General features: G+C 31.1%; 47 protein-coding genes (1 of these 47 only partly in view). 36 read left to right on the top strand and 11 right to left on the bottom strand.

Translation table 11 applies throughout. The features are described 5' to 3' along the window. Positions 1–396: 396 nt before the first annotated feature. The 3 genes from KLA_RS02800 (at position 397) to KLA_RS02790 (ending at position 2,597) form a co-directional block, all read left to right on the top strand. On the top strand, positions 397–888 hold the full coding sequence (locus tag KLA_RS02800) for a hypothetical protein (protein WP_034643617.1): 492 nt from the start codon (positions 397–399) through the stop codon (positions 886–888). 509 nt (positions 889–1,397) lie between these two features. Next, entirely contained in the window at positions 1,398–2,021 is a 624-nt protein-coding gene (locus KLA_RS02795) for a hypothetical protein (protein WP_034643614.1), read from the top strand. Between the two features lie 183 nt (positions 2,022–2,204). Continuing rightward, positions 2,205–2,597: a VOC family protein gene (locus KLA_RS02790; protein WP_013622469.1), complete on the top strand. Its 393-nt coding sequence runs from the start codon at positions 2,205–2,207 to the stop codon at positions 2,595–2,597. Here KLA_RS02790 and KLA_RS18045 read toward each other — a convergent pair. Further along, the gene (locus KLA_RS18045; RefSeq protein WP_161633452.1) at positions 2,594–2,758 is read right to left on the bottom strand and encodes a hypothetical protein; all 165 of its coding nucleotides are present in this window, start codon (positions 2,756–2,758) and stop codon (positions 2,594–2,596) included. The genes KLA_RS02790 and KLA_RS18045 overlap by 4 nt on opposite strands. On the opposite strand from KLA_RS18045, the gene KLA_RS02785 reads away from it, so the two are divergent. After that, on the top strand, positions 2,731–3,321 hold the full coding sequence (locus tag KLA_RS02785; RefSeq protein WP_013622470.1) for a hypothetical protein: 591 nt from the start codon (positions 2,731–2,733) through the stop codon (positions 3,319–3,321). The genes KLA_RS18045 and KLA_RS02785 overlap by 28 nt on opposite strands. A 19-nt stretch (positions 3,322–3,340) precedes the next feature. On the opposite strand, the gene KLA_RS02780 is transcribed toward KLA_RS02785, so the two are convergent. From KLA_RS02780 to gntA, 4 genes are read right to left on the bottom strand one after another with little or no spacing between them, the layout of a single operon-like run. Further along, complete coding sequence (locus KLA_RS02780) at positions 3,341–3,493, bottom strand: YqaE/Pmp3 family membrane protein (RefSeq protein ID WP_013622471.1); 153 nt, start codon at positions 3,491–3,493, stop codon at positions 3,341–3,343. A 52-nt stretch (positions 3,494–3,545) separates the two neighbouring features. Then, positions 3,546–4,079 (bottom strand): hypothetical protein, encoded by a 534-nt coding sequence (locus KLA_RS02775; protein ID WP_013622472.1) that lies wholly within the window; start codon positions 4,077–4,079, stop codon positions 3,546–3,548. A gap of 2 nt (positions 4,080–4,081) precedes the next feature. Further along, positions 4,082–4,657: a DUF1989 domain-containing protein gene (locus KLA_RS02770; RefSeq protein ID WP_013622473.1), complete on the bottom strand. Its 576-nt coding sequence runs from the start codon at positions 4,655–4,657 to the stop codon at positions 4,082–4,084. Beyond that, complete coding sequence (gene gntA, locus KLA_RS02765) at positions 4,654–5,328, bottom strand: guanitoxin biosynthesis heme-dependent pre-guanitoxin N-hydroxylase GntA (RefSeq protein ID WP_051456025.1); 675 nt, start codon at positions 5,326–5,328, stop codon at positions 4,654–4,656. Before gntA ends, KLA_RS02770 begins: the two co-directional genes overlap by 4 nt. A 310-nt stretch (positions 5,329–5,638) precedes the next feature. On the opposite strand from gntA, the gene KLA_RS02760 reads away from it, so the two are divergent. Then, positions 5,639–7,084: a T9SS type A sorting domain-containing protein gene (locus KLA_RS02760; protein WP_034643610.1), complete on the top strand. Its 1,446-nt coding sequence runs from the start codon at positions 5,639–5,641 to the stop codon at positions 7,082–7,084. Positions 7,085–7,267: 183 nt separating this feature from the next. Here the strand turns inward: KLA_RS02760 and KLA_RS02755 are convergent, their stop codons facing one another. Together KLA_RS02755 and KLA_RS02750 are read right to left on the bottom strand one after the other, a co-directional pair. Beyond that, complete coding sequence (locus tag KLA_RS02755; protein WP_034643608.1) at positions 7,268–7,972, bottom strand: LytR/AlgR family response regulator transcription factor; 705 nt, start codon at positions 7,970–7,972, stop codon at positions 7,268–7,270. Beyond that, entirely contained in the window at positions 7,965–9,092 is a 1,128-nt protein-coding gene (locus KLA_RS02750) for a sensor histidine kinase (protein ID WP_034643606.1), read from the bottom strand. The genes KLA_RS02755 and KLA_RS02750 overlap by 8 nt, the downstream gene beginning before the upstream one ends. Before the next feature lie 227 nt (positions 9,093–9,319). Between KLA_RS02750 and KLA_RS02745 the strand changes: the two genes are divergently transcribed. Together KLA_RS02745 and KLA_RS02740 are read left to right on the top strand one after the other, a co-directional pair. Then, a complete protein-coding gene (locus tag KLA_RS02745) occupies positions 9,320–10,207 on the top strand; it encodes an ABC transporter ATP-binding protein (protein WP_034643604.1) in 888 nt (295 codons plus the stop codon). A gap of 3 nt (positions 10,208–10,210) precedes the next feature. Further along, a complete protein-coding gene (locus KLA_RS02740; protein WP_034643602.1) occupies positions 10,211–13,768 on the top strand; it encodes an ABC transporter permease/M1 family aminopeptidase in 3,558 nt (1,185 codons plus the stop codon). 546 nt (positions 13,769–14,314) lie between these two features. Here KLA_RS02740 and KLA_RS17465 read toward each other — a convergent pair. Beyond that, the gene (locus tag KLA_RS17465; RefSeq protein ID WP_051456024.1) at positions 14,315–14,686 is read right to left on the bottom strand and encodes a helix-turn-helix domain-containing protein; all 372 of its coding nucleotides are present in this window, start codon (positions 14,684–14,686) and stop codon (positions 14,315–14,317) included. Between the two features lie 278 nt (positions 14,687–14,964). On the opposite strand from KLA_RS17465, the gene KLA_RS02730 reads away from it, so the two are divergent. From KLA_RS02730 to KLA_RS02615, 24 genes are all read left to right on the top strand, one after another. Then, positions 14,965–17,013, top strand: coding sequence for an integrase catalytic domain-containing protein (locus KLA_RS02730; RefSeq protein WP_034643600.1), 2,049 nt, complete (start codon positions 14,965–14,967; stop codon positions 17,011–17,013). Between the two features lie 34 nt (positions 17,014–17,047). After that, positions 17,048–17,686: an ATP-binding protein gene (locus KLA_RS02725; RefSeq protein WP_161633451.1), complete on the top strand. Its 639-nt coding sequence runs from the start codon at positions 17,048–17,050 to the stop codon at positions 17,684–17,686. Between the two features lie 627 nt (positions 17,687–18,313). After that, positions 18,314–18,571, top strand: coding sequence for a helix-turn-helix domain-containing protein (locus KLA_RS18605; RefSeq protein ID WP_370511824.1), 258 nt, complete (start codon positions 18,314–18,316; stop codon positions 18,569–18,571). Positions 18,572–18,799: 228 nt separating this feature from the next. Continuing rightward, positions 18,800–19,390: a tyrosine-type recombinase/integrase gene (locus KLA_RS02715; protein ID WP_051456023.1), complete on the top strand. Its 591-nt coding sequence runs from the start codon at positions 18,800–18,802 to the stop codon at positions 19,388–19,390. 329 nt (positions 19,391–19,719) lie between these two features. Continuing rightward, positions 19,720–20,223, top strand: a complete 504-nt coding sequence (locus KLA_RS02710; protein WP_034643594.1) for a hypothetical protein — start codon at positions 19,720–19,722, stop codon at positions 20,221–20,223. Positions 20,224–20,501: 278 nt separating this feature from the next. Beyond that, on the top strand, positions 20,502–21,458 hold the full coding sequence (locus tag KLA_RS02705; RefSeq protein ID WP_034643591.1) for a hypothetical protein: 957 nt from the start codon (positions 20,502–20,504) through the stop codon (positions 21,456–21,458). Positions 21,459–21,709: 251 nt separating this feature from the next. After that, on the top strand, positions 21,710–22,384 hold the full coding sequence (locus KLA_RS02700) for a response regulator transcription factor (protein ID WP_034643588.1): 675 nt from the start codon (positions 21,710–21,712) through the stop codon (positions 22,382–22,384). 14 nt (positions 22,385–22,398) lie between these two features. After that, positions 22,399–23,652, top strand: coding sequence for a sensor histidine kinase (locus KLA_RS02695; RefSeq protein WP_034643585.1), 1,254 nt, complete (start codon positions 22,399–22,401; stop codon positions 23,650–23,652). Positions 23,653–23,711: 59 nt separating this feature from the next. Next, positions 23,712–24,107 carry a hypothetical protein gene (locus KLA_RS02690; protein WP_232228764.1) on the top strand — a complete coding sequence of 132 codons (396 nt, stop codon included), beginning with the start codon at positions 23,712–23,714 and terminating at the stop codon, positions 24,105–24,107. Positions 24,108–24,230: 123 nt separating this feature from the next. After that, positions 24,231–28,565: a CusA/CzcA family heavy metal efflux RND transporter gene (locus tag KLA_RS02685; protein ID WP_034643579.1), complete on the top strand. Its 4,335-nt coding sequence runs from the start codon at positions 24,231–24,233 to the stop codon at positions 28,563–28,565. 4 nt (positions 28,566–28,569) lie between these two features. Beyond that, positions 28,570–29,775, top strand: coding sequence for an efflux RND transporter periplasmic adaptor subunit (locus tag KLA_RS02680; RefSeq protein WP_034643576.1), 1,206 nt, complete (start codon positions 28,570–28,572; stop codon positions 29,773–29,775). 3 nt (positions 29,776–29,778) lie between these two features. After that, on the top strand, positions 29,779–30,192 hold the full coding sequence (locus tag KLA_RS02675) for a Fur family transcriptional regulator (protein ID WP_028283530.1): 414 nt from the start codon (positions 29,779–29,781) through the stop codon (positions 30,190–30,192). A 56-nt stretch (positions 30,193–30,248) separates the two neighbouring features. Continuing rightward, on the top strand, positions 30,249–30,611 hold the full coding sequence (locus KLA_RS02670) for a DUF3703 domain-containing protein (RefSeq protein ID WP_034643927.1): 363 nt from the start codon (positions 30,249–30,251) through the stop codon (positions 30,609–30,611). After that, positions 30,608–32,557, top strand: coding sequence for a heavy metal translocating P-type ATPase (locus KLA_RS02665; RefSeq protein WP_034643569.1), 1,950 nt, complete (start codon positions 30,608–30,610; stop codon positions 32,555–32,557). The genes KLA_RS02670 and KLA_RS02665 overlap by 4 nt, the downstream gene beginning before the upstream one ends. A 61-nt stretch (positions 32,558–32,618) precedes the next feature. Next, on the top strand, positions 32,619–33,032 hold the full coding sequence (locus KLA_RS02660) for an HYC_CC_PP family protein (RefSeq protein ID WP_083653595.1): 414 nt from the start codon (positions 32,619–32,621) through the stop codon (positions 33,030–33,032). A gap of 111 nt (positions 33,033–33,143) precedes the next feature. Next, positions 33,144–36,872: an efflux RND transporter permease subunit gene (locus KLA_RS02655; protein ID WP_034643566.1), complete on the top strand. Its 3,729-nt coding sequence runs from the start codon at positions 33,144–33,146 to the stop codon at positions 36,870–36,872. After that, positions 36,869–38,086, top strand: coding sequence for a TolC family protein (locus tag KLA_RS02650; RefSeq protein WP_034643563.1), 1,218 nt, complete (start codon positions 36,869–36,871; stop codon positions 38,084–38,086). Before KLA_RS02655 ends, KLA_RS02650 begins: the two co-directional genes overlap by 4 nt. Positions 38,087–38,088: 2 nt before the next feature. Continuing rightward, entirely contained in the window at positions 38,089–40,587 is a 2,499-nt protein-coding gene (locus tag KLA_RS02645; RefSeq protein WP_034643561.1) for a heavy metal translocating P-type ATPase, read from the top strand. Positions 40,588–40,606: 19 nt separating this feature from the next. Further along, positions 40,607–41,089: a DUF305 domain-containing protein gene (locus KLA_RS02640; protein ID WP_034643558.1), complete on the top strand. Its 483-nt coding sequence runs from the start codon at positions 40,607–40,609 to the stop codon at positions 41,087–41,089. Further along, the gene (locus tag KLA_RS02635; protein WP_034643556.1) at positions 41,079–42,854 is read left to right on the top strand and encodes an efflux RND transporter periplasmic adaptor subunit; all 1,776 of its coding nucleotides are present in this window, start codon (positions 41,079–41,081) and stop codon (positions 42,852–42,854) included. Before KLA_RS02640 ends, KLA_RS02635 begins: the two co-directional genes overlap by 11 nt. Positions 42,855–42,890: 36 nt before the next feature. Beyond that, complete coding sequence (locus KLA_RS02630; RefSeq protein WP_034643553.1) at positions 42,891–43,289, top strand: heavy-metal-associated domain-containing protein; 399 nt, start codon at positions 42,891–42,893, stop codon at positions 43,287–43,289. A gap of 164 nt (positions 43,290–43,453) precedes the next feature. After that, positions 43,454–45,871 (top strand): TonB-dependent receptor domain-containing protein, encoded by a 2,418-nt coding sequence (locus KLA_RS02625; RefSeq protein WP_034643549.1) that lies wholly within the window; start codon positions 43,454–43,456, stop codon positions 45,869–45,871. Between the two features lie 136 nt (positions 45,872–46,007). Further along, the gene (locus tag KLA_RS02620) at positions 46,008–46,766 is read left to right on the top strand and encodes a membrane protein (protein ID WP_034643545.1); all 759 of its coding nucleotides are present in this window, start codon (positions 46,008–46,010) and stop codon (positions 46,764–46,766) included. 70 nt (positions 46,767–46,836) lie between these two features. Continuing rightward, positions 46,837–47,277, top strand: a complete 441-nt coding sequence (locus KLA_RS02615; protein WP_034643541.1) for a PepSY domain-containing protein — start codon at positions 46,837–46,839, stop codon at positions 47,275–47,277. Between the two features lie 50 nt (positions 47,278–47,327). On the opposite strand, the gene KLA_RS17930 is transcribed toward KLA_RS02615, so the two are convergent. Beyond that, on the bottom strand, positions 47,328–47,681 hold the full coding sequence (locus KLA_RS17930) for a phosphatase PAP2 family protein (protein ID WP_161633450.1): 354 nt from the start codon (positions 47,679–47,681) through the stop codon (positions 47,328–47,330). A gap of 520 nt (positions 47,682–48,201) precedes the next feature. On the opposite strand from KLA_RS17930, the gene KLA_RS02605 reads away from it, so the two are divergent. The 4 genes from KLA_RS02605 (at position 48,202) to KLA_RS02590 (ending at position 52,310) form a co-directional block, all read left to right on the top strand. Next, positions 48,202–49,083: a diacylglycerol/lipid kinase family protein gene (locus KLA_RS02605; RefSeq protein ID WP_034643537.1), complete on the top strand. Its 882-nt coding sequence runs from the start codon at positions 48,202–48,204 to the stop codon at positions 49,081–49,083. A gap of 241 nt (positions 49,084–49,324) precedes the next feature. Next, positions 49,325–51,127, top strand: coding sequence for an LTA synthase family protein (locus tag KLA_RS02600; RefSeq protein WP_232228765.1), 1,803 nt, complete (start codon positions 49,325–49,327; stop codon positions 51,125–51,127). Positions 51,128–51,156: 29 nt separating this feature from the next. Next, positions 51,157–51,696 carry a phosphatase PAP2 family protein gene (locus KLA_RS02595; RefSeq protein ID WP_034643529.1) on the top strand — a complete coding sequence of 180 codons (540 nt, stop codon included), beginning with the start codon at positions 51,157–51,159 and terminating at the stop codon, positions 51,694–51,696. Between the two features lie 11 nt (positions 51,697–51,707). Beyond that, positions 51,708–52,310, top strand: a complete 603-nt coding sequence (locus KLA_RS02590; RefSeq protein ID WP_034643527.1) for an HD domain-containing protein — start codon at positions 51,708–51,710, stop codon at positions 52,308–52,310. A gap of 306 nt (positions 52,311–52,616) precedes the next feature. Here KLA_RS02590 and KLA_RS02585 read toward each other — a convergent pair whose 3' ends face one another. Both KLA_RS02585 and KLA_RS02580 read right to left on the bottom strand, forming a co-directional pair. Then, positions 52,617–53,963: a vanadium-dependent haloperoxidase gene (locus tag KLA_RS02585; protein ID WP_034643523.1), complete on the bottom strand. Its 1,347-nt coding sequence runs from the start codon at positions 53,961–53,963 to the stop codon at positions 52,617–52,619. A 10-nt stretch (positions 53,964–53,973) separates the two neighbouring features. After that, positions 53,974–57,315 carry a VCBS repeat-containing protein gene (locus KLA_RS02580; RefSeq protein ID WP_034643520.1) on the bottom strand — a complete coding sequence of 1,114 codons (3,342 nt, stop codon included), beginning with the start codon at positions 57,313–57,315 and terminating at the stop codon, positions 53,974–53,976. A 267-nt stretch (positions 57,316–57,582) separates the two neighbouring features. Between KLA_RS02580 and KLA_RS02575 the strand changes: the two genes are divergently transcribed. Then, positions 57,583–57,671 carry the 5' portion of a hypothetical protein gene (locus KLA_RS02575; RefSeq protein WP_034643517.1) on the top strand. Its footprint extends 220 nt past the window's final position, so 89 of the gene's 309 nt are visible here — the first part of the coding sequence; its start codon is at positions 57,583–57,585; the stop codon falls past the right edge of the window.

The raw sequence follows: 57,671 nt of genomic DNA, 5'->3' as shown, positions 1-57,671 counted from the left end.
CAAGTGATTTAGTGAAATATCTACTTCCTTCTAATCTGATTAATTTGTTTTAAACAAAAGTTATTAACAAGAGAAATGGAATTAACTAACTGATTGTTAGATTGTTGTAAATTTAAAATATTTCGATTGTTAAGTTAATTAACTTGTTAATCTATTTCTTTGTTCACTTACAATAAATAATTCCTATATTTGTATTTATAAAAATGAAAAAAGACCTAAACTTTGCGGGTCAGGTCTTTTAGATTTTTTTTTATAGTTTAACAAAAAAAGCGAGGGGCTGTCTGGCGATGTTACGGAGTTCCTATTCTTAAACAGTGGGTTCGATACCCACCAGCTCCACTTTTTTGTTATAACAAATATAGTTAATTTAATATTATTAACCAAAAACAAGATGTTATGAACACTAAAGAATTTTTAACTAAAAGAATATCAGAACTTGAGAAAGAATTGACTGGACTTAAAGCAGCTTTGTCAGCTTATGAGAATATTGATTTAGCCCCAAATTTAGTTGAAAATCTAAAAACACCTCTTGAAACTCAAGTTTTAAATAACAAAACAAAAGTATATAATGGAACTTGGATAGAAAACATACTAACTGTAATAAAAAACAAAAATAGATTTTTACATAATATAGAAATTGCAAGTGAATTATATAGTACATATCCTGATAAAGACAAAGATTCAGTAAAAAGAAGGGTATCAGCTGTTTTATCTAACGCATTATCTAAAGGAGATATCGATAGTTTAACAAATTACAGATTTACCAAATCAATAAAAGATACTGTTTGGGGAAAAAAGGAATGGATTAACGAAGAAGGAAAAATAAAAAAAGAATATATGTATAAATCAAAAGCAAATAAGAATAACAATAAGACTTTTGACTTTTAAAAAGGACACTTTGCAGAGTGTCCTTTTCGCGGAATTGGAAAGTCCAATTCTTTAATTGTTTAACTTAAACTCATTTTACAATGGCAAAAGTTGTTAGAAGAGTGATTACCGTTCGACCAAGAATCAGAATCACTCGTACAGTGAGAATTACAACTAGAACAACTAGAAAGTAATTCGGATAAAAGGCGGAGATATAATCTTCGTCTTTTTTATTTTACAAATATAGTATTTTTTTGACCCATTTACTGGTAGTGGTGGATTTTTGTTTTCGTTTATCTTTAATTCCTTACTGTTGAAAAAATAAACATTTTTGAATATGTCAATAAACCTATGAACCAATTATAAAGTTCAGTTGCCAACACCGCTTTTAATTAATTGCTAGTTCTAGCCTACTTACAAATCCCGAAGCGTTAGGACTATCGTACTTTCTATTCGGTTTTTATTTGATAACTTTAGTACTTAAACCACGTAACAAACTATATACATCAACGTTAGCAGTAATTAAAGAAATGAAAAAGTTTTTAATCTTAATTTTAATCACAATAGTATTATTTAGCTGTAATAGAAGTTTAGATAAATCTATCATTGAGCCTCTATCACCAAAAGAATTAAACAGATTTTTTAAAACAAAAAAATCATTTGAGAAAGTTTATGAATTCATTAGTAAAACAAGAGATAAAAATTTAAAATCAGAAATTGACAAAGCTAAATATATTGATATTACTTATAATCAGTTCAGAGAATTTGTAAATTTTGCATCCGACACTATATATTTTAATAATATTTATAATATAAATAAAGAAAAATGGAATTCTGAATTTGGAGTATTAGATAAAAAAGTAGATTCAGTTATCTTTCATTGGAAAAACAAAAAGAATCCTCCAATTTCAGTTTTAAAATATTTGGAATACGAAGAAAAAAATAAAAATGATAAGCTTTACTCTTTCTTAGGAAACAATCCTTTTAAGGTAGACATATCTATTGATTTATTTAATGAAAATTATATAAATAGAGATAATTTTATCAAAGATAAGATTGACAAAATACTAGAAAAAAAATATCCGCTTTGCTTTAAATTTAAAGAATTGAACTCCTTTGATTTTGAAATATTGAAAATAAACTCAATACAGTAAATACTTATTTTCTAAGTCTACCAAATTTTTTACTTTGGCTTTAGAATAGGAAAAGATAAAAAAAACAACCCTAGAAGCGTAGGGACTAGCGGACTTTCTATCTGTGATTTATTTGCTAAATTAGGAGCTTAAACACGCAGCTAATCTTAAACAAAATTGCTGTGTGCAACCTAATAATACACTATGGACTTTAAACGAACAGGAATAATATTGTACACTATTGAGTATAAAAAATGTGTAGACTTTTATGAAAACATACTTGAATTGAACAAAATGTTTGAAACTGAAAATTTAACGTGTTTTGAATTTGGTAACTCTTATTTGATGGTAGAGCTAGACGATGAATATAACGGAACACAAACTGAATCTGAACGAATTAAGACTTGTTTACGAATGAACGTTTCAAACGTTAAAATTCTTGCAAACAAACTGATTGAAAAAAATATTGAAGTAGACTACCAAGAACACACTTGGGGAACAATTGCGAAATTTTTTGACCCAGACGGAAATTTATGTGCCTTTAAGGACAATGAAACGTTTGAAAAACAAATTGCAGACGGAATTAAAGTGAACTAAGCAGAAGCAGCAGAAGAAGAAGAAGAAGAAGAAGAAGAAGAAGAAGAAGAAGAGTTAACTAACACTTTTACAAGACTATTTTTATTTGCTAAATTAGGTGTGTAAACACGTTGTAAAACACTAACAAAAACATATGAAAAAGTACTATTATATAATATCAATTATTTTATTGCAATCATTGTTTGCTTGTAAAAATAACTGTACACCAGATATTACAGGAGTAAATTTAACCAATTCCATTTTTCTTACTACAATTGATTCCTTAAAAAGTGTTGATGCTAACAGTTATAGAATTGAACTTCGTTTAGATATAGATCAAATAAATAAAAGACAAGATAAAGATTGCATCCAAGGAGAAAAAGGGCTAAAAAGTAATATTAAAGAGTTAAGTATTGTTTCAAATGCTAATATTTTTAATACTACAGCTGGAGAAAAAATTAATCTTGACAATTTTAGAATTTATGACTATGTCGGATTTATTTCAGATGATTACGGTGAGGATATTGATGCTAATTTTAAAAGATATAGATTAAATGAATGGATTGATATGATCAATAATGACTATAGAGATACATACGACTCAACCTTTAAGTTTTATAATAATTTTTATATCGAATTCTCAGACAAAAACCAGTCAGCAAACAATGTCAAATTCAAATTAATAGTAACACTAATGAATGGTAATGTATTTGAAGCAGAAACAAAGCCTATAAATATTACTTAACTTTAAGTTGCTAACGCATTTAGTCATTAACTATAAATGCGTGTATAACTCCTGGTAACCAACCAATAATAGTTAGTATAAGACTAATTAAAAATGTTTTTCCTATTCCGTGTTTCATAAATACTGCTAATGGTGGTAGTACTATATTTAGTATAATTGTTAGTAATGACATATGTAGTTATTTTAATTAATAATTCTATTTTTCTAAGTTTTTTTTATTCTAGTTATTCTTCTTCTTTCTCATCTACCAACATCCTATGATCACTTTTCTTTAACCCAACAATGGCAATAATATTTGTAACGGTACCATATAACATTAGTATGGTAATAACCATCATTCCGCTAATAATAGAGGAGGAGAATAGTGTTCCCCAATAAATATATTTGTACCACCAAACGGCTACGTTATCTGCTTCTGTAATTGGAATATTAAAAAACTGAAAGAGAATTAATGTACTTATAAAAAGTATGGTGTCAAACTTAGCAATACTTAATACCTGTGTATAGTGTTTCTTTTTAAGTTTTGTTTCTGTACCTGTACTTATCCCCAGTAAAGTTAATAGTAAGGCTAAAATTGTGGCAGATGCCAATATTATGGTATTACAAAGCATATTAAGACCTTGTATAGATGAACTTAACAGTTTTTTAGCCTCATAGCCCGATATGTTACCTAAAATAAAGACACCAAATGCTATAAAAATTGTTGTTACAGCACCACCTATAAAGGCGCGTTTATGATTTTTAAAAAAGTTGCTCATTTTTATATGATCTTATATCCTATGGGTTTAAAACTTCCACCATTACTATCTTTTGCAGAGCAAGCTGTTAAAGCTACAATTAAATCCATTTGGGCTTCAAAACAAACATAATCACCAGATTGTGATGTGGGTGGCTCAACTTTTATTTTCCCAGATTTATTAAAAACAACATTCATAAATATATTAAATGCAGTAGGTATATCATCTTTTTGAATACCGTAGGGCTCTAAATTTTTGTAAAGGTTCTCAAAACAACTTGGGTGGTATTCTTCAATACCGTAAAAATGTTTAAACGTTTTTCTATCACACGGTGCAAGTAAAAAATCGTTTCTACCGTTTGTATCTTCTATAATTTTTACCATTTTATTACTTCTGTTACTCCAGAGGTAATTACCTTTTGTTAGTAAAATAGACTCTTCAAAATCTAATGTTTTACCTGAAGATACTTTCTCTTTTATATCGGTTTTATTCAAAAATAAAATGTCTGATACTTGCTTACCTTCAATATCAATAACCTTAAGTATTTGACCCTTTTTAAGTTCTAAAGCTGCTCCGGATTTTGGTGGTATAGTAATCATTTTTTATGAAATTGGTATGGACATTCCCATTTGTTATTTACTGCTCTTCCGCTATATTGTCTTGCTTCGCTACCAGCTCCAAAATCTTCTAGCATTGGATTTATAGAACCTTGATATTCCTTATCTCTACGCCTAATTAAGTCTCTTACGCGAGTATAACGATTGGTTTTACGAAGTTTATCAAACTGATTATGTAAGTTAAACACAATCATAGGAAATGGTGATGATCTTGCTTTTCTGGAAGCATTAGGATGCATACCAACTATGTAGAACGATTTGCCTAAGATGCTCATACTAAATTTTGGCGAGGATACATCAGAATCTGTACTTTTATCCCATTCATAATCATCCTTACAGTGTAGTTGATACAGTAATTTCCAGAGTGCGTTTTCAAAAGCTAATTCAGTTTTAAATTCGTCATCTTTAAATACGGCAATAAAGGTTTGAAACTTTTTAGATTCATCATTAATTTCATTTAAGTAACTATTTAAATCGTTTAATAGAGTAGGGACACATTGTTTAGAAATTTTACTATAATTATGAATAGATATAGTATCATTTGCAACAACACTTTGTGCCATAACACAAGGATGATCGTCAAGAATAAATTCTTTTACCATATCATCAACAGCAATTGTATTCTCTATTTTGTCCATTGTGTGTAATTCCATTTTTCAATGCATTAATGCGTTTGTATCATTTTTATGCTAAATTAAATGGAGTGTAGTTTAAGCTTTATCTCAATCCGTCATATTATTAACCTTATCAAGTATATAAGAATTTATGCATTATTTCTTCACTTGTATTTTATAAAAAGGCTAGTAGTTTTAGTATTTATATGATACTAATATGGTGCAATTAGCACCATATTACCCAATGCTAAAACTATTTTAGCAGTCTTACACACTTTATTATTTTGTAATATATTTCTTACTAGATTTGTTTCGAAACAACAATGTTAATTACAAAAAACAGACTACTATGAAATTAAAAATTATGAAACCAAAAAAGGTATTTTTAAGTTTTCTTCTGGCATTTATTTGCTTGCTAGGGTACAGCCAAAAACCAAACGGACAAACATCTAATCCGAATGATAATTTTAAATTATTAAACGATTTTTCAGATGAATTTAATACAGGTAACATTAATTGGAGCAAATGGAGTAAAACGGCTAATTTACCAAACACAAAAGCTTGGAAGTGGGATAACAATGCCAATGCTAAACCGGTAAATTATAAAGGTGAGCGCTCTGTTGAGCTTACTATGCGTCAAAACGCCAATAATGCAAGAGATGGCATTACATATTTTAAAAGTGGCTGTTTACAAACTATTAAACAGTTGCCTAAAAACTTTGTAGGTTATGTAGAATCCAGAATTTATGGTGCAGAAATTAACTCTCCAAAAGCAACAGGTCTTGACAAATACAGAGGTGTGTGTCCGTCTTTTTGGTTATACAGTAAGTTTTTTGATAATAAACCAATTGGTGAGGCTGTATACACAGAAATTGATGTTGTAGAACTACAACAATTTGATTTTGATCCTAATGGTCCGGTTGGGCATCAACAAGATTTAATTACAGATGCAGAATCTAATCTTCATTTAGTAAAAAAAGCAAGTTTTGGTAGAGATTGGTTTAGACCAAAACAACCAAAAGCAAGAGCTGCTCAATTAAATAAGTATGAGTTACCAGGTAAATTTGATCCTACAAAAGGTTGGCATACATATGGTTGTGAAATAACACCTACTAAATTATATTTTTATGTAGATGGCGTTAGAGTAGGTAGAGCTTTAGATAATACTTATTGGAGTGATAATCCTATGTATGTTATAGCATCATTAGGTTTAAGAGTACCATTTGTAGCGTTTCAGGGTAATGTATTTGAGCCTGTGAACCCAGAAGTAAATCCTAGAGCAAAAAAGAATATAGATGAAATGCCAGTATCTATGCACGTAGATTATATAAGAGTATGGGAAAAAAATGGTTCTGGAGGAACTAATAATCCTGTTGGTAACTGTTCAACAGCTCCAACTTGGAAAAAATCAGGAAATTTTACAAAAGGAGACAGAGTAAAGCTTAATAATGCAATTTATGAACTAAAAGCTAGTAATGGTAGTTGTAGACCAGGTGGAGCTTCTGGTTGTTCTTCAAACCAATGGACTAAAGTATCTGACTGTACATCTAATAGCAGTATTATTAATACTGACGCAGGAACTGTATATCCAAACCCTGCGAATACAGTAGTTAATGTGGTAGCTACTAAAGGAGATTTTATTAGAGTAATTACTTCTGTGGGTACAGTAGTACGTACTATAAAAGCTAAAAATAGTACTACTGTTATAGATATTTCTGCATTACCACCAGGTTTGTATACTGTTACAATTACTGGTAACAACAAAAATGAAACAAAACAATTGCTTATTCAATAGCTGAAAATTTAAATAAATTAAATAATAAAGGCAGAATTGAGGTTAAACTTAATTCTGTTTTTTTTGTTATTGGGTGTTTTTTACTAGCATACATAATTATGCAACAAACATATTTATCTAGTGAATAAACACTCTTTTTATAAAACGACGTAGGAGGGAAGTGTAATGTGTGTTGAATGGGAATTAATTATTATATAGCCTGTTTACAATACTCTTATATGTTTGCCCTATCGGAATTTTATGCTCGTTTATTAAAATACGATTACCTTCTATAAATTTAATTTTATTAATTGCAACAATAAACGATTTATGAACCCTTAAAAAACTATCTTCATTTAAAATAGTTTCGTAATATGATATTTTTTCGTGGCTAATAAACATTTCATTTTTTAAAAATAGTTTGGTGTAATTACCATAGGCTTCAATATATAACAAATCATTCAAATCTATTTGGAGATACTTTTTATCGCCTTTTACAAATAGGCTAGTAGGGTTGGTATTGCTGTTTGAAACTTCTTGTATTAGCGGTTTAGATGTCTGCAACTTTGAAACCTTATTGACGGCTTTTACCAGTCTGTCAAAACTAAATGGTTTTAAAAGGTAATCGACTACGTTTAATTCATAACCTTCTAATGCATATTCCTTATACGCGGTAGTTATAATTGTTTTTGGTGGTTGGCTCAAGGTTTTTAGGAAGTCGAGACCTTTTAATTTGGGCATATTAATATCCATAAACATAAAATCCACCTTGTGTTCATTAAGAAACTGCATAGCTTCCATAGCGCTATAACAATTATGAACCAATTCTATATGCGGAATTATATGACATAATTCCGTTATGACTTCATGAGCTAAAGGTTCGTCGTCAACAATTATAAACTTAAGCATGCGGTGGTATTTTTAATGTTACTTTATAGGTGTTATCTGTTTTATTAAATAGTAACGTATAGTTTTTACCAAACAATAATTGTAAGCGCCTTTTTAGATTCTCAAGACCTATTCCACCTTCATTAGTATGAGTCCCATCGAAATTATTTTCAATTTCAAATTGCACAAAATTATCGGTATACGTCAGATTCATATGAATGTACGCGTTATTTTTAGACCAGGATTCAACGCCATGTTTAAAAGCATTTTCTAACAAGATAATGAATAGTAAAGGTTTTATTTTTAAATGGGTATCCACATCATAATAACACTGAATATCCACGTCTTTTTTATAGCGGATTTTATGCAATTCGATATAATTAGTTAAATACGCGATTTCTTCACCTATAGTAACAAAGTCCTTTTTACCTTCATAAATGGTATAGCGCATCATATCAGACAATTTTAAAATGACTTCAGGTGCTTTATTAGAATTCTTAATGGTTAAGGCATATAAGTTGTTTAGGGTATTAAAAAAGAAATGCGGATTCATTTGCGCCTGGAGCATGGCTAATTCGGCTTTAGACTTTTCACTTTTCAAATTTTGAAACCATTTCCATTGTTCATAAACCCAAAGGAAAAACAAAATTGGTATGGGTAAAAAGAATACGTAGAATGGATAATCTTTCTTAATGTCTAGATAGGTTTCTAAATCACCATAAAACAGTCTCAAATAAAGGAAATATATAAATAATGGGATGTAAATAAGTGCAATAAGTTTCCAGTACTTTTTTATAAATGCAGGAACCAGTAAATACACAACACCTATCCAAAAACCCATTAATATTATAAAAGTCACAGGATTATCTGGTATATCCATTAAAGTATCTACAACTAATGCTACGATAAAAACAGCAGTAAGCACCATAACTTTAAGTATGGTAACACCTTGACGCTTTATATAGTTGTAATTATGAATAGGTAATGCTATGGACAACCACCAAAACAGGGTAATTAATATAACTTCAAGCGGATCATCATTAGGAATTTTTATAACACCAAAATAATCCAACATATAAAATATGGGTATAATAATTAGTGCCATTAAAAAGGCTCTATATTTTTTGATGTATTCAACCATATAGCAAAAGTAAGTATGTCCTCCTGTATTAACAAGAAAGTTGATAGACACTAATAAAATTTAGTCCAACGCTATGATTTTTTACATGAATGTGATTGATATTGCATTTTACTGTGTATGACTTTATATAAATACCATACGTCATATTAATTATAAAGGAGGTTCTCTTCTTTTTATGTTTGCATTATAATAATAGAAAACGGTACATCAATTAAAAATCAACAGTTATGAATACATTACAAATCAATAATTTAAGCAAGACCTATCCTAATGGTGTGAGAGCGCTAAACAACATTAATTTGGAAATTACCAATGGTATGTTTGGTCTATTAGGCGCAAACGGCGCAGGAAAATCATCCTTAATGCGTACTATTGCGTCCTTACAAGAACCTACTTCAGGAAGCATTTCTTTTAATAAATCTGATATCATTAAAAAACCAGAACACATTAGACAATGTTTAGGCTATTTGCCACAAGAGTTTGGTGTGTATCCAAAAATTTCTGCTGAAAAACTACTAAATCATTTAGCAGTTTTAAAAGGGATTTTAGATAAAAACCAGCGTAAAAAGCAAGTAACAGCGCTGTTGAAGCAAGTTAATCTCTATCAACACAGAAAAAAAGCGGTTTATACTTTTTCTGGAGGTATGCGTCAGCGTTTTGGTATTGCACAAGCCTTATTAGGAAATCCGCAAATTATTATTGTAGATGAGCCAACAGCTGGTCTAGACCCAGAAGAAAGCAATCGATTTTTAAACTTATTGAGTGAAATAGGAGAGAATGTTATTGTTATTTTATCCACACATATTGTTGAAGATGTTAGAAACCTATGTCCTAAAATGGCCATTTTATCTAATGGTGAAATTATTTCAGAAGGAAATCCGAAAGATTTAGTAGCTAGTATTGAAGGAAAAATATGGACAAAAATAATTCCTAAAAATGATATTGAAGTGTATAAAAACACCTTTGATGTGATTTCAACAAAATTAGTAGCAGGTGATACGCAAATTAGAATTTTGTCTAATAAAAAGCCAGAAAAAGACTTCCAATTGATAACACCTAATCTAGAAGATTTCTATTTCGCTTCACTTTTTAATAACCAAACAAAAAAGGCATAAGTTATGTTTAAGCAATTATTAAGATTTGAAACTTTTTATCAGTTAAAACAACGCGCATTTCCTATATTCGTTATTTTGTTTTTAGCCTTAGGAGTTTTTGTTGGTAGACAAGGTTTTGCACCAACTGGAGTTGATTATAATTCAGTTTATCAAGTGTATTTCCATACCAGTTTATTTACATTAGGGAGTGTTTTTATAATAATGTTCTTTGCCATTAGTGCTATGCTTCGTGATAAGCAGCACAATATGGAATCGCTTATTTACTGTTCTTCAATACAAAAGTCTTATTATTTCTTGAGCCGGTTTTTAGGTACGTTTATATTTAGTGTTTTAGCTTTTACACCTTTTATATTAGGCTATATCTTTGGAAACTATTCTTCTGATTTGGATGCAGAACGTATAGGTGATTTCCAATTGCTAACTTATGTTCAACCATGGTTATATATTGTTGTGCCTAATTTGTTTATATGTTCAGCAATCATATTTTCTGTGTGTACCTTAACAAAAAATAGTATAGCAACTTATGTAAGTGCCGTATTTGTTTATATGTTATATTTTGTTTGTTCTCTATTTTTAAATTCGCCTATACTAGCACAATCTGTTCCTGCTTCAGCAGAAGCTATGGCTTTTGCAGCAATTGTAGACCCCTTTGGTGTGGCTGCTTTTTTTGAGCAAACACAATATTGGACACCTTTTCAAAAAAACTCACAATTACTATCGTTTTCTGGATTTTTTTTATGGAATAGATTGATTTGGATCGTCGTTGGTTTGGGAATATTACTTGCAACCTACATGATGTTTTCGTTTAGAAAAATCACTAAAAAAGTTAAAAAAGCCAATAAACCAATAAGCAAAAACACCCAATTAGTGGCTTATAAACCATTATCGACAGTACATAATTTTAAAGCACAGTATTTAGCATTTTTCTCTTTGTTAAAGATCGAGTTGAAAAGTGTGTTTAAGAGTTTGCAATTTATTGCCATATTGATTATGTGGTTAGCTATAGTTTTTTCAGAATTGTATAGTACCGTTATTAGTGGTGGCGAATATGGTGTGAGTCAATACCCATTTACAAACCAACTTATAAGTTTAATAGTAAATCCGTTAACGCTTTTTAGTCTTATTTTAATAATTTTTTATAGTGCTGAAATAGTTTGGAAAGAACGCAGCTTAAACTTTAATTTAATTATTGATGCCGTACCAACAAAAAATAGTGTGTTTTTTCTTGCAAAGTTGTTTGCAATCTTGTTATTACCTGTCATTATTATCACTACAGGAATAATTATGTGCATCTTGTTTCAGATATCTTTAAACTATAGCAATTTTGAGTTTGGCCTATACACATCGTTATATTATCATTTAGGATTACAACTTGCTGTATTTAGTATGATTGCCTTATTTATAAATAGTTTAGCAAGAAGTAAGTATTTAGGCATGGGTATCTTCGGTTTTATTGTATTGTTAAGTTTTAAATCTGATGCATTAGGACTAGAACATCCATTAACAAGTCTTGGTTTTATGCCAAGAATTTCCTTTACAAATATGAATGGTTTTTATGGCAGTTTAAGCCTATTCAATCATTTAGCTATGTATTGGTTATCCTTAGGATTACTGCTGGTACTCATATCTTTTAAAATATGGAATAGAGGAGTAGTGGCTAATTTTTCAACGAAACTAAAGCAATTTAAATATGGCTTTACAACTATTCAAAAAGTATTGTCTTATCTTTTAATTGTAGTATTTATTGGTTTCGGAAGTTTGATTTTTTACAATATGAGTATTGTTTCAGAGTATGAAACCAGAGCCGATAATTTAGATTTTAGAGAACAGTATGAGAAAAAGTTCAAACAATATGAAAATTTAGAGCGACCATATTCCATATCCAGAAAAACTGAAGTTGCTATTTTTCCAGAAGAAAGTCGTTATACCCTAAAAGCGGACTATATATTGAAAAACGGAAGTGACCAACCCTTATCAAAAGTTTTTGTCACAGAACGTCTTCCTTTAGAGTCTATAACTATTGAAAATGCAAATTTAGTAACATATGATTGTGTTTATGGTATTTATATATTTCACTTTGGAAAACCGTTACAGCCCAACGATACTGTACGCTATACTTTTGAATTGAAACACGAACTTAATGGTTATGAAACGGACAAAACCATTGTAAATAATGGTACTTATATAACTCACAGAAATTTTGAGCCTATGTTGGGATATAGTTCTGGAATAGAAATTACTAACAAAGTAGAACGAAAAAAACGGAATTTACCAAAGCGAGAAGAAGACATTATTTCTGATGAACATATTGCTCTTGAAAATTTTAACAATGAAAAAACAAACTTTGAAACCATTATATCTACAAGTAGCAACCAAACGGCATTGAGTTCTGGTAGCCTTGTTAACAAATGGTCAGAAAATAATAGAAACTATTATCATTATAAATCTGAAAACAAAGTAATACCTATGATTGCTTATTTATCTGCAAGCTATAAAACTAAAAAGGTGGATTATAAAGGCATTACTATTGAGCAGTATTATGATTCAGCACATACATTTAATATTGAAGACATTGAAAACAGTACCAAACAAACCCTAGATTATTGTGAGGAAAACTTTGGAGATTATGCATTTAACCATGTTAGAATAGCAGAAATTCCTTCACATTGGTCATTTGGTGGCTTTGCGCATCCTGGAGTGATAAGTATGGTTGAAGACCGCTTGTATTTAGCAGATGTTAGAAACGACGAGACTTTCAATCTAGTTGCTAAAAGAACCATTCATGAAGTGGCTCATCAATATTGGGGACATACGTTGTCTGCAAAACCAGTTGCAGGTGGATCTATTTTTGTAGAAGGTTTTGCAAAGTATACCGAAGCCGTTATCATGGAAAAGATGTATGGCAAACGTGCTGTCTATGAATTGAGTGAAAATGCTAGAAGGCGTTATTTTTCAGGAAGATCTTTTGCAAGTGACCTAGAACCACCAGTTTATAAAGTTCTTGGTCAAGGCTATATTTCTTATGGAAAAGCATTACACGTTATGTTGGCGTTGCGAGACCTTATTGGCGAAGAACAAGTTAATTATGTTCTAAAAAAGTTAACCGATACATATCGTAATTGTAACACTTTAGAAGCCAATACAATCGAATTTTTGCATTTGCTTTATAACGTTACACCAAAAAAGCAGCATAACTTAATTGACGATTGGTTTAAAAAAGTAGTTACTTACGACTTAAGCATAAAGGAAAGTTCTTATGTAGAATTAGAAAATGGGACTTATGAGGTTAAAGCGATTATAAAAGCGAAACGTTTTGAAACTATAAACAATGGTGAAATAGTACCAATAGGAATAAACGAACCTATTAAAGTTGGAGTTTTTACAACACATCCATCATTAGTAAAAGAGGATAGTTCTGTATTGTATTATGAGTCAAATTTAATTAGCGATGACATCACTGAAGTAAAGTTTATTGTAAGCGCCCCCCCCAATTACATAGCTATTGATCCTTATGGAACACGGTCTGATGAGAATTTAGTTGATAATATATATAGATTTTAATAAAAGGAATTCTAAAAAATAGAATCTCGATGTTAAACTTGGCCTCATAACCCCAAAGTTTCGGGGTGGTTAAAACAATAGGAGAAATGAGCGTCCATATTTTAGGCTATCCAAATGCAATTATCCAGTGGATGATTGTATTTGGATATAATACTTTACTTAAATATCGTTTCAAATCGTATTTAACTAAAAAACAAATCCACGAGAATCGCGTATTTTAAAATTGCTGTACCTAATTACAGAATACGTAAATTATCAGCAGTATACATTTAGTTATAATTATAAAGTTAATTGTAGTTTTATAACCTTTTGTGAAAATGTATTTTAGTTTTACATAATTAATGATATAAGCATAAAGACAATTATCATTAATTATGTGAAATATCGCTGAAATTGTAACCGTTAATTTAAAATTGACAATTCGAGTTACGGTAAATAACTCTTTATTTATTAATGTTTATAGGAGGTAAAGAGGTTTTCTGAAAAGATAGCTAACAATTTAAAACTGCTAAAAAAGCATTTTTTTGGAATAATGCTAAATTAAAATTACCATTTATATTTTTTTAGTTTTGCTTCATTTATTGACGATTCTAAAATCACAAGATCAAAAATTTTCTCTATTGCATTTTTAGACTCTTTACTTATTACTTCTAAATTTTTAAGCTTTGTATATTTTGCATCCAATTTTATAAAATCTGGATCATCACTATTTGTAGTGTGGATTAACTTATTAGTTAATTCTTCTATTCCAATATTTAAAGCATTAGCTAGCTTAAAAATCGTTTTAGCTGATGGCTTGGCTTTGTTATTTTCATATCTACCAATTTGTACAAAGGATACACCTGATTTGTCCTCTAGCTCAACTAAAGTTAATCCTCTTAGCGTTCTTAATTCCTTAAGTCTCTCACCTATAGTCATTATTCTTTGGGATATTAAACTTTTTTATACTATTTTTATACTTTTATTAAACCTTTATAGATTTAAATTACTTTTAGTGCTAAAAGCAATTTTTATGAAGCACATATTGTTATTTGCAATATTTACAATATTTACAATATATGCAATACTTGCAATACCTGCAATATAAATAAAAGGGAAATCCCGATTTTCTTAATGAGAATTTTTAGAATAAAGATTAGAATAATATTTTTTAGATACAATGACTTAAAAGTATATATTAATTAAACTCTTGACATATGGATAATTACAAGATTAAAGATAAGAAACTAATAATTTCTATTGATTATTTAGTTGATTTAGGTTGTAACCGAAGAACTATGGAAAATAGTATCTCAAAGTTCAACAAAGGTAATTCTATTTTTTTTCACGCCCATAAGGATCCAATAACCAATAAGAAATGGATTTATTATGAGTCCATTCCGAAACGTCTTTTAAAAAAGTTTAATATTTCTACAGATAGGGATATAGCCCTAAAAACATTAAGAGAAATAGAAAAAAATGACATTTTTAAAATTAGAAGTGAAATTAATTTGTTATTAAAAATTCAATGGGATAATCCAATATATTGGAAACAGTATATACCCAATTATGTACTATATTTTTTAGATGCTGAAAAAAGAAATTTATTTGCAAAAACCCATTCTATCATTAGTTGTGTAATAGAATTAAAGAAGAGTAGAAATTACAAACTATGCGATATTCATACGGTTTATTTAAAATTTGAAAATGCAGTTTTTTGGAATGAAAGTTATAATTATTTCTCTAAAAAGATTTTAGAAGCCGAAAGAATGGGGATTCCTGATGCTTTAGTTCACGGATTTAAGCGCTTTGGAAGAAATAATTATCGGTTAAATAATTTTGCTAAAAAAAGAATTATTCATTATTACTGTAATCCTAAGGCGTACTCTAGAAAGCAAATTAGAGATAAAGTTAATTTAGAATTAACTGAGAGAGGTTTAAATACAATCTCCTATAATTCCGTAACACTTTTTATGCGTAATAATGAGTTTCGAAATAAATATGATATATTAAGGAAAGGAATTGAATTCGGATACAATGATTTATTTCCATACCTAACACGTAAAGAGCCTCAATTTATTGGAGAATTATTTCAGATAGATTCGACAAGATTAAACATTAAATACCTTTCAGAAGATAAAAAAATTCAGTCCTTATACCTGTGTGTTGTAATGGATGTTTTTACTAGAAAAATTATTGGTTATTCATTCTCAGATTCAGAAAATCAAGTTTTAATAATGGAATCTATTAGAATGGCGTTTAAGGAGTTTTCTATAATTCCCAAACAAATTGTTGTAGACAGCCATTCATCATATTCCTCTGAAGAATTTAAAAAATTTATTAATGTAATGGATGAATATGGAGTTGATGTAAGAAAATCGAGACCGTATAACCCAAGAGATAAGGGTCACGTAGAAAGATGGTTTAGAACATTTTCAAGTTCATATTTAAATCAACTAATGGGTAATTTAGGTTATGGTATTAAATCTAAGATTGCAGACGGTAGAGCAGCTCAAAGTTTAGAAAGGTTTTATAATAAACCTTCAAACTTACGAACTAAAAAACAGTTAATCAATGCTGTTAGTCGCCTTATTAATACCTGTAATAATGATAAAAAAGTAGTAAAGAACTCCAAAGATGCTAGTTGGTTAGCTCCAAAAAGAAATTTTTTAAAAAGAGACATAGCTAAAATATTCTTTAGTCAAAAAAGAATAAAAGTAAGAAACTCGATGGTCAGAATGAGTGTAAAAGGTTTAGTAGTAACTTATACTATACAAAACATTAAGAAAGCCAATCAGCTTAATAATGAATATGTTTATGTAAGATATGATGAAGGTAATCTTAATTCAATATACTTATTCGATATGAAAAATGGAGAATATATATGGAAATTAGAAATAGACGAGCGTATAGCTATAGTACCTAATCCTGAAGAACTAGTTAAGATTAAAAAGTTTAGCGAAAAACAGAATCAACGAATGCAAGATCAATTTGATATGGTACAAAGAGATTTGGATGAAGCTAAGGAGGAACTAAATTCTATACCAATACTTCAAGATTTCAATTCTAAAAAGACCAAAGAAGAAATCTATCGCCAAGCTGAAGATGATTATTTAATTTCAGAAATAATCAATTTAAATTATCCAAAAGATAAGGGCAAGCAATTTATGAAGAGAAAAAAAGAAAAATATAAAAGTAATAACACTTATAATAAAGTAAGAAATGAGATGAGGAAAAAAGATAGTATTAGAATTATAGAAGATTAGATCTATGAGAATTTATGCTACTTTAAATTTTTTAATGATTCAAGAACTTTGTAAAAGCACAAAAGAAGAATTAAAAATGATAGCTATAATAGGTTATCCTGGCGCAGGAAAAACTGTTGGACTTAGTTATTATCAAAAAACAAATAAAAATGTAATCTATATGATAGTAAGAAAGAGTATGAGTGCTAAAGAATTTTATATTGAGTTATTAAATGCGGTGGGTTATGAAGGTGATGTTTTAAATTTATCGTTATATGATATCATTAATGTTATCGTTTCTAAGATTAAGGCAAGCAAAAGAAAATTATTATTAATAATAGATGAAGCAGGAAAATTTAAACCAAGACAATTAGAATATATTCACGAGCTTAGAGATCAAACAAGTGACAGATTAGGAATCATACTAGCCGGACCAGAATATTTTTATGATAATTTATTTCTTTGGAAAGAAAAAAAAGTAATTGGAATCCCTGAAGTATTTAGGCGAATTGAAAAAATAGAAACATTACGATTACCAACATTCAGGGAAATTAGTGATATATGTAAAGATTTTAAAGTAACTAGTGATGAAGAAATAAAAAAATATAGAGATATAGACAGTTTTAGTGAATTAATTAATCGTTTAAAAAATAGGCCTTCAGAAGATGAAAAGGATGAAGAAGGGTCTTATTAAAAAATTATGTATTACTATCCTATATAAAGTCGCTTATTTCATTTTTGAATTCAAATGATTCAATTTTCCAATTACTATCTCTTTCAACCCATATTAAACCTTTTCTTTGTAATAGATTAATAATTTTCCAAATTTTAGTATCTAGAATATCATTATTAAATATATGTCTATATATAAGTTTTTTGTCTCTAAGTTTTACTATTCCTGTTAGTACTTTTAACTCAGGATCAGTTAATTCTCCTAGAATAATATTAATAGGTTTTTTTATTTCAGAATTAAGACTATAGTTTGGTGAATATTGTGCGCAAGTTTCACAAACTATAGGATTTTTTTGAATTGTTTTTAGAAACTCATTCCTGTTATTTACTTTTATTTTTACTTTTTGAAAACATAATGTGCAGTTTTTAAAAGTTAATATTGCATACGAATGCTTATATATTTTGTTTCGAATGTCTTTATCTAAGTTTATTTCCTTAAAAACAAAATCAGACTCTTTTTTATCATACCCCCAATATTCAAATATGGGTATTCTTGAATCTTCAGGAACACAGTCTGTTAGTACAATTTGGTATTTAATATAGTTGCTAATGATGATTTATATTTAATGACATATATGTCATTATAAAAATGCTAAATTCTTTCGACTTTTCAAACTTTATGGGAAGTCATTTTAGAAACGATATATTAATACAGAAAATTTGTACACAACTTAAACAAATGAGAGAGCGTAAGGCTCTAACTCAAGAGGATGTTTACAATGATACGGGTATTCACATTTCTAGAATAGAAACTGCTAGAGTTAATATTACAGTTAGTACATTATCATCTCTCTGTGATTACTATCAGATGAAACTCTCTGATTTTTTTAAAGAAGTTAACCTTTAGTTCAAATTAGGTGGATAATCTTCCCCTTTGATTTTTTTCTTTTTTATTATTCTTTACCTCAAGAATCAAGTTTTTTTGCTTGTAACACAGTTATATTTTATCTTACTATAGTAATATCATTTGATATTATATTTATAGATTTATTAACTCTTTACAAAATGTGTATTTTGTAAAGAGTTAATGAATTATGTTATTGAATCTACTGTTTTTGTATAATACATTAAAAATATGGTCAAAGGGCGAAATGTAAAGAGTAACAAAAAAGTAACGACAGATGATCACGAGCGGTCTAAAAATTTTCTAAGTAATACAGAGGTAAAGGATCTATTAGAAGCTTCTAAACAGAGTAGATATCCTATTAGAAATTATCTTTTATTACTAATGATGTATAGGCACGGCTTAAGAGTTTCGGAAGTAATTAATTTAAAGCTCACTGATGTTAATTTAAAGGAATCTAGGTTATGGGTAGAGAGATTAAAAAATAGTCTTTCCGTAGAGCATCCAATAGTAGGGGATGAGCTACGTGCAATAAAAAGATACTTAAGATCCAGAAAAGATAATTTGCCTTGGTTATTTATAAACGAAAGGAATTTACCCCTTACTAGGCAAGCTGTAAATTATATAGTAAAAGCAGCAGCAGATAAAACTGATATAAAAAATGTACATCCACATACATTAAGACATTCTTGTGGTTTTTATTTAGCTAACAAAGGTTATGATTTAAGACTAATACAAGATTACTTAGGACATAGAGATCCTAAGCATACAGTTAATTATACTAGGGTAGTGAGTAGTAGATTTGAAAAGCTTTGGGGTTAATGTTTTTATATAATAATATTGTTTAGAATATATCTATTACTCTTTGACAAGATTTAAGAGTAATAGATAAACCAAAGTTTAAAAACCTAAAAATAAAGGCTACTCATAATTAATTCTATACCATTTATAAGTTATTCTTACCCAATTACACATTTCCGTAATTGAACATAAAAAAATAGTTTTACATTTTGTGAAAAATTGAGAAAAAGAAGCTTTTCTTAAAATATACACAGAATAATATAAGGAACAAAACTTCCACATATCCTACCATATAGGTGTATAAGTGAGCTATAGTTCCGCATATAAACAAGTTAACAAATATTATAAAAATGAGGTACAACTTAACCAAGCATAAAATACTGAAAGTTTTAGCGGATAAGTTGACTTCAGGAATGAGTGATGATGGAAAAGCGGAAGGTGTAATCGTAGTTCCTAAAAAAGAAATAATCAATCTTATCGGAAAAAACAAAAAATTATATGCTGTAATAATTTCTGAATTGAGTGCTTGTAATGAAATTAAATATCTTGAATCTTCAGACTCGTTTATTATTGAAACTAATATTGGACTAAGTGCGTATTCAAATAAAAAATATTTGGATAAAAACTGGGGCATAATTTTGGGATGGCTAAAAAACTTTGCTCAAATATTTATACCAATTGTTTCTCTATTTATTGCGGCACTGGCATTATGGATTAAAATTGAAATGCAAAACGATATGCAAAATAACAAAATACAAGAAATAGAATCACGAATTGAGAGTATAGAAAAACTTGAATATAAAAAGCAAGAGTCTACCAAAAATGATGGAATCGATACTTTAAATCTGAGATAAAATTGAACATATCTAGGTCTGAAAATAGTACTCTAAAAAAAATAACATTTGCTAACAAAACCTAAACGTAATCCGGACTTTAGGGCAAAATCGAAAGGTCTGTGTATATTTATAAAGTCACTAAATCTTATGAATTTAGCTTTGGAAAAGAAAAAATAAAACTAAACAATAAGCTTTAGCTTCGTGCGCAGACGGAAACGAAAAGTTTCCTTGCCTACGCATTACGCTTAGACCAGCCGTTATATATAACCCTGCAAAACTAATTCAAAATTTAGAAAATGGGCAGTTTACAAGACTTGAGTGACAAACTAGGAGAATTTAAAAATCACATTGAGGATATATCAAAAATGGTAATTCCAATTATTCCAGATAAAAATGGAATGATTGACAGGCAATGTCCCAAAAGTGAATGTGAATCCCTTTTTAAAATACATAGAGAAGATTGGTTAAAGATTGTAAGAGAAGAAGAAGTATTTTGCCCTTTTTGCAAGAATAATTCCGAGGCTAAAAGTTATTTGACAGTCGAGCAAAATAATGAAGTGATTAGCGATTTGAAAAAATCAATAAGGGAATTTTGGAATTATACATATTCGCAAACTGGACAAAACATATCCATTAAACCGAGAGAGGAATTCGAGTTAAACCTAAAATGTGTAAAATGTAATTGCAGATATTCAGTTGTTGACTCTGCATATTTTTGTCCATCGTGCGGAAACAATAATATTGAAGAAAACGCTAAAAAAGCCGTTGAAAAAATTCTTTCTAATACCAATAATATAGAAAAGATTCAAGAGACCCTAGAAACAAATTTAAATAAAGACGAAGCAACAGTAATAACAAAATCTATAATTAAAAACTCCATTTCAGAAATAATAGGGACTCTCCAAAATTATAGTGAGTTGAGATATAATTCAATATCTAGTAAAACAGCACCATTTAATGCCTTTCAAAATGTTGAAAAAAGTAATAAACTATGGTTTACATTATTTGGAACTGGGTACGATGATTGGTTAACAAAGACTGAACTAGAAAATCTATATAAATACACTCAAAAAAGACACCTAATAGAACATAAGGCTGGAATAGTAGACCAGAAATACATAACTAAAACTGGAGATATAAATTATCAAGAAGGAGAAAGAATAATAATAAAGCCCAATGACGTAGTATGTTTAGGAAAAATAGTTATTAAACTTTTAAATGAAATATCAATGCTAAAAAAAGGCAGTATATAACACAACCTATAAAACCAAAAAAAGTGAATTACGGAACTGTTCCTGTTTTTAAGGATTTATACGGAAATTGATGGGACTTACTGGAATTAAATCCTAAATCCTGAACGGCTGCTTAAACTCTGTAAAATTCATAGCAAGTACAAGCGTGCTAACGAAAAGCCTTCAGGTTTAAATTCATTTATAAATAATATTTTCAACTTTAATATTTCTTTAGAATCAAATATTAATTTTATTTTTTTAAATTCATTAATATGAAATATTTAGTAGCTGAAGATGAACTAGATTTACAACAATCTATTGTTACCTATTTGCAACGTGATGGGAATATTTGTGAAGTTGCTTCAGATTTTGGTGAAGCTTCAGAAAAAGCAGCTATTTATGATTATGATGTAATTATCTTAGATATTAATCTTATTTCTGGTAGTGGTCTAGACGTGCTCCGTTTTTTAAAAAAAGAGAAAAAGAGGGCAGGGGTTATTATTATTTCGGCAAATAACTCTTTAACAGATAAGTTAGAAGGACTTGATTTAGGTGCAGATGATTACATTACAAAGCCATTTCACTTAGCAGAATTAAATTCTCGTATAAAAGCAGTTCTTCGTCGTGGCAAATATGGTGGGGACGAAATTATGGAGTTTAACGAGATAAAAATAGATACAAAATCTAGAACGGCTTACATAGACGGTAAAGCAATCGCGTTAACTCGTAAAGAATATGATTTACTTGTGTTTTTTATATCTAACAAGGGTCGTGTACTTTCAAAAGAAATTATAGCAGAACATCTTTGGGGAGATAATAGTGATTTGTTAGATAATTTTGATTTTATTTACGTACATATTAATAATCTGCGTAAAAAGTTAACTGCTGAAGGCGCTAAATATATAAAAACTGCCTATGGTAGTGGATATAAATTTATTGAAGATTAATAAATTATTTAAACGTGTCAAAAAAAACAAGACTTATACAAAAAACCTCTAAGACTTTTTTGTTTGGAGGTGTACTTTTAGTATTATTAAGCTCTTTAGCGTTGTATTTTTACACCAGCTATCTTTTAAAAAGTGAGGTAGAAGAAGTTTTGTATTCAACAGAGTCTAGAGTTGCAGATGCCATTAAAAATGATAGTGTTGTTTTTTCTTTATCACCGGTTATAGAAGTTAAAAAAACGGATAATGTACAAAGTGAAGTATTAAAGGATACAATTATTTATGACCCTTCTCAAGACGAAATGGAATTGTTTAGAGAACTTTCAACTTATAAAAATATTAATGGCATAGACTACCAAATAACAGTAAGAAATATGGTTGTTGAATCTGAAGATTTAGCTTTGGCAATTGTTATTTCTAACATTACGATATTTGTAATTGCGTTTATATTTCTTTTTTACTTTAATACTACTAGAAACCTTAAATTATGGGATCCGTTTTTTAAGAACTTAGAACAAATGAAACGTTTTTCATTAACATCTAAAGATACCTTAAATTTAGTAGATAGTGATGTTTTAGAATTTTCTGAATTAAAAACCGAAATTGAAACTTTAGCGGATAAAGTAAGGAAAGATTACGAAAGTTTAAAACAGTTTACCGAGGATGTATCACATGAGATGCAAACGCCATTAGCTATTATCCAGGCCAAGATAGATAATATTATAAATGAACACGAAATAAGTGATAAACAGTTTGAGCAAGTAACATCCATTCAAAAAGATATTCAACGTTTAAAACAGCTTAATAAAAGAATAACAACTTTAACTAAGATTGATAATAATCAATTTATAAATATTGAAAATGTCAACGTATCTGATTTAATTAATGAAAAGATTGAAAGTTTTAAAGAGCTCCAATTTGCAAACCTAGTTTATAATCCAGAAAACAAACTCTCTGTTTCTATGGATGTATATCTAGCAGATATATTAATTAATAACTTAATTTCTAACGCTATTAAGCACAGTAAAAAGAATGAAGAGATTACAATTATAACCAAAAGTAAATTGTTGATTATTTCTAACTTTGGAGAGAAAGTTTTAGCAAATCCAGAGAATTTATTTTTACGATTTTATAGAGAATCTAGTACAAATCAGTCAACAGGATTGGGATTAGCTATTGTAAAAAAAATATGTGATTTATATGAATTTAAAATCTCATATAAATTTGAGGTTGATCAACATATATTCTCAATAGACTTTTTAAGAAATTAAGAGTTAGTCTTTTTTGCAATACCACTGCATTAAATAATTTATATATTTGTCAAAGTTATATGAAAATATTCTTTTCCATATCAATGTCTGTTTTATTCCTTTTTCAAGGAATAAGCATAGATATGGACTTCTGTGGACCGATTAAAGATATTTCAAAAGTCATTACCCATTATCAAGACCATAAAGTTTATGGAGACTCTTTCTTTGAATATGTAGTTGAAGATTACATTGATAATAATGCTCAAAATAAAGAGCATCATCATAGCCCAGATAAAGAAAATACACCTATTCATTCCCATAATCAATGTTGTCACCCATTGGTATTAATTATTGCCAACAATACTTTGGCTTTAACCAATCAACTAAATTTTGAAGAGAAAAAACAGTATAATTTACATAAAGTAAACTTCACTTCCAGATATTTGGAATCGCTTTTCCAGCCACCAAGGGCATAATTCAGTTTTTTTAAAGGATAACTATATCCAATTTTGAACCTATATGGTTCTTTTCATTTCGTGTAATTCTATTTTCTATATCAGAATTATACCGAAAAGTTTAACTGAATTAAAACATTTTCTATGATTAATAAAATCATTGATTTTTCAATCAATAACAAATTCATTATTGGTTTGCTAACGCTTACCATTGTTGGAGCAGGTATTTGGAGTATGACCCAAGTGCCCATCGATGCTGTTCCAGATATTACCAACAACCAAGTACAGGTTATTACACAAGCACCCAATTTAGGTACAGAGGACATTGAACAATTTGTAACCTATCCAGTAGAAGTTGCAATGAGCAACCTACCTGATGTAAAGGAAATCCGTTCCATTTCTCGTTTTGGTTTATCTGTGGTTACTATTGTTTTTGACGATGATATGGGAACCTATCTACCACGTCAATTAGTAGCTGAAAAGCTAAACGAAGTTAAAGAACAAATTCCAAGTGGTTTTGGCGAACCTGCTATGGGACCTATCTCTTCTGGATTAGGAGAAATCTATCAATACACACTTAAAGTAAAACCAGAGTATAAAGACAAATATTCAGTTACTGATTTGCGCACAATGCAGGATTGGATTGTACAACGTCAAATGGCAATGGTTCCTGGTGTGGTAGAAGTAAACGCTATTGGTGGTAAAATTAAACAGTACGAAGTAGCAGTTGATCCAAACGAATTAAACGCTATTGGTCTAACAATTACAGATGTGTTTAATGCTCTTGAAGCCAATAATCAAAATACAGGAGGTGCATATATTGAGAAGAACCATCAAGCTAACTTTATTCGAGGAGAAGGTTTGGTACGAAATTTAGATGATATTAAAAAAATCACTGTCAAGAATATTAATAACATTCCTGTTACTATTGACGATATTGCCAAAGTACAATTTGGTTCAGCTATTCGTTATGGTGCATTAACACAAGATGGAGAAGGCGAAGTAGTAGGTGGTTTGGTTATGATGCTAAAAGGAGCAAATTCCAATGATGTTATTGCAAACGTAAAAGAGCGAATGTCTCAAATTGAAAAGTCATTACCCGAAGGCGTAATTATTGAGCCATTATTAGACCGAAGTAAATTAATTAGCGAAACAACTTCTACGGTTACAACTAATCTTATTGAAGGCGCATTAATTGTCATTTTTGTGTTGGTTTTTTTGTTAGGTAATTGGCGAGGTGGTTTAATAGTGGCTTCTACTATTCCATTATCCTTATTATTCGCTTTTATTTTAATGAACGTTTTTGATGTTTGGGTAAATTTAATGAGTTTAGGAGCAATAGATTTTGGAATCATTGTAGATGGAGCTGTAATTATTGTCGAAAGCACTGTTTTTCTTATAGCATCACAGGTTTTGAAAAAGAAACAACTTACATCTAAAGAAAGAGATAAAGTTGCTACTAATGCTTCAAAAAAGATGATGAATGCTGCTTTCTTCGGTCAATTAATTATCCTTATCGTTTTTCTTCCCATTTTAGCCTTGCAAGGTATAGAAGGAAAAATGTTTAAACCAATGGCTTTGACTTTTATTTTTGCTATGATTGGAGCAATGGTACTGTGTTTAACCTATGTACCAATGATGTCAGCTTTAATATTAAGAGCACCAAAAAATGATAAAAAATCCTATGGAGATAGATTTGTAAATTGGGTTGAAGACAAATATCAACCTTTATTGGTTAGAGCCTTACGAAAAGGTAAATGGGTAATTGGCGTTGCAGTTGTATTGTTCGGAATTACAGTTTTTATGTTTTCTCGAATAGGTGGTGAGTTTATCCCGCAATTGGATGAAGGGGATATTGCATTTCACGCTATTTTAAAACCAGGTAGTTCCCTTACAGAAACCATTGAAACTACGACTAAAATAGAACAAATAGTAAAAGCAAAATTTCCAGAAGTCGATAAAATTGTTAGTCGTATTGGGGTTGCTGAAATTCCAACAGACCCAATGCCAATGGATATTGCTGATGTTTTTGTGATTCTGAAACCCAAAAGCGAATGGACAACAGTAGAGTCAAAGGATGAATTAATTGAAGCAATGAAAGAAGCAGTTGGAATGGTTCCTGGTGTTAATTATGAGTTTACCCAACCTATCGAGATGCGCTTCAATGAATTGCTTGAAGGAGTTCGTGAAGATATTGCCATAAAGCTCTATGGTGAAGATATTGACATTCTATCTCAAAAAGCAGAAGAAATATCTAAAATTATTGCAGGTACTGAAGGTATTGGAGATATGAAAGCGGAAGCCACAACAGGTCTACCACAAATGACTATTAATTACAATAGAAATAAATTGGCACAATACGGACTTCAAATAAATACGCTTAATCAAACCATACAATCTGCATTTGCAGGTGGTATAGCAGGTGTTATTTTTGAAGGTGAAAAACGTTTCGATTTGGTAGTACGTTTAAGTGCTCAAAACCGAAAAGATATTTCCGATGTTCAAAACTTGTATATCAACCTACCTTCTGGCTCTCAAATTCCATTACGTGAAATTGCGGATGTTAGCTACAAAGCTGGTCCAATGCAAATCAGTAGAGACAATACAAACAGAAGAACTTATGTAGGTGTCAATGTTAGAGGGCGTGACGTAAAATCGTTAGTTACAGAAATTAAATCAAAATTAGATGCACAATTAAAACTTCCATCAGGTTATTTTATTCGCTATGGTGGTGCTTTTGAAAATTTAGAACGTGCCAGTAACCGTTTACAAACTGTTGTTCCTATTGCCTTGTTACTCATTTTTGTACTGATTTATTTTGCATTAAAATCCTTATCACAAACCTTGATGATTTACATCGCAATCCCAATGGCAACCATTGGTGGTGTTGTAGCGTTGTGGTTACGAGATATGCCATTTAGTATCTCGGCAGGTGTTGGTTTTATTGTTTTGTTTGGTGTTGCAGTATTAAACGGATTAGTAATGATTAGTGGTCTGAATGAGTTAAAAGAAGAGGGTATTACCAATCTAAAAGATAGAATTATAGAAGGTACTAAACGAAGAATCAGACCTATTATGCTAACTGCCTTTACAGATGTATTAGGCTTTTTACCAATGGCTATTTCATCATCAGCAGGTGCAGAAGTACAACGACCTTTAGCAACCGTTGTAATTGGTGGTTTGTTAACCTCTACATTATTAACATTATTCGTTTTACCTATATTGTATCATTGGGTAGAAAACAAATCATTTAAGTTTAGAGCAAATAAAAAAGTAATTACAGTTACTGCTGTCATAGCTTTTATGTTTTTGTTGCCAATAACAGGAGATGCGCAACAAATAAATGATTCTTTACCAATTATTTCGATGCAAGAAGCTGTAAAATTGGCTAAAGAAAACTATCCAAGTTTAAAACAACAACAACTCGAAATTGATAAGCAACAACAATTAAAAGGAACTGCTTATGATTTTGGAACGACTCAAATTTTTACGGGAGGTGAAGAAATCAATAACGGAAATGGTATTTACACCACTATTGGAGTTGGTCAATCAAATATTGATGTATTTGGTATAGCACCAAAGAGAAAATTACTGGAGCAACGTATTCAGTTAGCTAAAAAAGCGTTTCAGCTTTCAGAATTAGATTTAGAATTGGAAGTAAAGAAAGCTTGGGCAAATGCTTTACAGAGTAAAAGGAATTATAATTTATACAAAGAGTTAGATTCCATCTATACCAACTTTGAAAAAGCAGTTGCTTTAAATTATGAAGTAGAAGCCATTTCTAAACTTGAATATGCAGCAGCCAAAAATCAAGCCTTACAGATTCAGAATAAATTTTTGCAATCAAAAAGCAAATATGTTATTGCTTTACAACAATTAAACTTGTGGTTGATTTCAGATGATTTTTATACGGTTTCAGATGAAATTGATATAGCGAGCGAAATAAATGTAGAATCCTTTACTTTAGAAACACACCCTTTATATAGTTTTTCTCAACTTCAACTCGCAGAGGCAGAAGCAAACTTTAAAGCTGCCAAAGCTGAAAATTTACCAAAGTTAAACCTTCAGGGTGGTTTACAAAAAGTAAATGGAAATTCAGGGTTTTATACCTATCAAGCTGGTATTTCCATACCGTTTTTGTCTGGTACAACAAAAGCACAAGTTAGAACTGCAAAAATTGATAGGCAAATTGCCGAATCAAATATGCAGTTCAAGCAAAAGGAAGTGCAATCTAAATTTAATCAAGCCAAAGAAAATCACCAAAAATGGAAAACATCTTGGCTGTTCTATAAGGATGAAGTATTACCACTTATTAAAGAACAAAAAACTGGTGCTTTGTTTGCTTATAAAGAAGGAGAGATTGATTACACAGCGTTTACACAACTTATAAAAGAAGCTATTCAATCTGAATTACAATCTCAAGAAGCATTAATAAATTATTTAGAAAGCACATTTCAACTACAATATTTTAATCAATAAGACAATGAAAAACACACAATATATAATTTTAGCACTACTAACAGTTTCATTTTTAGTTGTTGCTTGCGGAAATAAAGAAAGCCATAAGGAAGGTGATGGTCATTCCCATAACGAGGAACAAAAGATTGAAGAAAACGATGACCATAGCGAAGGCGAAGAAGTGATGCTTTCACAACAACAGTTTGAAGCTTTAAAAATGAAGATAGACACCATTGCATTGCGTAATATGAGTGGTTATGTAGAAGCAAATGGCACATTGGAAGTACCACCACAAAGTGAAGCAGCAATAACTTCTGTAGTTGGTGCAAATGTGTTATCCATAAAAGTGATTGAAGGAGACAAAGTGAATAAAGGTCAAATTGTGGCATATCTTTCACATCCAAATATTATTCAAATGCAAACCGATTATTTGAATGCTTTTAGCAATAGTAATTTTTTAAAGAAGAACTTTGAGCGTCAACAAAAATTATATGATGCAGGAGTTGGCTCTGGTGCAAATTTTCAAAAGGCCGAAGCCGAATATGATGCCTCTAAAGCTATGGTAAATGGATTGGAAGCGCAGTTGAAACTATTAAACATAAATACGTCATCAGTACGAAATGGAACAATTGCTCAAAGTATATCATTACGCAGTCCTATTGAAGGCTATGTGCAAAAGGTAGAAGTAAAAACAGGACAGTATGTTGAACCACAAACTGAACTCTTTGAAATTGTAAATACAGATCACGTTCACGCTGATTTAATGGTCTTTGAAAAAGATGTGTATAAAGTTAAGAAAGGTCAAAAAGTAAGCTTTAATATACAAACAATGCAAGATGAAGAATTAACAGCAGAAATCTATTCCGTAAGCAAAACATTTGAAGATGACCCTAAAGCAGTACACGTACACGCTGAAATTGAAAACAAGAAAGGTAACTTAATTCCTGGAATGTATATCCAAGGTAAAATTCAAGTAGAGAACACCAAAACAAAAGCACTTCCTGAAAGTGCGATAGTAAAAGAAGGTGATAGATTTTTCGTGTTTTCGGCAGAAAAAGAAAATGACGATTGGAGTTTTAAATCTATTGAAGTGCTTTTAGGAGCAAAAGATGGCAATTGGGTAGCTGTTCAATTTACTGAAGAACAAGATAAAATCACAAAATTCGCTTATAACAATGCGTATTATTTAATAGCCGAAATGAAAAAAGGCGAAGCAGAACACGAACATTAGATTATGCAAACCATAGAACAATTATTAGAGTTAAAAAATATTCGCGTTACGGCAATGCGTTTATTGATTTATAAGTTTCTTGCAGAGAAACAAGTAGCAGTAACATTAAGTGATATAGAAAATGCTTTTGAAAAAGCAGATAGAACTACATTGTACAGAACTATTAAAACATTCGAGGAAAAAGACATTGTACATCAAATAGATGATGGTACAGGTATTACCAAATATGCTTTATGTGAACAAGGTTGTAGTTGTGATATAAATAAAGATTTACACTTACATTTCCATTGTAACAATTGTAATGAAACCATTTGCTTAACAGACCATAAAATACCAAAAATTAAAGTGCCTGATGGCTTTGTTTCAGAAAATGTAAACTTGGTTGTAAAAGGTATATGTGATAAGTGTAGTGGATAACAAATGCACTTCCATTGCACTAACGATTGTACTACTTTTATTCAAAATTAATGGATATGAAGTTTAATACTAAAATACCTAAACCTCTTAAACAGGCTTATATAGAAGAATTAAAACAATACAGTTTCTGTTTAGAAAATAAGCAGTATAGTAATGCTTGGTATCATTTAGAACGCAGTCATATCATAGGGCAATCTTACCCAATAGAACATACCTATTCACATTGGTTAATGCTAAAGTTTGGATTTATGCAAAAAGATACTAAAGAAGTATTCGGCCAAATTATTAGGTTACTTGTTGGTGGTTGGAAATCATTTATTGACCACGTGCCACTTGGTAACACAGGCAGTGCAAACGTACCACCATTAAAATCTATGCCTATACCTAATGATATTAAAAATTTATTCAATTCAAAATGAAAAAAAAGAAAGTCAATTTAAGAGATTTAAAACCAAATTCAGAAGAGCAACATTCTCACGATGATGGTCATAATCACGGTAATGGAAGTGCATTTAAAACTTATGTGCCAGCAATTATAAGTTTTACGATGCTTATGATGGGTATAGGTTTAGATTATTTTGATGTTTCTTTTTTTAAGAATTGGACTCGTATTGTTTGGTACAGTATAGCATATTTGCCTGTAGGTTTTCCAGTAGTAAAAGAGGGTTGGAATAGTATTAAAAAGGGTGATATTTTTACAGAGTTCTTTTTAATGTCTATAGCTACTATTGGTGCGTTTATAATTGGTGAATATCCAGAGGGTGTAGCAGTAATGTTGTTTTATGCAGTAGGAGAATTATTTCAAAATGCAGCAGTAAATAGAGCAAAAGGAAATATTAAAGCATTATTGGATGTTAGACCAAATGAAGCTCTGGTATATCGCAACAATAATTATGTGTCTGTAAGTCCAGAAACGGTTGAAATTGGTGAAAAAGTGCAAGTACGTGTTGGAGAAAAAATCCCTTTAGATGGTATTCTACTTTCCGACAAAGGTTCATTCAACACAGCAGCATTAACAGGCGAAAGCAAACCTAATACGATTGTAAAAGACGAAAAAGTATTTGCAGGGAGCATTAATTTGGATGGAGTAATTGAAATAGAAACCACCAAAGAATTTAAAAATAGTTCCATAGCAAGAATTTTGGATATGGTACAGAATGCCACAGCTCGAAAGTCTAAAACAGAATTATTCATTAGACAATTTGCAAGAATTTACACGCCAATCGTTGTGTTATTAGCCATAGGTGTTACGTTTCTTCCATACTTTTTTGTGGATGATTATGTATTTAGAGATTGGTTGTATCGTGCCTTGATTTTTCTCGTGATTTCGTGTCCTTGTGCATTGGTAATTTCAATTCCGTTAGGCTACTTTGGCGGATTGGGAGCAGCTTCAAAAAACGGAATTTTATTTAAAGGCGCTTCGTTTCTCGATGCAATGACCAAAATAAATACGTTGGTTATGGATAAAACAGGAACTGTAACCAAAGGTGTTTTCAAGATTAAAGAAATTAAAGCAATTGGTTGGGAAGAAACCGAATTTATGAAATATTTGATGGCGATGGAAGAACAATCTACGCATCCAATCTCCAAAGCAATTTTAGAATATAAAGCAGACGGAGCAGATTTTGAGGCTACAGAAGTTTCAGAAATCGCTGGAAAAGGTTTGAAAGGTATTGTAAATGACAAAACCGTTTTAGTTGGAAATAAAGCCTTAATGACTTCTAATAATATTGATATACCATCTGAAACGGAATCTATTGTAGAATCTATCGTTTTAGTCGCTATCGATGGAAAATTTGCAGGTTATGTGGTTATTGCGGATGAATTGAAAGACGATGCAAAAGACACAATTATTAATTTACAAAAAATAGGCATAAAAAATATTATGATGCTTTCGGGAGACAAAGATTCCATAACTCAAAAAGTTGCTTCCGAATTAAACATTGAAAAAGCCAAAGGCGGATTATTGCCAGAAGATAAGCTAAATGAGGTTGAGCTTTTAAAGAAGAATCTCGAAAACAAAATTGCTTTCATTGGCGATGGAATTAACGATGCGCCAGTTTTGGCGGCAAGTGATGTCGGAATTGCAATGGGTGGTTTAGGTAGCGATGTCGCAATAGAAACAGCAGATGTCATCATCCAAACAGACCAACCTTCAAAAGTCGTGAGAGCAATTAAAATTAGTCGTTCTACACGAAAAATTGTATGGCAAAACATCATTTTAGCATTTGGTGTTAAGGTCATTGTTCTAATTTTAGGAGCAGGTGGTTTAGCAACAATGTGGGAAGCAGTTTTTGCCGATGTAGGAGTAGCATTATTAGCAATTTTAAATGCGGTTAGATTACAAAAAATGAATTGGAATTAACCTCTAAACTTCTGTTAAACAAAATCAATAGTTGTTAAAATTTTGTAACTTCGCAATTAATATGAAACAAGTATTCCATAGAATAATGTCTTTAGCAATGGCTTTTGTAGTGTTATGCTCTACAATGTCATTTACGCTCGGTATGCATTATTGTGGAGATACTTTGGTAGAAACTGCTATGTTCCATAAAGCTGAAGGATGCGGAATGGAAATGGATAATCCTTCAACTGAAGGTTGTTCTATTACAAAAAAGAATTGTTGTAATGATGAACAATTGGTAGTTGATGGTCAAGACGAACTACAATTACAAGTTGACAAAGTTTCTTTTGAACAACAAGTATTCATCGCTTCATTTGTTTATACCTATATTAACCTTTTTGAAGGTTTAGAAAACAATGTATCTTCTTTTGAAGAATACGAACCACCACTCGTCATAAAGGAAATCTTCAAGATTGACGAGACTTATTTAATTTGATTTTTAAACAATAGACTGTTTTATCCTATGACTTTATAATGTCATAAGGATAATTTGCTGTATTCGGTGTTTTCTTAACGCCAATGTCTAACTGTTTAATAATCAAATCATATGCTTAATAAAGCAATCAAATTTCTTATAGAGAATAAACTCGTTGCAGTTCTGCTACTTGCTCTTTTTGTTGGATGGGGAACTGTAAACGCACCTTTCAATTGGGATACTGGATTTTTACCAAGTAATCCTGTGGCTGTTGATGCCATCCCAGATATCGGAGAAAATCAACAAATTGTATTTACAAAGTGGGATGGTCGTTCGCCACAAGATATTGAAGACCAAATTACCTATCCATTAACCACATCCTTATTAGGTATTCCAGGAGTAAAAACCATTCGTAGTTCGTCTATGTTTGGGTTTTCAAGTATCTATATCATTTTCGAAGAAGATGTAGAATTCTATTGGAGTCGTAGTCGTATTCTAGAAAAACTAAACTCATTACCAAGTGGATTATTACCTGAAGGTGTTAATCCTGCTTTGGGTCCAGATGCAACAGGATTAGGACAAATATTCTGGTACACACTTGAAGGTCGTGATGAAAAAGGAAACGTGACTGGTGGTTGGGATTTACACGAATTGCGTAGCATTCAAGATTACTACGTAAAATATGCTTTATCTAGTGCAAGCGGTGTTTCTGAAGTTGCTTCTATTGGTGGTTATGTTCAAGAATATCAAGTAGATGTTAATCCAGAATTGATGCGTCAATATAGCATTAGCTTAAACCAGATTGTAAAAGCGGTTAAAAGTAGCAATCAAGATATTGGTGCGCAGACTTTAGAAATCAATCAAGCTGAATATTTAGTGCGTGGTTTGGGTTATGTGAAATCTGTTGAAGATATTGAAAATGCTGTAGTGACATCAGAAGATTTTACCTCAATTAAAATTAAAGACATAGGTAAAGTATCATTAGGTCCAGCAACACGAAGAGGTTTATTGGATAAGGAAGGTGCGGAAGTTGTTGGTGGTGTTGTAGTGGCAAGATATGGTGCTAATCCAATGGAGGTTATTAACAATGTAAAGGCGCAAATTGAGGAACTGAAAGGTGGATTACCTTCAAAAGTATTGGCAGATGGACGAACATCTCAATTAACAGTCGTTCCCTTCTATGACCGTACCGAGCTTATTGAAGAAACATTAGACACGCTTAATGAAGCATTGACACTAGAAATATTAATTACCATTTTGGTTATTATTGTGATGGTTTTCAATTTAAGAGCTTCTATTTTAATTTCTGGATTGTTGCCTGTTGCAGTCTTAATGGTTTTTGTTACGATGAAACTGTTTAACGTAGACGCCAATATTGTAGCACTTTCTGGTATTGCTATTGCTATTGGAACTATGGTAGATGTAGGCGTCATTCTCGCAGAAAATATGATTCGCCATCTCGATGATGACAAATTACGATTACGAGAAGACGGTACAGAGTTAACTACAAATGAAGTGGTTTATAATGCCACAGCCGAAGTTTCTGGAGCGATTTTAACTGCGGTATTAACCACAATTATCAGTTTTGTTCCTGTGTTTACAATGATTGGTGCAGAAGGAAAATTGTTTAGACCACTTGCATTTACCAAAACGATGGCGTTATCAGCATCTTTGGTTATTGCCTTATTTCTAATCCCGCCATTAGCAGCTTATTTATTCAGAAAAACATCACTTAAAAATTCTTTTAAGCATATTTTAAATGGTGCTTTAATAATTGCCGGAATCGCAATTATTGGTGTTGGATATTGGTTAGGGATAATTTTAATTGCTTTTGGTGTCACAGGTTTATTAGGAGTTTCGAGAAAACTCAACAAAAAGAATAGCAATCTTGTTAATATTATCATCTCATGTGCTGCTATTGTATTCTTACTTGCTGAATATTGGAGACCGCTAGGTTTTGACAGAAGTATCTTCATCAACTTAATTTTTGTCGCTATCATTTGCTTCGGAATTTTAGGAATATTTTCAATTTTCAGAAGGTATTATGGACAGATTTTAAACTGGGCTTTAGCCAACAAACTTTTGTTTTTAATGATACCAACTACCGTACTTATTTCTGGTATTTGGATAATGAACAATACTGGAAAAGAATTTATGCCATCTTTAAATGAAGGTTCATTTTTATTAATGCCAACCTCATTACCACATTCTGGTGTTGAAGAAAACAAAAGAGTGCTTCAACAATTAGATATGGCAGTAGCTACTATTCCAGAAATTGAAACCGTAGTTGGAAAAGCTGGTCGAACAGAATCAGCTTTAGACCCAGCACCTTTGTCGATGTATGAAAATATGATTCAGTACAAATCTGAATATATGCGAAATTCCGAAGGAAAAAGGCAACGTTATAAAGTTAATGAGGATGGTGCTTTTGAATTGAAAAATGGAACATTTATAGCTAACCCTAATAATTCCGAAAATGTTGTTTTTACAAAAGTTTTACATTCTCAACTTATCGAAGATAATGATGGAGAATACTACAGGAATTGGCGACCAGAAATACAATCACCAGAAGATATTTGGAATGAAATCGTTAAAGTTACCAAATTACCTGGCGTTACGTCTGCACCAAAATTACAGCCCATAGAAACCAGATTAGTTATGCTTCAAACAGGTATGCGAGCACCAATGGGAATAAAAGTAAAAGGACAAGATTTAAAACAAATCGAAGCGTTTGGTTTGCAATTAGAAAGTCTTTTAAAACAGGCAGAAGGTGTTAAGGTTGAAGCTGTTTTTGCAGATAGAATTGTTGGTAAACCGTATTTGCTCATTGATATTGATAGGGAAAAGATAGCACGTTATGGTGTGTCAATTGAAGATGTGCAAAACGTGCTAAAGTTTGCAATAGGTGGTATGGCTTTAACTCAAACGGTTGAAGGTAGAGAGCGTTATGCTGTTAGAGTACGTTATCCAAGAGAGTTGCGTGGTAATCCAAACGATATAAAAGGTATTTATATTCCTGTTGAAAAAGGAAGCCCTGTTCCATTAAGTGAGTTGGCGACTATTCAGTATGAACAAGGACCACAGGTAATTAAAAGTGAGGACACCTTTTTAGTTGGATACGTGTTGTTTGATAAATTAGATGGGTTTGCAGAAGTGGATGTTGTTGAAAATGCACAGGCATTGTTTCAGCAGAAAATAGATGCAGGAGAATTAACGGTTCCTAAAGGCATCAGTTATAAATTCACAGGAACTTACGAAAATCAGTTACGAGCAGAAAAAACATTGTCCGTTGTCGTTCCATTAGCACTTGCTATTATTTTCTTGATTCTGTATTTCCAGTTTAAATCTGTTACTACGTCACTAATGGTATTTACAGGAATAACGGTTGCATTTGCAGGTGGTTTTATAATGATATGGCTGTATGGTCAAGATTGGTTTTTTAATTTTAGTTTGTTTGGAGAAAATATGCGAGACCTTTTCAATATGAAAACCATCAATTTAAGTGTAGCGGTTTGGGTAGGTTTTATAGCATTATTTGGGATTGCAACAGATGATGGTGTCGTTATGGCAACATACCTCACGCAAACTTTTGAGCGAGAAAAACCTTCGGATAAAAAGAGCATTAGAACTTCCGCTTTACAAGCAGCCGAAAAACGTATTCGTCCGTGTTTAATGACTACGGTAACTACCATTTTGGCGCTGTTGCCAGTATTGACATCCACAGGAAAAGGAAGTGATATTATGATACCTATGGCAATTCCAATATTTGGAGGGATGGTTATAGACATTACCTCTTACTTTATTGTACCAGTATTATATAGCTGGAGAGAAGAGTTTAAATTGAAAAGAGCAAACAAATGAAAAGAATAATTTATACACTCATAGGTTTATTAACTTTTAGTGTCTCAAATGCACAAGAATTAGAAGTACTTATTAATGAAGCATTAAATAATAATCCTGTAATTCAAAAATTTGAATTACAGTATCGCATTGCTTCCGAAAAAGTGAATGAAGTCAATACCATTCCTAATACCGAATTTAGCGTGGGTTACTTCGTAAGCGAACCAGAAACCAGAACAGGAGCGCAACGTTTTAAAGTATCGGCAAAACAAATGTTACCGTGGTTTGGTACAATTGCTTCACGAGAAAATTATGTGAGTGCTTTGGCAGATGCTAAATACGAAGACATTGTTGTAGCTAAAAGAAAATTGATGGCTTCTGTAGCACAATCCTATTATTATCTTTACGCTAATAAAGCAAAACAAGAGGTTTTAAGCGAGAATATTAAACTATTGGAAACCTACGAAACGCTAGCATTAACCTCGGTTGAAGTTGGCAAAGCTTCAGCTGTAGATGTGTTACGATTGCAAATGCGTCAAAATGAAATGCAACAACTAAAAGATGTTTTAAGTCAACAGTTTTTAGCAGAACAAACTAATTTCAATAAGCTTTTGAACAGGAAAAATGATACTGCTGTTAGTGTGGTAGATGGTTTAATGATGCCTTCAGAAGACTTTGAAATCACTACTAAAAATTTAGCCTTACACCCTGAATTGTTAAAGTATGATAAACTATATCAATCCATAGAACAATCCGAATTACTAAACCAAAAAGAAAGCAGTCCTATGATTGGTTTTGGCTTGGATTATATCAATATTTCCGAAAGACCAGATATGAATTTCTCTGATAACGGTAAAGATATTGTAATGCCAATGGTTTCGGTGTCCATCCCAATATTCAATAAGAAATACAAATCTCAAACCAAGCAAAATAAGTTGCAACAACAGGAAATTACGGCTCAAAAACAAGAACGATTAAACACTTTGGAAACGCTTTTAAGTAAAGCAATTAATGAGCGTATTTCGACAAGAATAAGTTATGAGACTCAAACCAAGAACTTAAAACAAGCCAAAGATGCTGAAAACATTTTAATCAAAAGCTACGAAACAGGAACGATAGATTTTAATGATGTTTTGGATATTCAAGAACTACAATTAAAGTTTCAAATGAACCAAATAGAATCTGTGAAGACCTACTATGTTCAGAGTACTATAATTAATTATTTAATACAATAGTAATGAAACATACATATCACATACACGGAATGACGTGCAACGGTTGTCGTACTCACGTAGAAGAAACACTTTCTAAAGTGGAAGGTGTTTCAAAAGCAACAGTCAATTTAGAAAAGGCAGAAGCTACAATCGAAATGGAATTGCATATTCCTATAGAAACATTTCAAGAAGCCTTAAAAAATGATGGTGGATACAGTATTCATAAACAAGGTGAACATCATCACCATTTAGAAGATAAAACAGAAAAAACATCAAAAGGCAAAGGCACAGGTACATTTTATTGCCCAATGCATTGCGAAGGTGATAAAACCTACGATAAATCAGGCGATTGTCCTGTTTGCGGAATGGATTTGGTTGAAGAACAAAATCTATCGACAGCTTCAACAGAACAATGGACGTGTCCAATGCATCCAGAAATTGTAAAAGATGAAGCAGGTTCGTGTCCTATTTGCGGTATGGATTTAGTACCAATGCAACCAGATGTTTCAGCAGAAGAAAAGACCTATAAAAAATTATTGAAGAAGTTTTGGATAGCAACTGCATTCACATTACCAATATTCTTAATGGCTATGAGCGAAATGCTCAATAACAATCCATTGTACGATATAATGGAACAGAAATATTGGAATTGGATTCAGTTTGCATTATCTATTCCAGTTGTATTTTATGCGACTTGGATGTTCTTTGAGCGTGCTTATAGAAGTATAAAAACGTGGAATCTCAATATGTTCACACTTATTGGAATCGGTGCAGGTGTGGCTTGGTTATTTAGTGTGTTTGGGATGTTATTTCCAGATGTGTTTCCAGCACAGTTTAAAACTGAATCAGGTGCAGTACACGTCTATTTTGAAGCAGCAACGGTTATTCTAACCTTGGTGCTTTTAGGACAGTTGTTAGAAGCGCGAGCACACAGTAAAACCAATTCCGCAGTAAAAGAGTTACTAAAGTTAACACCTAATAAAGCCATAAAAATAATTGATGATGAAGAAATTGAAGTCAGTATAGATAAGATAGAATTAAATGATATTCTAAAAGTAAAACCAGGTGATAAAATTCCTGTAGATGGTGTAATAACAGAAGGAGAAACAACCATTGATGAATCTATGATAACAGGAGAACCTATTCCTGTAAATAAATCACAAGACGATAAAGTAAGTAGCGGAACCATTAATGGGAATCAATCATTCTTGATGAAAGCGGAAAAAGTAGGAAGTGATACCTTACTCTCACAAATCATACATATGGTTAATGATGCCAGTAGAAGTCGCGCACCTATTCAGAATTTAGCAGATAAGGTATCAGGTTATTTTGTGCCAGTTGTAGTTCTTATTTCTATTATCACATTTATGGTTTGGGCAATTTGGGGACCAGAACCTGTTTATGTATATGCGTTTGTGAATGCAATTGCAGTTTTAATCATTGCGTGTCCTTGTGCTTTAGGTTTAGCAACACCTATGTCTGTAATGGTTGGTGTGGGTAAAGGTGCTCAAAATGGTGTATTAATTAAAAATGCCGAAGCTCTCGAAAAAATGGATAAGGTAAATACACTTATAGTTGATAAAACAGGAACTATTACAGAAGGAAAACCAACGGTAGAAACAGTAGGTGCTTTTAGTGATACTTTAAACAAAAATGAACTACTTCAATACATTGTTTCATTAAATGCCAATAGTGAACATCCTTTGGCAGAAGCGACAGTTAAATATGGAAAGGAACATAACGCTGAAAGAATAAAATCTAAAAACTTTAGTGCTGTCACAGGAAAAGGTGTTGAAGCTATAATAAATGATAAAAAAGTGGCTTTAGGGAATCCTAAAATGATGGAATATGCCAAAGCAGATATTACTTCTACAATGAAAGACGAAGCTAAATCTTACCAAAAACAGGGTAAAACAGTTTCTTATTTATCATTAGATGAAACCGTTGTTGGGTATGTAGTTATAGGCGATATAATAAAAGAAACAAGTGCCAAAGCGATTAAAGTACTTCAAGATAAAGGTATTGATGTAATAATGCTAACAGGCGATAATCACGATACAGCACAAGCAGTAGCATCAGAGCTTAATCTTGCAGATTTTAAAGCCAGTATGTTACCAGAAGATAAACTCAAAGAAGTAGAGAAACTGCAAGAAAATGGAAAAGTGGTTGCTATGGCAGGTGATGGTATTAATGATGCACCAGCATTGGCAAAAAGTGATGTAGGTATTGCAATGGGAACAGGAACAGATGTAGCGATAGAAAGTGCAATGATAACCCTGGTAAAAGGTGATTTACACGGCATAGTAAAGGCTAAAAATTTAAGTCATTCCGTAATGAAGAACATAAAGCAAAATCTATTTTTTGCACTTATTTATAACACATTAGGATTACCTATTGCAGCAGGCGTATTATTCCCATTTTTTGGCATTTTATTGTCGCCAATGATAGCAGCATTAGCAATGAGTTTTAGTTCTGTTTCGGTAATAGCAAATGCTTTAAGATTAAGAAAAATTAAAATTTAACTATAAAATCAAACTAATTATGGAAAATTCAAAAGAACACACAAACAAAGGAAACTATAAAACATTTTTTTTAATGTTAGGGTTATCATTTATAGCTATGTATATAACAATGTACTTAAATACATATTCCATAGACCACGTATGGTTTAGCTTAACACGTTTCTATATGACGTGTTTGGGTATTTCAACAATGGCAGTCATAATGTGGTTTTTTATGCGAAAAATGTATAACGACAAAAAAAAGAATATAGCAATACTTGCAGGTAGTTTTATTCTCTTTGTAAGTGCATTAGGATTAGTAAGAACACAAGCACCAATTATTGGTGATGTCCTTTGGATGAAAGCAATGATACCGCACCATTCCATCGCAATATTAACAAGTGAAAGAGCGGATATAAAAGACCCAGAAGTTAAAAAATTAGCAGATGATATAATAAAAGCACAAAAGAAGGAAATAGAAGAAATGAAAGCAATGATAAAACGATTAGAAAATGAAAAATAATAAAATAGTGATATATATAGGCTTAGTTACTATAGGTCTATTGTTGGGGTGGTTACTTTTTAGTGGTTCATCAAACGAACAGACAGGACATAATCACGACGAGCTTGCAGAAACCAATCAAATGTGGACGTGTTCTATGCATCCACAAATTATGCAACCAGAACCAGGTGATTGTCCTATTTGTGGGATGGACTTAATTCCTGCCGAAAGTGGAAGTGATGGTCTGTTAGCAGACCAATTCAAGTTAACCGAAAATGCGATGGCTTTAGCCAATATTCAAACAACTGTTGTAGGTAAAGGAAATGTTGATGGCAACACCCTTAAATTATCTGGTAAAATTGCTGAAAATGAAGAGGCAAACGCAGTACAAGTCAGTTATTTTTCGGGTAGAATAGAACGTTTGAATGTTAGTTTTACAGGCGAAGAAGTTCGTAAAGGTCAATTATTAGCAACCATTTATTCGCCAGAATTGTATGCAGCACAGCAAGAGTTAATTACGGCATCATCTTTAAAGGAATCCCAACCTGAATTATATAAGGCAGTTCGTAATAAATTGAAGTTGTGGAAGCTTTCTGTAAGTCAAATCAATCAAATTGAAGAAACCCAAAAAGTAAAAGAAAACTTTCCAGTTTATGCAACAGTTTCAGGAACAGTTACCGAAAAATTAGTAGAACAAGGCGACTACATCAAACAAGGTCAACCATTGCTTAAAATTGCAAATCTCAATACGGTTTGGGCAAACTTTGATGTCTATGAAAATCAAATTGATTTATTTAAAAAGGGACAAGAAGTTTTAGTGACTACAAACGCTTATGCTAATAAGGAATTTAAAGGGAAAGTAGATTTCATTGAACCAATTTTAAATACTAAAACAAGAACAGTAACCTTACGTGTGGTGCTTAATAACAAAAACGATGTATTTAAACCAGGAATGTTTGTAACCGCAAATATTGAACGAGTTTCAAGTAGTAATGATGCGGTATTAACAATCCCTGCATCTGCTGTACTTTGGACAGGTAAACGTTCTGTGGTCTATTTAAAAACCAATCCAGACCAAACCATTTTTGAAATGCGTGAAGTTGTTTTAGGGAACCAAATTGGTAATGAATATGAAGTTTTAGAAGGTTTATTTATTGGAAATGAAATCGTGACTAACGGCACATTTACAGTAGATGCAGCAGCCCAATTACAAGGTAAAAAATCAATGATGAATAAGAATGGTGGCAAAGTAATGACAGGTCACGAAGGACATTTAGGTATGGATAATAAGGCATTAAAAGAAGAGAACGACCATACCAATATGAATGAACGTTTGGAAGTGTCAGAAAAATTTCAAGAACAATTAAAAGTTGTTTACAATGATTATATCAATTTAAAAGATGCTTTAGTCAATGAGGATTCTAAAACTGTAATGACAATATCAAATAGCTTATTGGATAATATATCCAAAGTATATATGAAGTTACTAAAAGATGAAGCACATACACATTGGGTGTCATTGGAAAAAGAAGTAAAAATTGCTGCGACATCTATTTCCAAAACATCAGATATAAAGGAGCAAAGAGTTCATTTCAAAGATCTATCATCACAATTAATAAATGCAGTACAACTGTTCGGTATTAATGAAAAAGTGTATGTGAAGTTTTGTCCGATGGCAGAAAACAACAATGGCGCTTATTGGTTGAGTAAAGAAGAAAAAGTAATCAATCCCTATTTTGGTAGCACCATGTTAACCTGCGGAGAAGTAAAACAAGTCATAGAATAATAATAAATCAAATAATAACAATTAAATTTTAAAAAAATGAATAAAGTAATTTTAAGTGTAGCTATAATAATGGCTATAGGATTAACAAGTTGCAAAAATGAAATTAAAAAGGAAGCTGAAACATCAACTACTGAAATGTCCAAAGAAATCGCAATGACAGATTTATCTTTTGGCGTAAGAGGCAATTGTGGTATGTGTAAAAACACCATTGAAAAAGCAGCCCATAGTGTTGTAGGTGTTACTGCTGCAAACTGGGATAAAGACAAAAAGAAGATTGATGTTTCTTTTGATGATACCAAAACAGATGCTATGACAATTCACAAAGCTATTGCAGCTTCAGGATATGATACCGAAAAAGTTGCAGGTAGTGAAGAAGCTTATGATGGTTTACCAGGTTGTTGTCAATACGACCACGAAATGATGATGAATCAATAAAATTTGAAATGTTTACAGGCTGTTTGAAAATGACAAAATCATTTTTATTGACAGCCTTTTTTTTAATAATTTTTATAAATTAAAAGTTCAATATCTCACAACTTAACTTCTTTAATATCCCTTTAGATTTCAACACTACATTTGTCCTGTAAAAATTGAAACTAATGATAAAACAAACGCTTACAATACTTATACTATTTATTTCTCTCCTTGTAAACGCACAAGAAACAATTACTATTACTGGTCAAATTATAGACCAAGAAACTCAAGAAACTTTGCCTTTTGTCAGTATTTCTGTAAATGATGAAGCTACTAATGCCATAGTTACAGGAACCATTAGCGATGATAATGGACGATTTGAAATCAAGGATTTAAAAACAGGAAAGTACATCATAAATATTACCTATTTGGGTTTTGAAACGATACAACGAAAAATTGCTTCAGGTGGATTAAACCCAATTTTCGATTTAGGTAAAATAGAACTAAAATCCTCTGCTGAAGCTTTAGATGAAGTAACCATTGAAGCAAAACGAGCGACTGTAAATTCAGCATTGGATAAAAAGTCTTTTAGTCTTACTGATAATGTGGCGCAGTCTGGTGGTTCTGTGGTGGATGCTATGAAAACAATGCCAGGTGTTGCTTTCGACCAAGAAGGAAAAGTGGTGTTGCGTGGTAGTGATAAAGTAGTGGTTTTAATAGACGGTAAACAATCGAGTCTTACAGGTTTTGGTAACCAAAAAGGATTAAGTAATATTCCGGCATCTAATATTGAACGTATTGAAATCATCAACAATCCATCCGCAAAATACGATGCTAACGGTTTTGCAGGTATTGTAAATATCATTTATAAAAAGGAAAAGCAAACAGGTTTAAATGGAGACGTGGGTTTGTCGTTCGGTTTGGGTGCGTTATCTAAACGAAAACAAGATACACCAACGGATTATGGTAGTTTTTCAGTTAACCCTAAACTGATTCCAAGTTTAAACCTTAATTACAGAACAGATAAACTTAACTATTTTCTACAATCCGAATTCATCATTCAAGAAGCTTTACCTAATAACGAGTTTACAACAAGAAATTACGATGATGGTCGTAATATCATTTCGCAAGTTCCTGAAAATAGAAGACAGTTTCGTTCCATAATTACAGGTGGCGTAGATTGGGAATTAAGTGAGAATGATGCCATTACATTTTCAGGAATGTTTGATAGGGAAAAGCATATTGATACCTCACAAGTTGTTTTTATCAATTTAGATAATAACGTTCGTAATCGTTTATACACTTGGAAAGAAGAAGAAATTACAAGCTTTATAAACGTCGCAGCTAATTATAAACATAATTTTCCGCAAGCAGGTCATTCGCTATCTGCAAATGCGCAATATACACGAGGTTTAGAAGATGAAAGTTATTTCTTGAACGATAGTTCTGCGGTTCGTGTTGGCAGAGATATGACCAATATTAGGGCTATTGAGCACACCACAAGCTTGTCAACAGATTATGCACGAGCCTTAAGTAGCGGTAAAATTGAAGCTGGAGCAAAAGTGAGATTCAGAAATTTACCTGTGGACTACACGATTAATCGAGGGAATGAATCTATTATTTATCCAGATTTAGGCAGTTTTTTAATATGGAAGGAAAATCTTTATGCCTTCTACGGAAACTATCTTTTGGAAAAGGAACTTTTTGATGTGGAAGCAGGATTGCGTGCAGAACAAACCGATGTGTCTTATGTACTAGACCCACAAAACGCCTATTATCCAAGTAATGATAAGTATGATTATTTTGAATTATTTCCAAGTCTACGATTTACGTATAAATTGAATGATAAAAACAAACTTTCGCTATTTTACAATCGTCGAGTGGATAGACCAGGCGAACCCGAATTGCGCATCTTTCCAAAATATGATGACCCAGAATTATTAAAAGTTGGAAACCCGTATTTACGTCCGCAGTTTACAAATAGCGTAGAAGCAGCACATCGCTATAATTGGGGTTCTGGTTCATTATTTTCAGCCATTTATCACAGACAAATTAAAGGTGCTTATCAACGCATTTTTAGTGTAGATAATAGCAATCCAGATTACGATATTGTTAACCGAATTTATCAAAATACAGGAGAAAGCACCAACACAGGTATCGAGTTATTATTCAGTCAAGACTTAACTGAAAACTGGAAATTAACAGCGAGTACTAATATTTACCGAAATAGTATTAATGCTTTTGAGGGTACATTGTTATTTCCATTTGTAAGACCATTTAGTATTGCCAAATCTTCAGATACAGCAGGAGATTTTAAAATTTCAAATTCTTTTACATTACCTTATGAAATTGAAGCACAAGTTACCGGACTTTATTATTCAAAACGAAATATTCCACAAGGCGAAGAGTTGGCACGTTCTTCAGTAGATTTAGGTTTAAAAAAATCCATTTGGGATAAAAAAGGAGAAATCACATTATCTGCAAGTGATTTATTCAACAACTTCGGATTAAGGCAACGTATCAAAGGAGAAGGTTTTACTGCACTTTACGAGAACTATTACGAAACCCAAATTGTAAGGTTGGGGATGAAGTATAAGTTTTAATATTGATAGAAGGCATCTTAAGCTTTTCTTTAAAATCAAATATTACTTTTATAATAGAAGACCTGTAAAAGAAAGTAAACATATATAATTAAGTAGGTTTTCTTTTTCTAACAGGCATAACTAAATTATGAGACTTATGGAAACTAAATTAAATAAGGTAGCAGAAATAACATCCTTATTTTGGTTGATGAAAATCGTGGCAACAACGTTAGGCGAAACATTGGGAGATTTTATTGCTCAAACTTTAAGCTTAGGATATTCTATTGGTATTTTAATTACGTTATTATTTTTTGTTATTGTGCTGTGCATTCAGTTATATTTAAAAAAATATGTACCATTATACTTTTGGCTTGTTATAATTGCTACTACAACATTAGGAACAGAGATTTCTGATTTTATGGATAGAAGCCTTGGTCTAGGTTATACTTATGGCAGTTTAGTATTAGCTATGGGGTTATTTGCTACACTTTCATTTTGGTACGTAGAATATAAAAATTTAGAAGTTTATCCTATTATAAATAAAAAAAAGGAATTGTTTTTTTGGACAGCAGTACTGTTCTCAAACAGTTTAGGTACAGCTTTTGGAGACTATTTAAGTGACGAAATTGGTTTAAGCTATTTAATTGGAGCGTTAGTTACTGCATCCATAATAGCATTAGTAATCTTGTTGCACTATTTTACAAGAGTGAATCAAATACTATTATTCTGGATTGCATTTGTATTTACACGTCCATTTGGTGCAACTTTTGGCGACTTTCTTACCAAACCGTTAAACAAAGGTGGTTTAGATTTAGGAACATTGCCAGCATCTATTGTTTCGGTAGTATTAATTGCCATATTTATTTATATCACTCATTTACAACATCAAAATAAATTATTAAAAGAAGGTCTTTAGATTTCCTTAAAATATTCTTTAGAATTAGATATTACTTTTAGATTATTATTAATTTAAAAAAAGATAAAAAATGAAAACATTAAAAGTAATATTAGGCATTTTTTTAGTAACAATATTATTTGCTTTTACTTCTAGAGGAGACAAAGCACCACAAAAAGTAAAAGACGCTTTTGCGAAGAAATTTCCAACAGCTAAAAAAGTGAAATGGGAAAAAGAAAACACTACCGAATGGGAAGCTGAGTTTAAAATGAATAAGGTTGAATATTCAGCAAACTTTCTAGAAGATGGCACGTGGAAAGAGACAGAGCATGAGATTGATGAAAACGATATTCCTCAAAATGTGAAGGCTGCATTAGCTTCATCATTTCCAGGATATGAAATGGAAGAGGCAGAAATCTCAGAAACCCAAAACGGAACAGTCTATGAATTTGAAATTGAAAAGGACGAAACTGAAATTGAAGTAGCCATAGACGCAAACGGTAAAGTGGTAAAGCAAGAAGTTAAAAATTGATTAAAAGAGAAAGGGATACTTCAGATATAAAATGAAATATCCCTTTTATATCAAAAGGTTTTTTTAAAATATACTCCATAGTGATTTTTATCTATTTTTGGATATAAGTTAATTCCTTTTACTTTTTTAAAGGGGTTCCATTTAATTATAGGATCAAATAAATATACTAATTCCGTTACCAATATTCCAATACCCGCACTAACTATTACATCACTAAACCAATGTGAATTGTTTGCAATTCTTAATCCTCCTGTGGCTGTCGCAAGAGCATAGCCACTATATGCCAAATAAGGAGATGAATCTTTAAATTCTTGATATAGAACCCCTGCATTTGTAAAGGCAAAGGATGTGTGTCCTGACGGAAATGATTGCAAGTCTTCTTCGCCTTTTGGCCTAGCTTTCATTGTCCAGTTTTTTAACCTGAATGTTATGAAGTCGGAAATTATGATTGAGATAGTCAAATTCTTTGATTGATCAAACCAGTGATTTTTAGATTTTATTCCAAAAGCATCTGCAGCATACATTTCTAAGATAGGAGCATACCTTAAATAATCATCAACATTGGTTTTAAAATTGTTACCAACTAAATCCCTAGTATTTTTTTGAAAATCTTTTTCTAATTCACTTCCACTAACAAGACTTCCGGTTATAATTAAAGAAATAGGAAGAATATTTTTTTAAAAAAAATTATTCTTCTGATTAGAAGTAATTATTATCGAATCCTTTTGAGCATAGATACAAATAGTATTGAAACTAAAAATAAAAATAATTAATAAGGCTGTAGATTTCATAATGTAATTTTTTTTAGTTTAAATCTAAACCAGAAATCTAAAGAAACTTTAAAGCAAATTCTCTTTAAAATTTCTTTAGATTCTCTATCTACTTTTAAAAAATATAATTCTATTATAATCTTATTTCAAAGAGTTGATTGATATTCATTTTATTGTAAATCCCATAGCAGGTTCTGGTAATAATATTTTTACTACAGAGTATCTGCAATCATATTTTAATGCGGAATTATATATTGTAAAAATTAAAGTATCAGAATATAAAGGGCATCCTTTAATTTTAGCGCAAAAGTCTATATCGCAAAGAGCTAATATAATTGTTGCGTGTGGAGGTGATGGTACAATAAATGAAGTAGCTACTAAATTGGTAGGGACCAATATCATCTTTGGTATTGTTCCTTTAGGCTCAGGTAATGGTTTAGCTTCAAATTTAAAAATACCATTTTCTATAAAAAATGCTCTGTTAAAAATTAAAATTAAAAACGTCGAGAAAATTGATATTGGCCTAATTAATAGTAAACCATTTTTTAGTAATATGGGAATAGGTTTTGATGCTGAAGTTATTAAAGATTATGAAAAATTTGAAAGAAGAAATTTTTATAGTTATTTAATATCTAGTATAAAAACATTAAGAAGATTTAAAAAGAATACAAAAAAAGTAATTTTATTAGATAAAGGTAAAAAACTAATAAATCCGTTTATGGTTTTTATTTCTAATACAAATCAAATGGGATATGGTATTAGCTTAACTCCTAAAGCTTTATTAAACGACGGAAAGCTAGATGTTGTAGTTATTCCAGAAATATCTAAAAGAAAAATTATTTTATTAGGATTATTAATGTTGCTAAAAAAACCACACCTCTTTAAGCCTTTAGAATATTATCAGTCTAATTCTTTAGTTGTTAGAAACTTAAGTAAAAAACCCTTAGACAGTCAAATTGATGGTGAGTATACTAAGCAAATGAATGATATGTTAAATATTGAAATATTAGAACAGTCATTATCTGTCATTGTGTAGAAATTAAATCCTCCTTTTACAATAAACTAGCTTAAGATTATCTTTAGAATTGAACAATACTTTTAACACTTAAATAATTTAATTGTTGAGTATGGAGGTGTTTAATAAATTTTTATCTAAAGTTAAATTTACAAAACCTATTGTAACTTTTTTTTTAATTGGATTAGCTATTACAACTTTAAGTAGAGTTTTTATTCTAATCTTTTTCTGGGAGAGAGTTTCAAGCTCAGAAAACTTTTGGATGTTATTTCCAATTGGAATTAGAATGGATGTTATATTATTAAGTTATATCTCTATTTTACCTACATTTTTAATTGTCTTTTTACCTAACGTAGCTTTAAAATTTATAAAACCATTTTTCAGGTATTTTTTAGGTATAATGTTAGTTCTGTTCCTATTTATGGAAATAGTTACACCTACATTTTTATTACAGTATGATACTCGACCAAATAGACTTTTTATAGAATATTTAATATACCCTAAAGAGGTGTCTAATATGTTATTAAAAGGTTTTGGTTTACAGATATTACTTTGTGTTTCATTACTTGTTTTAGGTTCTATATTTATATTTAAAAAAAGTAAAAACTGGTTTTCCTTAGATTTTAGTACTCAGTATAAATGGAAAATTTTTCTTTTTCCTTTACTAGCTTTTTTATTATTCTGGGGAGCTAGATCGTCATTAACATCTTTAAGACCAATAAACCCTAGCAGCGCTATTTTTTCGCCAGATCAATTTACCAATAGTCTTGCAATGAGTTCTTTATATACTGTTTCATTTGCTGTTTACTCTTTAAGAGATGAAGTAAATAGTAATAAGATGTATGGAAGAATGGATGAGAAAGAAGCCATAGAAAGAGTCCAGAAATATATGACAACAAATGGGGCTTCTAGTTTTACTAACAAGGATATTCCTTTATTACATCAGCAAATTAGTATTCATAAAACTGATAAACCATATAATTTGGTGATTTTTCTACAAGAAAGTTTGGGAGCAGAGTATGTTGGTTATATGGGAGGTTTGCCATTAACTCCAAATTTAGATAAACTTTCAAAAGAAGGTTTAGCTTTTACTAATTTGTATAGTACTGGAACAAGAAGTGTGAGAGGTATAGAGGCAGTTGTATCTGGTTTTTTACCAACTCCTAGTAGAAGTGTTGTTAAGTTAGGTAAGTCACAACAAGGTTTTTTCACTTTGGCAGATGTGCTTGGTAAAAAAGGATATGAAACTAGTTTTATATATGGGGGGCTTGCTAATTTTGATAATATGGCAAGTTTTTTTAATGGTAATGGATTTAAGAATATTGTAGACGAGAACGATTTTGATAAAAATGAGTATGCTTTTAAGGGGGTATGGGGAGTCTCTGATGAAGACCTCGTAAAAAAAGCAAATTCTCTATATAAATCTTACGGAGATAAACCATTCTTTTCATTAATGTTTTCATCTTCAAATCACGAGCCATTTGAGTTTCCTGATGATAGAATTGAATTGTTTGATAAAAAGAAAAATACTGTAAATAACGCTATTAAATATGCAGATTATGCGATAGGTAAATTTTTTGAAGCTGCTAAAAAGGAAGCTTATTATAATAATACTGTTTTTATCGTGATTGCTGATCATAACACAAGAACTTACGGTAAAAACTTAATACCCGTAAATAAGTTTCATATTCCTGCATTAATTATAGCTCCAGGAATAGAAGGAGGAGTTAATTATGATAAACTATGTAGTCAAATAGACATTCCTCCAACCTTATTAGATCTTACAGGGTTAACTGTTGAAACCCCAATGCCAGGTAGAAATATTTTTGAATTGGATTCACTTACTCCTGGTAGAGCAATGATGCAATTTTATACTACAAATGCATTTAGGGTAGGTAATGATTTAGTTGTTCTACAGCCTAATAAACCAGCAGTTCAGTTTCAATTATTAAATGACACCGTTTTTATAGAAAAACCATTAGATAAGGAGTTAGCAAAAGATGCTCTAGGTCATATAGTTTCTGCTTCTAATATGTATAAAAATGGTACGTATAAAATTGAATAATCAAATATAAATCAAGAAATTTTATTAAAATGAAATTACTATTAAGTACAGTTTTAATCATACTACTTTTATCTTCTCAACTCGTTAGCTCTCAAAAATCAGATATCGAGAAGGCGGGTGATATAGGTTTATTACTGGTTCCAGTATCAGCTTTGTCTTTAACACTATTAAAAGAAGATAAAAAAGGAGCTTGGCAATTTACAAAAGGGTTTATTTTAAATAAAGCTCTAACATACAGTTTAAAAGTAAGTATTAAAAAACCTAGACCAGATAATAGTAACACTAAAGCTTTTCCATCAGGACATACCTCTACAACATTTCAAGGAGCATCTTTTATTCATATGCGATATGGTTTTAAATATAGCATATTACCATACGCAATAGCTGGATTTACTGCATTTAGTAGAATAGATGCTAATAAACATGATGGTTGGGATATACTAGCTGGTGCAGTAGTTGGGATCGGCAGTACATATTTATTTACAACACCATATCAAAAAAAACACTTAGAGCTTGTGTACAATAGTTATGAAGGGTCTCATTTATTAGGGTTAAAATATAAATTTTAAAAATAATAGTTTTGAGTAATATAGTAGATAAAACTAAGGAATATTGTCTAAAAATAATAAGAGAAAGTAATTGTAAATACTTAGCTTTTCATAATGAAGAACACACGCTGGATGTATTAAGGAATGTAAGAATAATAGGGGAGTACGAGAAAATTTCTGAACGAGATATGGAAATTTTAAAAATAGCTGCACTATTCCATGATACAGGTTTTTCTTTAGATTATAGTTGTCACGAAGAATCTAGCGTTATTTTAGCTAATAATTTTTTAAAACAGAATAATTACAAAAGTGATAAGTTACAAACTGTTATAAGCTTAATATTGGCTACAAAAATGCCGCAAAATCCAATGTGCGAAATAGAAAAGATTCTGTGTGACTCAGATTTATTTCATTTAGCGAGTGATAACTTCATCGTTAAAAATAAATTACTAAGAACAGAATGGGAAAATCAAATTAATTTAAAATTTGAAGACCTAGATTGGTTAAATTTAAACATAGAATTTCTACAAAATCATAAATACAAGTCAAATTTTGGCTGTATTAAATTGGAAAAAGATAAATTAAAGAACATCGTTTTATTGGAGAAAGAAATTAAGTCAAAGTACTCTAATTGATTAAGTATTTTTATAAATTTTATTTTTGTGAAAAATTTTCAGCTGTTATTAATTTATAGATCTCAATTTTCACTAGTTTTTCACAATAATTCTCACACATTATTTTTATAACCCATTGTGATTTAGGTAACTTGATATTTATATAAGCTTTATGATTGTCACTTTTAAATTATCGGGTTTTCCATTTTAATTTAACGGTAACAAAATGCGCTATTTCGTTAATTGTTATAAATTGCCTTATAATTTACATTATGTAAAATAGGATTATTTAGACTCTTACTCTTCTCTATAAATTAATGTAAATTTTTAGTTGGTAAGCTTTAGGTTATCAATAATGTGTTTGCCTACATTTTGGCCTTGTACAACACCATTATCAATTGCAGCTCTGTAATGTATACCACCATACAAACGGCTTATAGCAGCTTCATTAGCTGCAGCATTAAAAGACGTAAATTTTCTGCTTGGCAAACCAAAAGGCAATTCGGTGTCATCTTTAAAGCTAAAATTATCACCAAACAAATGTGTTAATATAGTTGCAGATGCTCCAGAAACCACAGAATGCCCACTCGTATATTCAGGAAAAGGCGGCGTTTGTAATAATGGTGTCCATTCTTTATCAATAGTATTGTTAATTAATGTTTCGGGTCTAATTAAATTGCTACGGTATTTCTCATCCCAACAACTAATAAAGGCATCAAAAATACCAATAGATGTTATAGTATTTGCGTGTACAGCAGCTGTAAAGTCTAGCTTATGCTGTTTACACGCTATTTTTGTTATTCCCATCCAATGTGCACCTGGAGTAATTTTTTTTGTGGCAATCATTAAATGGCCTTTGCTTGTAGATACATACGGGTTGCAATCCCAAAACCTTGCAATTGCTACTTCCTCTGTGGTATCTCCGTTTTTCCTAATCTTGTTCGTAACTGTGTATACTTCTTGCAATTCTTTATAAAACGCACTGTTGGGTTCCATAGAAAACTCAGGATGCCTTTTTGGTTTAAACTGTGCTGCAGAATCTAGTACCATTGTTCTTATTTTGTTCCAATGTGGCTCTATACCATCCATATAAGCTGGTGGCGTTGGTTGCCACCTGCTAGGATTATCTGTAGTAACTTCATACCCTACAAAAGATCTTGTTTCTTTATAATTATCTTTGTGTAACCAGTCTTTTATACGGTTAGCAACTTTTAAACCGTATGCTTTAGATGCTGTAAACTCTGTTGCGTTGGTCTTTTTCCAACTAGTAAAAAGGCTATCTGCGTACGTAGTTACAATGTTGTCTTTAAAAATAAGTTCTTTACTAACATCTATATATGCAACAAGTGCAGCAACTTTTAAATTAACATCTTTTGGTGCTTCTGGAATAGATTCTAGACTTTTTATTTTAGTAGATAAAGAGCTGTATTTTTTATTGTTTTGTGCCATAATTTCATACGCTGCAACATTAGGATACATATATATTCTGCTTGCCACAGGTGGCGAAAATATATCATGTATCATAGTTTCTGTAATTTTATCTACGGCGATAAAATACGCATCTACAGATACTTCTATTGCTGCATTCTCCTTTTTGCAAGATACTACTGTACATAGGCAAAGCAAGATAAAAAAAGTGTACTTGCTATATATATTACTTTTTATTTGATGCATTTTATACGTTTTAGTTGATGTAAAAACTTTTAGCTATAGTATTGTTTTGTGTTGCTATAATAAGACTACTATTTGTAGCTGTTTTTGCTTCAATAATATGATTGGATTGTTCTGGAACATAAAAACCAGATTCACTATTGTTTACCACATTAAATCCTGTTTTACTTCCTTTTAGGTAGATACCTTTTATGGCTCTTGTAAACCCGTATACAGTTTCAGAAGTAGTGTTGTTGCCAACCAAAAGAGCATCTAAAAATCCATCTTTATCTATGTCTTTAATAAGAATATCATTTATTGGTGCAAGCTGACAAATATTAGGTAGTTTATTAATTATAAAGGTGTTATTGCCCAAGTTTTCTATATAAACGCTTGCAAATATAGTTGCTTTTAAGGTTTCTTCTTTTAGGTTTTTTATTTCTAATAATTCTGTAAAAGAAGGATTTGAAAATGCTGCATAGCTACTATACTTTTGCTTTAATACCACCAATTGTTTTACAATATCATCTCTTGTTTGTACTGGTAACAAAACGTTATTTTTATCTAAATCTGTAAAATACTGAGCAATTATTGGATCTATACTACCATTTTTATCAAAATCTTGCTTGTATACATACACTGGTTTGTTCTCTTCTGGACAAACAAAACTATTTTCTCCTTGGTTTCCAGCAATAAAATCTATATCACCATCATTGTCAAAATCACCTGCTTTTATCGTATTCCACCAACCCGAAACTTCTGTAGTCTTATTTCCTGTATTTACCCAGTTAGGAGTAATCTTTTTTAAAGTGCCATTGTTGTTTATAAAAATTGAAATAGACATCCACTCGCCTACTACAATCAAATCTTGCCAACCGTCATTATTAACGTCTTGCCAGGTTGCATCTGTAACCATTCCTATTGTGGTTAGTTCATCGTTTTTAACAGTACTAAAAACGCCTGCATTGTTTTGTAATAAGCTACTATTTGGCGCAGTTGGGTAGCTTCCTTTTACCAATCTGCTACCAACAAAAACATCTATATCTCCGTCTTTATCATAATCATTAGCCGTAATGCAGGAACCTATATTTTGTAGCTTTGGTAAGTTATTATTCGTCAATGTAAATTGTCCAATACCATTATTAATATAAATTCTGTCTTGTAATACATTAGAGTTGCTATCAAACTCTGCTCCACCACTAGCCACAAAAAGGTCTAAATCCTTATCATTATCAATATCTATAAATACAGCGGCTGCATCTTCATATATACTATCTAACTTTTGAGTAATTTGATAAATGCCATCTTTATTTTGAGTCCATATAGTAGACGGCTGGCCTTTACTACCACCAATAAAAAGCTCATCTCCCAAGGTTTTATTAATATTTGCTGCCGCTATACACGGTCCTAGTTTAGAGTACTGACTCATTAACAAATGTTGAGAAACGTAATCATGACCACTATTTTCTTGGTGTTTAAATGGTAAAATTGATGTGTTATTTTTTAATAAGGCTAATTCTAAAGCAGATGTATTATTAGTTACTTTAGCATATTTAATATCTACCTCTAAAACAGTGTTTATTTTAGGATTATATACCTTTGTTATTTGTTTATTTGGCCATATTATATGTAAAGAGTCTACAATAGTATCTTTTATTCCAAAATGAATAATAGGTTCTACAGAGGACAAATACCCGCGTGTAAGAGATTGATATTGTGTTTGCATATTGCCATTAGACCATAATTTAATTTTTGTTCCAATAGCTTTACTATTTTTTTTGTTTCCTTTTAATTTTAGTCTTAAAAAGTTGGACTCAGTAGTTAGATCTGTTGTATTGTTTTGTAAAATAAAAGCCTTTTGGTTAATGTTATTTACAACAATATCTAAGTCGCCATCATTATCTAAATCTGCAAAAGCTGCGCCATTACTAAAAGATTTTTCTGTACTCCCCCATTGTTTACTAACGTCTTTAAATTTTAAATTATTGGTGTTTTCATAAAAATAATTAGGAATAAAAACACCAGGAGCTTTAGAAATAAGTGCAGACAACTGTTTGTTTTTAGTTGTTTCTGATCCAAAAATTGTGCTTTGCTTAGAGTAGTTTATAAAATCTAAATCTGTAATATCCTTTACATATCCATTAGTAATATAAATGTCTTTATCGCCATCATTATCAAAATCTACCATCATAGGAGACCAGCTCCAATCTGTAGCTGCTACGCCAGAAAATTTAGCTGTTTCACTAGCTTGTACAACAGTATTGTTTAACAATCCATTATGTATTTGCAACGTATTACGCATAAATTGTGAACTATAATTGTTGCGTTGTGCAGTTAAAAATTTATCATAATTATGTGGACCTAACATACTTTTTTGCCGCTTGTAGCTTTTAGGTAACATATCTACAACCATAATATCTGGGTAGCCAGAGTTAGTTACGTCTGCAACATCTACTCCCATACCATTAAAGCTTTGTACACTTAACAATTCTTTATTAAATTCTGCAAACCCTTTGTGCTTATGAGTAACAGTATCTACACCATTATTTATATACACTAAATCTTCAGTTAAAAAATCATTAGATACATAAATATCTGGTAAATCATCATTATTAAAGTCCTGTACAGCTACACCCAAAGAAAATCCTTTGTGTTTAATCCCTAAACTGTCTGATACATTTGTAAAAACAGGATGTTTTATACCCTCTACGCTATCATTACGCAATAAATAATCTGCTAGCTCTTTGGTATAATAATGTTTAGGAACAGGTGAATTTTGAGAAAAACGAGAGCTCCCATTGTGAATAATAAAAACATCTAAGTCTCCATCTAAATCATAATCAAAAAATACGGCTTGCTGACTATTGTTAGGGTCGTTTAATTGGTAAGCAGCAGCTTCTTCTGTAAATGTTGGTATTCCGTTTTTAGTTAACCCATTATTAATAAAAAGTAAGTTGTTGCAATTGCCACTGCAATTTGGTCCGCCTACACTTAAATAAATATCATCCCAACCATCTGCATTAATATCTATAACAGTAACGCCTGTTACCCATGAAGTTGTAGTAAAATTTGCAGCTTGGGATATATCTTTAAAAGTTAACCCTCCATTATTTAAATATATTTTAGAAGATACTTGGTTACCTGTAAAAACTACATCTTGTAAACCATCGTTGTTAAAGTCACCAATACCAACTCCTCCTCCATTATATATGTACTGAAACGTAACAATGTTTAAACTGTCATTACCCGTAATAGTATTGTTAAACTCAACATTAGTAGCAGATGTTTGCAGTAAAGTAAACCTATTGTTGCTAGTAGATTTATTACATGAGGTAGTAAGTAATACCACTGCACAAATTAGTAATATGTGTTTCAAAATGGTTAGTTTTTTATAAAAGGCAAGTTATAAAAAAAGTTTTAGAAGAAATTTTAAAATAATGACACATTTTTTTTGCTTTTACACACAACTATTTGTGCAACCATAAGCCCAAACTACCAGTAAAATATGGGAGTTAAAACAACTAACTTTTAATTGGAGTTTTTAACAAAAAAAAAGTGAAATTATTTGTCATTTTAAGGACCTAAACAACATCCAAGAATTATAGCTAAAACGTAAATAAGGTTTAACCTTAAACAAAACACAATGAGAACACTAAGTATTATTTTATTTGCTTTAGCAACTGCTGTTACAACTACGTTTACAACAGCATCATTTACGGGAACCTACGATGG

This window comes from Cellulophaga geojensis KL-A, assembly GCF_000568425.1.
GTDB classification, from domain to species: domain Bacteria; phylum Bacteroidota; class Bacteroidia; order Flavobacteriales; family Flavobacteriaceae; genus Cellulophaga; species Cellulophaga lytica.
The sequence above is the reverse complement of the archived record's forward strand: the minus strand, read 5'-3'. Positions and strand labels throughout refer to the sequence as shown.

Excerpts from the sequence above, each read along its gene's own strand:
- KLA_RS02585 (WP_034643523.1), bottom strand. The coding sequence starts at position 53,963 with ATGCATCAAATAAAAAGTAATATATATAGCAAGTACACTTTTTTTATC.
- KLA_RS02790 (WP_013622469.1), top strand. The coding sequence starts at position 2,205 with ATGGACTTTAAACGAACAGGAATAATATTGTACACTATTGAGTATAAA.
- KLA_RS02665 (WP_034643569.1), top strand. The coding sequence starts at position 30,608 with ATGAAAAAAAAGAAAGTCAATTTAAGAGATTTAAAACCAAATTCAGAA.
- KLA_RS02780 (WP_013622471.1), bottom strand. The coding sequence starts at position 3,493 with ATGTCATTACTAACAATTATACTAAATATAGTACTACCACCATTAGCA.
- KLA_RS02795 (WP_034643614.1), top strand. The coding sequence starts at position 1,398 with ATGAAAAAGTTTTTAATCTTAATTTTAATCACAATAGTATTATTTAGC.
- KLA_RS17465 (WP_051456024.1), bottom strand. The coding sequence starts at position 14,686 with ATGACTATAGGTGAGAGACTTAAGGAATTAAGAACGCTAAGAGGATTA.
- KLA_RS02640 (WP_034643558.1), top strand. The coding sequence starts at position 40,607 with ATGGAAAATTCAAAAGAACACACAAACAAAGGAAACTATAAAACATTT.
- gntA (WP_051456025.1), bottom strand. The coding sequence starts at position 5,328 with ATGGAATTACACACAATGGACAAAATAGAGAATACAATTGCTGTTGAT.
- KLA_RS02600 (WP_232228765.1), top strand. The coding sequence starts at position 49,325 with ATGTTATTTCCAATTGGAATTAGAATGGATGTTATATTATTAAGTTAT.
- KLA_RS02770 (WP_013622473.1), bottom strand. The coding sequence starts at position 4,657 with ATGATTACTATACCACCAAAATCCGGAGCAGCTTTAGAACTTAAAAAG.
- KLA_RS02745 (WP_034643604.1), top strand. The coding sequence starts at position 9,320 with ATGAATACATTACAAATCAATAATTTAAGCAAGACCTATCCTAATGGT.
- KLA_RS02700 (WP_034643588.1), top strand. The coding sequence starts at position 21,710 with ATGAAATATTTAGTAGCTGAAGATGAACTAGATTTACAACAATCTATT.
- KLA_RS02595 (WP_034643529.1), top strand. The coding sequence starts at position 51,157 with ATGAAATTACTATTAAGTACAGTTTTAATCATACTACTTTTATCTTCT.
- KLA_RS02730 (WP_034643600.1), top strand. The coding sequence starts at position 14,965 with ATGGATAATTACAAGATTAAAGATAAGAAACTAATAATTTCTATTGAT.
- KLA_RS02705 (WP_034643591.1), top strand. The coding sequence starts at position 20,502 with ATGGGCAGTTTACAAGACTTGAGTGACAAACTAGGAGAATTTAAAAAT.
- KLA_RS02670 (WP_034643927.1), top strand. The coding sequence starts at position 30,249 with ATGAAGTTTAATACTAAAATACCTAAACCTCTTAAACAGGCTTATATA.
- KLA_RS02800 (WP_034643617.1), top strand. The coding sequence starts at position 397 with ATGAACACTAAAGAATTTTTAACTAAAAGAATATCAGAACTTGAGAAA.
- KLA_RS02725 (WP_161633451.1), top strand. The coding sequence starts at position 17,048 with ATGATTCAAGAACTTTGTAAAAGCACAAAAGAAGAATTAAAAATGATA.
- KLA_RS02715 (WP_051456023.1), top strand. The coding sequence starts at position 18,800 with ATGGTCAAAGGGCGAAATGTAAAGAGTAACAAAAAAGTAACGACAGAT.
- KLA_RS02760 (WP_034643610.1), top strand. The coding sequence starts at position 5,639 with ATGAAATTAAAAATTATGAAACCAAAAAAGGTATTTTTAAGTTTTCTT.
- KLA_RS02620 (WP_034643545.1), top strand. The coding sequence starts at position 46,008 with ATGGAAACTAAATTAAATAAGGTAGCAGAAATAACATCCTTATTTTGG.
- KLA_RS02690 (WP_232228764.1), top strand. The coding sequence starts at position 23,712 with ATGAAAATATTCTTTTCCATATCAATGTCTGTTTTATTCCTTTTTCAA.
- KLA_RS02660 (WP_083653595.1), top strand. The coding sequence starts at position 32,619 with ATGAAACAAGTATTCCATAGAATAATGTCTTTAGCAATGGCTTTTGTA.
- KLA_RS02630 (WP_034643553.1), top strand. The coding sequence starts at position 42,891 with ATGAATAAAGTAATTTTAAGTGTAGCTATAATAATGGCTATAGGATTA.
- KLA_RS02755 (WP_034643608.1), bottom strand. The coding sequence starts at position 7,972 with ATGCTTAAGTTTATAATTGTTGACGACGAACCTTTAGCTCATGAAGTC.
- KLA_RS02635 (WP_034643556.1), top strand. The coding sequence starts at position 41,079 with ATGAAAAATAATAAAATAGTGATATATATAGGCTTAGTTACTATAGGT.
- KLA_RS02625 (WP_034643549.1), top strand. The coding sequence starts at position 43,454 with ATGATAAAACAAACGCTTACAATACTTATACTATTTATTTCTCTCCTT.
- KLA_RS02710 (WP_034643594.1), top strand. The coding sequence starts at position 19,720 with ATGAGGTACAACTTAACCAAGCATAAAATACTGAAAGTTTTAGCGGAT.
- KLA_RS02675 (WP_028283530.1), top strand. The coding sequence starts at position 29,779 with ATGCAAACCATAGAACAATTATTAGAGTTAAAAAATATTCGCGTTACG.
- KLA_RS02680 (WP_034643576.1), top strand. The coding sequence starts at position 28,570 with ATGAAAAACACACAATATATAATTTTAGCACTACTAACAGTTTCATTT.
- KLA_RS02740 (WP_034643602.1), top strand. The coding sequence starts at position 10,211 with ATGTTTAAGCAATTATTAAGATTTGAAACTTTTTATCAGTTAAAACAA.
- KLA_RS02615 (WP_034643541.1), top strand. The coding sequence starts at position 46,837 with ATGAAAACATTAAAAGTAATATTAGGCATTTTTTTAGTAACAATATTA.
- KLA_RS02645 (WP_034643561.1), top strand. The coding sequence starts at position 38,089 with ATGAAACATACATATCACATACACGGAATGACGTGCAACGGTTGTCGT.
- KLA_RS17930 (WP_161633450.1), bottom strand. The coding sequence starts at position 47,681 with ATGAAAGCTAGGCCAAAAGGCGAAGAAGACTTGCAATCATTTCCGTCA.
- KLA_RS02785 (WP_013622470.1), top strand. The coding sequence starts at position 2,731 with ATGAAAAAGTACTATTATATAATATCAATTATTTTATTGCAATCATTG.
- KLA_RS18605 (WP_370511824.1), top strand. The coding sequence starts at position 18,314 with ATGCTAAATTCTTTCGACTTTTCAAACTTTATGGGAAGTCATTTTAGA.
- KLA_RS02775 (WP_013622472.1), bottom strand. The coding sequence starts at position 4,079 with ATGAGCAACTTTTTTAAAAATCATAAACGCGCCTTTATAGGTGGTGCT.
- KLA_RS02650 (WP_034643563.1), top strand. The coding sequence starts at position 36,869 with ATGAAAAGAATAATTTATACACTCATAGGTTTATTAACTTTTAGTGTC.
- KLA_RS02685 (WP_034643579.1), top strand. The coding sequence starts at position 24,231 with ATGATTAATAAAATCATTGATTTTTCAATCAATAACAAATTCATTATT.
- KLA_RS02750 (WP_034643606.1), bottom strand. The coding sequence starts at position 9,092 with ATGGTTGAATACATCAAAAAATATAGAGCCTTTTTAATGGCACTAATT.
- KLA_RS02655 (WP_034643566.1), top strand. The coding sequence starts at position 33,144 with ATGCTTAATAAAGCAATCAAATTTCTTATAGAGAATAAACTCGTTGCA.